Here is a 55,383-nt window from a genome sequence, read left to right as displayed (position 1 = left end):
CCCGGCAAGACAATCGAGACGATGCCCACCACAGGCCAGTACCTGTGACGGCTGGCCCCGCCGCCGGAACCGGCGCCCTGCCCGCCGGCGGCGTGATGCGGGTGATGGGATCAGAAACCGAATACGGGATCCACGCCCCGTCCGCGCCGGGCGCGAACGCCACCATGATGTCCGCCCGGGTGATCCAGGCATACGCCCAGGTCACCCGCCAGCGGGCCGCCGGCGGAGCGGAAACCCGCTGGGACTACACCGACGAGGAGCCGCTGCACGACGCCCGCGGCTGGACGGTGGAGCGGGCCGCGGCGGACCCTGAGCAGCTGACCGACCGGCCGCCGGTGCTGGACGCCGAGTCGGTGGCGCTGGCCTACGGCCGCGGCGAGCTGGAGCGCGACGGCGAGGACGAGTCCGGCTCGCTGCTGATGAACATGGTCCTGGGCAACGGGGCCCGGCTTTACGTCGACCATGCCCACCCGGAGTATTCCAGCCCCGAGGTCACCAACCCGCACGACGCCGTCGTCTGGGACGCCGCCGGTGACCTGGTGGCCCTCGCCGCCGTGCGCCGGCTGGCGGCCGACCCGGAACTGCCGCCGATCAACCTCTACAAGAACAACACGGACAACAAGTCCGTCTCCTACGGTTCACACGAAAACTACCTGATGCCGCGCTCCGTGCCGTTCGGCGACATCGTCCGCGGGCTGACGCCGTTCTTCATCACCCGACAGGTCATGTGCGGTGCCGGCCGCGTGGGTCTCGGCCAGGACAGCTCCCGCGCCGGCTACCAGATCAGTCAGCGCGCCGACTTCTTCGAGACCGAGGTGGGGCTGGAAACCACCATCCGCCGGCCGATCATCAACACCCGCGACGAACCGCACGCCACGGCGGACAAGTACCGCCGGCTGCACGTCATCATCGGCGACGCCAACCTCAGCGAAGCCGCCAACTACCTCAAGTTCGGCACCACCGCGGCGGTCCTCAGCCTGATCGAAGCGGGCCTGGCCCCCCGGATCGAGGTCCACGACCCGGTGGCGGCGCTGCAGTCCGTCAGCCACGACACGGCCCTGACCGCCACGCTTCGGCTCAAGGACGGCCGCCGCGTCACCGCCCTGGACATCCAGTGGACGTACCACGAGGCCGCGTCCAAGCTCGCCCAGGAGACCGGGGTGGGCGACGCCGACGACGGCGACGGGCACACCCGCGCGCTGCTGGACCGGTGGGCGGCGACGCTGACCGCGCTCGACGGCGACCGGGCGGCGGCCGCGTCCTCCGTGGAATGGCTGGCCAAGCTGTCCCTGTTGGAGGGCTACCGGCAGCGGGACGGGCTGGACTGGTCCGATGCCCGGCTGGGCCTGGTGGACCTGCAGTGGGCGGACATCCGCCCCGAGAAGGGCCTCTACCACCGGCTCCTCGCCCGCGGCCGGATGCAACGGGTTGCCACGGAGGCGGAGATCCAGCGCGCCGTCGGCGAGCCGCCGCCGGACACCCGGGCCTTTTTCCGAGGCCGCTGCGTCAGCCGTTTCGGGCACGACCTGGTCGGTGCCAGCTGGGATTCGGTGATCTTCGACCTCCCCGGCCGGGGCAAGCTGCAGCGCGTCCCCACCCGCGAACCGCTGCGCGGAACCGAGGCCCTGACCGGCGCTTTGTTCGACCGGCACCAGGACGCCGGGGCGTTCCTGGCCGAGCTGCTGGGCCAGGCGCCGGCCTCCTGACGCCAAAGCCCCCGCAGGGTCCGGCAGCGTGGCAATATGGCTTACAGGAAGTCCCGCGCCGAGCGGGACGGACAGCGAAGGAGAAGATCATGGCAGGCCAGGAGCAGATGCAGCCGCAGTCCCGCGACACCGAGGTCGAGGAGGACGTCGCCCCGCCGCCCGCCGCGCCCGAGGCCCAGGCATCTGAGGCGACCCAGGGCGTGGATGACCTGCTAGACGAAATCGACGGCGTCCTGGAATCCAATGCCGAGGAGTTCGTCCGCGCATTCGTGCAAAAGGGCGGCCAGTAGCCAGCCCCGGGCCGCGGACGGGCCGCGGCAGCCATTGATTCACTACGTGGAGGGAGTGCACCAATGCTGGACAATTCAGCCGACCAGGTGATGGCGGGGGCGTCGTCCTCATTCGCCGAGCACCTGCAACGCTCGCGGCCCGAACTGCTGCCCTACAACGCACTCTCTGCGGGGTCCGGCGCCCCGGCGGGACTGACCGCCGGCCACCTTCCCGGCAACGGCTCGGCCCTGGCCGGCGTGCCACACGCCACCACGATCGTCGCCCTGACCTACGCCGGGGGAGTCCTGATGGCGGGGGACCGGCGCGCAACGATGGGCAACATGATCGCCAGCCGGCACATCGAAAAGGTTTTCCCGGCCGACCACTACTCGGTGCTGGGCATCGCCGGGACCGCCGGCATCGCCATCGACATCACCCGTCTCTTCCAGGTCGAGCTCGAACACTACGAGAAGATCGAGGGCACGCAGCTGAGCCTGGACGGCAAGGCCAACCGCCTCGGCGCCATGGTCCGCGGCAACCTCCCGATGGCCATGCAGGGCCTGGCCGTGGTCCCGCTGTTCGCCGGCTTCGACCGCACGGCGGGCATCGGCCGGCTGTTCTCCTACGACGTGACCGGCGGCCGCTACGAGGAGCAGGAGCACCACGCTGTCGGCTCCGGCTCCGTCTTCGCCCGCGGCGCGCTGAAGAAACTGTGGCGGCCGGGGCTCAGCGGCGCCGATGCCGTCCAGGTGGCCGTCGAGGCCCTCTACGACGCCGCCGACGACGACTCCGCCACCGGCGGGCCCGACCCCGTACGGCAGCTTTGGCCCGTGGTCTACACCGTCGACCGGGCCGGCGCGGTCCGGGTCCCCGAAGCGCAGCTGGCCGCCGTGGCCGGCGGCATCATCGACGCCCGCACGGCCGCACAGAGGGAGGCCTGAGATGACCCAGCAGTTCTACGTCTCCCCGGAACAACTCATGAAGGACCGGGCCGACTTCGCCCGGAAGGGTATTTCCCGGGGCCGGTCCGTGGTGGTGGTCAGCTGCCGGGACGGCATCGCCCTGGTGGCGGAGAACCCCTCCCCGTCGCTGCACAAGATCGGCGAGATCTACGACAAGATCGCCTTCGCCGCGGTCGGCAAGTACAACGAGTTCGAGAGCCTCCGGCAGGCGGGGGTGCGCTACGCCGACGTCCGCGGCTACTCCTACGACCGTGAGGACGTCACCGCGCGCGGCCTGGCCAGTGTCTACGCCCAGAGCCTGGGGGCCGTGTTCACCGCGGAGCAGAAGCCTTTCGAGGTGGAGCTGGCCGTCGCCGAGGTGGGACCCGCCCCGGAGGCGGACCACCTCTACAGGCTTACCTTCGACGGTTCGATCGCCGACGAACAGGGATTCATCGTGATGGGCGGACAGGCCGACAAGGTTTCCGAGGCCGTGGCCGACGGCTGGCGCGGGGACCTCGACTTCGGCGGGGCCATCCGGCTCGCGCTGGCCGGCCTCGTGGCGGACCGGGACGCGGCTGCCCTGCCGGTCTCCGCCGTCGAGGTGGCCGTCCTGGACCGCGGCTCGGAAACCGCGCGCGGCACCCGGCGGGCCTTCCGCCGGCTCGACGACGCCGAACTTGCCGCGCTGCTGGCGGAGGGAAACTGACATGGACAAGAGAATTTTCGGCATCGAAACCGAATTCGGGATCTCCTATTCGAGCCCGGAGTCCCGGCCGCTCGCCCCGGAGGAAGTGGCCCGCTACCTGTTCCGCAAGGTGGTCAGCTGGGGACGCTCCTCCAATGTGTTCCTCACCAACGGCTCACGGCTATACCTGGACGTTGGATCCCACCCGGAGTACGCCACCGCCGAATGCGATGACCTGGTGCAGCTGATCGCCCACGACCGCGCCGGCGAGCTGATCCTGGATGACCTCGTGGCCGAGGCGCAGGAGCGCCTCGCCGCCGAGGGTTTCAACGGCACCGTCTACCTGTTCAAGAACAACACCGACTCGGCCGGAAACTCCTACGGCAGCCACGAAAATTACCTCATCCCGCGCCGCGGCGAGTTCTCCCGGCTGGCCGAGATCCTGATCCCGTTCCTGGTCACCCGCCAGCTGATTGCGGGCGCCGGCAAGATCCTGAAGACCCCGCACGGCGCCACCTACGCGTTCTCCCAGCGCGCGGACCACATCTGGGAGGGCGTCTCTTCGGCCACCACCAGGTCCCGGCCGATCATCAACACCCGGGATGAGCCGCACGCCGACGCCGAGTTCTACCGGCGGCTGCACGTGATCGTGGGCGACTCGAACATGTCCGAGACCACCACGCTCCTCAAGGTCGGCACGGTGGACCTGATCCTGCGGATGATCGAGGCCGGGGTAATCATGCGCGACATGCGGATGGAGAACCCGATCCGGAGCATCCGCGAGATCTCCCATGACCTGACCGGCCGGGCCCTGGTCCGCCTGGCCAACGGCCGGCAGCTCACCGCCCTGGAGATCCAGCGCGAATACCTGAACAAGGTCACCGAGTTCGTGGCGGACAAGGGCGCGCACAACGCCCACGTCCCGCTGATCCTGGACCTCTGGGAGCGGACGCTGGACGCGATCGAGAGCGGGGACACCAGCGCCATCGACACAGAGGTGGACTGGGCCATCAAGAAGAAGCTGATGGACAGCTACCGGACCCGGCACGGCCTGGAACTGGATGCCCCCAGGATCGCGCAGCTGGACCTGACCTACCATGACATTTCCTGCAGCCGCGGGCTGTTCTACCTGCTCCAGTCGCGCGGCGCGGCCCGGCGACTGGTGGACGACACCGCGGTCAAGGACGCCGTCGACGCCCCGCCGCAGACCACCCGCGCGAAGCTCCGCGGCGACTTCGTCCGCCGGGCCCAGGAACTGGGCCGGGACTACACGGTCGACTGGGTCCACCTCAAGCTCAACGACCGCGCCCACCAGACCATCCTCTGCAAGGATCCGTTCCGCAGCGTGGACGACCGGGTGGATGCCCTGCTGGACTCTATGGGCTGATACCCAGCTTTCCGCGTTACTCTGGAGAAGGTGCCGTTTCCCGGCAACCGCCTGCCTTGCCGCCGGCATGAGCCCGGCATGGCGTCCATCCTGCCCCGACGAAAGTTCTTACGTGCGCCGACTATTAGCAATTCTTCTTCCCGGACTGCTGCTGCTCACCGCCTGCGGTGGCGGCGACAAGGCGGCCCCGGAGCCCACCAGCCAGTCCGCCGGCGAGACCGCGAAGCTGGACTCGCTGAAACTGACCGACAACGGCGACAAGAAGGCCCCCGGCGTCGACTTCGCCAAGCCGCTGGAGGTCAAGGAATTCACCGCCAAAGTAATCACAGAGGGCTCAGGCGAAAAACTCAGCGCAAACCAGATTGCGACGGTATCTGTAGCCGGATTCAATGCCACGGACGGAAAAGCACTTGGCGACAATTTCGGTAAGGACCCGGAACAGCTGGAGCTGAGCGACGCTCTCAAATCGGGTAACCCTGTCATGTACGGCGTCTTCGTTGGCGCAAAGGTCGGTTCCCAGATTGCTTTGGTCGCCCCTGGACAGCCGGCTACGGAAGGTACAGCAGCGCAGCCTGCGCAGTTGTACATAGCCAGGATCATGGGTGTGAAGGAAGCACCGAAGCCGCTGAGCCAAGACGAAACGGAACAGCTCGATAAGGCCGGAAAGCTGCCAAAGATCACTTTCGATGACAAGGGCATCCCCTCCGCAAGCATTCCTAAAACGGACGCGCCGTCCGGGCTTTCCGTGAAAGTTCTTTCCGAAGGCTCAGGCGAGAAGGTGGCAGCTACTGACACCATTGAGGCCAACTACACTGGCTGGCGTTGGGAAGATGGCAAAGAGTTTGAGTCGACCTTCGGAAAAAATCAGCCAGCGACCTTCCCGCTCACCGGGGTTATCAAAGGTTGGACGATGGGACTGACGGATCAAAAAGTCGGCTCCAAGGTCCTCCTTACAATTCCTAGCGATCTCGCATACGGCGCTGACGCGGCAGCACAAGGGAAGCCAGCCGGTCCTCTCGTCTTCGTAGTCGAAATCAAGTCCAAGAAGTAATCCCCGCAAAACGAACCTCGCTGAAGAACCGCACCACACCCAAGCACCCCCGAAGGAGCACACATGTCATTTGGACAGCGCAACCTCGACCGCCAGAAGCCCGAGATCGACTTCCCGGAAGGCGATGTCCCCACCGAGCTGGTCATCAAGGACCTGATCGAGGGCGACGGCGCCGAGGCCAAGGCCGGCGACACCGTGTCCACCCACTACGTGGGCGTGGCCTGGTCCACCGGTGAAGAATTCGACGCCTCCTGGGGCCGCGGCGCACCGCTGGACTTCCGGGTCGGCGTCGGCCAGGTCATCCAGGGCTGGGACCAGGGCCTCCTGGGCATGAAGGTCGGCGGCCGCCGCCGGCTCGAGATCCCCTCCGAACTGGCCTACGGCTCCCGTGGCGCCGGCGGAGCGATCGGCCCCAACGAGGCCCTGATCTTCGTGGTCGACCTCGTGGCCGTCCGCTAAGGGCGTACCACCCCCGCCGGGCCCCTAAGCCCGGCACCTTCCGCGGCGGCGCGGCACCCAGGAGGAAACGACTTCCCCGGGTGCCGCGCTTCCGCCGTTTAACGCCGCGGAACTTTAGTAGCCTTGCGGGGTGTCCGCCTCACGTACCGAACGTCTCCTGAACCTGCTGATCGCGCTGCTGAACACCACCTACGGCCTGCGCCGCGGAGAGCTGCGCCGCAAGGTCTACCACGACACCACCAGCTCCGAGGCCGCCTTCGGGCGGATGTTCGAACGGGACAAGGACGAACTCCGCCGCTTCGGCTTCGAGGTGGAGACCGTCATGGACAAGGGCTGGGGCTCTGACGACCCGGCCACCACCCGCTACCGGATCGGCAAGGAATCCAACCGGCTGCCGGACGTGAGCCTCACCCCGGAGGAATCCACGGTCCTCATGCTGGCGGCCCAGCTGTGGGAGCAGGCAGCGCTGGGCTCCGCCGCCCGCAACGCCGTCCGCAAGCTCCAGGCCGCCGGCGGCCTGGCCGACGCCGAGCTCCCCGCCGGCGTCCAGCCCCGGATCCGCCCCGCCGGGCAGGGCTTCGAGGACCTGGTCACCGCCGTCCACGCCCAGCACCCGGTGGCGTTCGCCTACCGCGCGGGCAGCACCGGCCGCGAGGAACAGCGCACCGTGGAACCCTGGGGCCTTGGCAGCCGCTTCGGCCAGTGGTACCTGATCGGCTACGACCGTGGCCGCAAGGACAAGCGGTTCTTCCGGCTCTCCCGATTTACCTCCGCCGTCACGGTCCTGGAACAGGAAACCTTCACCCCGCCGCCGGCGTTCAACGTCCGCGACCAGCTCGCGGCCCTGCCCGAGCTGCCCGTCCGGCACGCCGCCGTCGACGTCGCCGCGGGCGCCCTGCCGGGGCTGCGGCGGCACGCAGCGGACCCAGACACAGTGGACGCTACTGGGGGAGCGGACGACGGCGGCGCTGGCCCCCGCGGGGGCTACGACCGGCTGCTGTTGCCGTACCGGGACGAGGAGACGTTGGCCGCCGAACTCGCCGCGTACGGGGCGAAGGCCGTCGTCGCCGGCCCGGCCCAGCTGCGGGACGCGGTGCTGCGCCGGCTGGATGCCGCGGCGCAGTTCGCGGCCGCTCCGGCGCCCGCCGTCGACTTCGCCCCCGCCGGACCCCAGGCAGTGAAGCGCACCCGGAAACGCACCTCCGAGGATCAGCTCAAGCGCATGCTCCAGCTGATCCCGTTCCTGGTGCACAACCAGGGACTGCACATCAGCGAGGTGGCCGACCGCTTCGGTGTCACCCGGAAGGTGCTCGAGGAGGACCTCCAAATCCTGATCTGCTCCGGCCTCCCGGAGGGTTACCCAGACGACCTGCTGGACATCCGCTGGGATGACGACCACGTCTTCATCATCCAGGACCTGGACCTCACCCGGCCCGTCCGCTTCACCGTCGATGAGGCCTGCGCGCTGCTCACCGGCATGGAGGCGCTCAACGGCCTGCCCGGCATCGCGGAGGGCGGAGCCCTGGAGTCCGTGACCCTCAAGCTGATGTCCGCCGCCGGCGAGGAGGGCCTCAAGGCCGCCGCCCTCTCCGGTCCCGAGGTCACCCCGCAGGACTCGGCGGCGCTGGAGACCGCACGGGAGGCCATCCGCTCCGGCTCCCAGCTGCACCTGCAGTACCTCGCCCCGCAACGCGACGCCGTCTCCGAACGCGACATCGACCCGCTGCGCCTCTACTCCCTGGACAGCACCTGGTACCTCGAGGCGTACTGCCACTCGGCAGAGGCGGTCCGGAACTTCCGCCTCGACCGGATCCAGGACCTTCGCCCCAACGGCAGGCCGGTGAGCGCCGCCGGAGCGCCCGCCGACGGTTTCCCGGTAAAGCTCTTCACCCCGAACGACGACGACGCCGTTGTGGTCCTCGAATTGACCCCGCGCGGCGCTGGCCTGGCGGACGAGTACTACGCCGAACGCACCGCCCCGCTGCCCGGGGGCAACCTCCTGGCCGAGGTGCGCTTCGGCAGCACCGACTGGGTGCCGATGCTGATGGCCCGCCACGGCGGCGACGCCCGCGTGGTGGCCCCCGCGGGGCTCGCCGCCGACGTCGCCCGCTGGCTGGATGCTGCGCTGGAATCGTACGGCGCGGCCGGAAACCCGCCGGCGCCGGCGCACCAGCGGCGGCAGCGCGGCTAGACTGAACAGCATGCCTTGGTGGTCCTGGATCCTGCTCTGGACGGCGCTGATTGCGTTGTCGCTGCTCTTCATCGGCGTGCTCGGCGTGCGGTTGTTCCGGCAGTTCATGGCCACCCTCAAGGATCTCGGTGAGGCGGGGGACCGGCTCGCGGCCTTCGGGGCGGCGCCGTCCACTCCCGGTTCAGCCGTTGTTCATGTGGACGGCCTAGGCTCGGACGGCGGCGCGGCAGAAGGCGGCACCCCGGGTCCTATGACGGCTCCGGGCGCGGCGGTTTTTGCCGCTCCCGCGCTGATGCGTCAGAATTACCATGCATCCAAAGCGGCACGGCAGGAAGCCCGGCGCATTCGCCGGATCCGGCGAAAAACGGAACGTGGCCAGCCGCAGGCACTGCGGGACCTCGATATCCGTTAGTCATTAGGATGTACCTAAACGAAAGGACCACCCAGCATGAGGCTTGAAGGCTGGCATCTCATCATCATCATCGTCCTGGCACTGGTGCTGTTCGCAGCGCCGAAGCTGCCGGGGATGGCCCGCAGCCTGGGTCAGTCGATGCGGATTTTCAAGTCCGAGGTCCGCGAAATGAAAAAGGACGGCAAGCCCGAGGCCGAGGTTGACCCGGACGCCGTCGAGGGCCGCGTGGTCAACCACCCCCGGACCGCAGGCCCCGAAGGCCACCCCGGCGGCGGAACCGACGTTCCCCCGTCCACGCGCGCCTAGAACCACATGGCAGTGACCATGAACCGACGGTCGAACCCCGAGGGCCGGATGGCCCTGATCGATCACTTCAAAGAGCTGCGCAACCGGCTCTTTAAGTCGGCGATCGCCGTTGTGCTGGGCACGGTCGTCGGCTTCCTGGTTTACCAGCCCATCCTCGCGGCCCTGATCAAACCGATCCGGGACCTCAACGAGCACGAGGGCCGGCAGGCGTCGCTGAACTTCGACGGCGTCGCCAGCTCCTTCGACCTGATGATCCAGGTCTCCGTGTTCCTCGGCCTGCTGGTGGCCAGCCCGGTCTGGATCTACCAGCTCTGGGCCTTCATCGTGCCCGGGCTGCACAAGAAGGAACGCCGCCTGGCGCTCTCCTTCGTGGCCGCGGCCGTCCCGCTCTTCGTCGGCGGCGTGCTGCTGGCCTGGCTGGTGCTGCCGAACGCGGTCCGGGTTCTCACCGAGTTCACCCCCTCCGGCGGCTCCAACTTCATCAGCGCCCAGGTCTACCTGTCCTTCGTGCTGCGTCTGCTGCTCGCCTTCGGCATCGCGTTCCTGCTGCCGGTGGTGCTGTTTGGACTCAACCTGGCCGGACTGGTCAAGGGCCGCCAGCTGCTCAAGAGCTGGCGGATCACGGTCTTCCTGGTCTGCCTGTTCGCGGCGATGGCCGCCCCCGGCGCGGACGCGACCAGCATGTTCTACCTGGCCGTGCCCATGCTGGTGCTGTTCTTCACCGCGATCGGGTTGTGCCTGCTCAACGACCGGCGCCGCGAGAAGAAGGCGGCGAAGATCGACGCCGAGACCGAGGCCACGGCAGACCGCGCCACCCCCAGCTCCGAACTGGAGAATCTCTAGGCCGGAGCGCATTAGGCTGGAAGCATGTCGTTGAACCCTGAGCCCGAGTCGCCCTCCGAGCGCTACCGGGCCAGCGTCGAACGGGCCGCCGAGGCCAGGACCTACCTGGGTGGTTTCACCCGTTCGCTCGCCTTTGACCTTGACCCGTTCCAGCGCGAGGCCTGCCTGTCCCTGCAGGCCGGCCGCGGAGTGTTGGTGGCTGCGCCCACCGGCGCCGGGAAGACCATCGTCGGCGAATTCGCCATCTACCTGGCCCTGCAGCGCGGCCTGAAGGCGTTCTACACCACGCCCATCAAGGCCCTCAGCAACCAAAAATACACCGAGCTGGCCGGCAAGTACGGCGCCCAGAATGTGGGCCTGCTGACCGGTGACACCAGCATCAACGGCGAGGCCCCCGTAGTGGTGATGACCACCGAGGTGCTGCGCAACATGCTCTACGCCGGCTCCGAGACCCTGGACGACCTGGGCTTCGTGGTGATGGACGAGGTGCACTACCTCGCCGACCGGTTCCGCGGCGCGGTCTGGGAGGAGGTCATCATCCACCTCCCCAGCGAGGTCCAGGTGGCCTCGCTCAGCGCCACCGTCTCCAACGCCGAGGAATTCGGCGCCTGGCTGGACACCGTCCGCGGCCAGACCGACGTCATCGTCTCCGAACACCGGCCCGTCCCGCTCTGGCAGCACGTCATGGTGGGCCGGAAGATCGTGGACCTCTTCGCCGGGGACACCACCTTCGACGAGGTCGCCGCCGCCGGACCGTCTGATGCGGACGACGTCGCCGCGGGCGACGGGGTCACCGTTGCCGGCACCCTCGAGGGTGGCACGACCGACGACGGCGGCAGCCGCCCCGCGGCGCCCGCCAAGCGCCGGGCCATCACCGAAAAGGCCGGCTTCGAGGTCAACCCGGAACTGCTCTCGATGGCCAAGGCCGAGAGCCAGATGAACTTCCGCGGACGGTTCGGCCACGGCGGCCGCAGCCAGCGCCGGCACCGGAACCAGCGGGATGAGGCGCCCCAGTCCGCGCAGCGCAGCCCGGTCCGGAAGGCCAGCCGCCCGCAGGTAATCGCAAGCCTGGACCGGATGGACCTGCTCCCGGCCATCACCTTCATCTTTTCCCGGGCCGGCTGCGACGCCGCGGTGGCTCAGTGCGTCTCCGCCGGGCTCTGGCTCACCACGGAGAAGGAACAGGCCGTCATCGCCAGCCGCGTGGACGAGGCCGCCCAGGACATCCCCTCCGACGACCTGGACGTCCTGGGCTTCTGGAGCTGGCGGGACGGGCTGCTCCGCGGCTTGGCCGCCCACCACGCCGGCATGCTGCCCACCTTCAAGGAGGTAGTGGAGAAGCTCTTCGTCGACGGTCTGGTCAAGGCCGTGTTCGCCACCGAGACCCTGGCCCTGGGCGTGAACATGCCCGCCCGCTGCGTCGTGCTGGAGAAGCTCGACAAGTTCAACGGCGAGGCGCACGTGAACATCACGGCGGGGGAGTACACCCAGCTCACCGGCCGTGCCGGACGCCGCGGCATCGACGTCGAGGGCCACGCGGTCGTGCTCTGGCAGCCGGGCACCGACCCCGCCGCCGTCGCCGGCCTCGCCTCCCGCCGCACCTACCCGCTCAACTCCAGCTTCCGGCCCACCTACAACATGTCGATCAACCTCGTGGCCCAGTTCGGCAGGGCCCGGGCACGCGAGATCCTCGAATCCTCGTTCGCGCAGTTCCAGGCCGACCGGTCCGTGGTGGGCCTGGCCAAGCAGGTCCGCAGCCGGGAGGAGTCGCTGGCCGGCTTCCACAAGGCCATGACGTGCCACCTGGGCGACTTCACGGAATACACCCGGATCCGCCGGGCCCTCTCCGAGGCGGAAAAGTCGGCGTCGCAGAACTCCTCGCGGGCCCGCAAGTCGGTCACCGAGGACTCCCTGAGCCGGCTGCTGCCCGGCGACGTCGTCGACGTGCCCTCCGGCCGCACGCCCGGTCTCGCCGTCGTCCTCAGCTCCGACCACCAGTCGCGCGAACCGCGGCCGGCCATCATGACCATGGAGCACCAGCTGCGCCGGATCGGCCTGCACGATCTCGAGGGCCCCATCAGCCCCCTGACCCGGGTGCGGATCCCGAAGTCGTTCAACGCCAAGGTGCCCAAGTCCCGCCGGGACCTGGCCTCCTCCGTGCACAACGCGCTGCGGGAAAACAGGCCGCCGGCGCCGCCGAACCGCAACGAGGACTTCGGCCGCGCCGCCGCGGCGCCCAACCTGGAGCGGAAGATCACCGAGCTGCGGCGGGAACTGCGTGCCCACCCCTGCCACGGCTGCAGCGAACGCGAGGACCACGCCCGCTGGTCCGAGCGCTGGTGGAAGCTCCGGCAGGAGACCGACGGCCTGGTCCGCCAGATCCAGGGCCGGACCAACACCATAGCCAAGACCTTCGACCGGGTCTGCGGCGTCCTCTCCGCCTACGGCTACCTGGAAACAGGGGAGTCCGGAACGGTCTCGATCAGCCCTGACGGGCAGCGGCTGCGCCGGATCTACGGCGAGAAGGACCTGCTGATTTCCCAGTCGCTGCGCCTCGGAGCGTTCAGTGACCTGGATGCCGCCGAGATCGCGGCCCTCGCCAGCGTGCTGGTTTACCAGGCGAAACGCGAGGAGCGGGGCCTGCGGCCCAAGATGCCGAGCGTTTCCCTGGAGTCCGCGGTCGACATTGTGGTCCGGGAATGGTCCGCGCTGGAGGACGTCGAGGAGGCGAACAAGCTGCCCCTGACCGGGGAACCGGAGCTGGGGCTGGTCTGGCCGGTCTTCAAGTGGGCCAAGGGCCGGCACCTTCAGGAGGTGCTCAGCGGCACCGACCTGGCCGCCGGCGACTTCGTCCGCTGGGTCAAGCAGATCATCGACATGCTGGACCAGCTGGCCAAGATCCCCGGGCTGGAGCCCCGGGTCTCGCGGCTCTGCTCCGACGCGATCAGCCTGATTAAGCGCGGCGTCGTCGCTTACTCGGCCGTCGCCTGACCCCGGCCAGCTCCCTGGCCCTCACCAGATTCACGGCGGTTTCGGCCGCCCACCGCAGTCACGCCGCCGGAGTGCCCGGCGGCCCGCAGTAAGGAGTTCGTTGTCCATGACCGCTTCACCCTCCGAGTCCCGGCCCGCCACCACCGAGCGTAAGGTCACGCTGTACCGCAACGGCTCGGTCTACACCGCGGCCGATCCCTTCGCGACGGCGATGCTGGTGGACGGGGACACGGTGGCGTGGGTGGGGTCCGAGCAGGCCGCCACCTCCATCGCGGACGACTCGATGACCATCGTCGACCTGCAGGGCGCGCTGCTGGCCCCGGGCTTCGTCGATTCCCACGTGCACCTGACCGAGACCGGCATCGCGCTCGAATCCTTGCAGCTGGGCCAGGTGCGCTCCGGCGCCGAGCTGCTCGATGCGGTCGCCCGCCACGCTGCCGCGGCATCCGGCAGCAGCACGGGAGCCGGGACCGACGGCGGGACGATCCTGGGCCACGGCTGGGACGAGTCCCTGTGGTCCGATCCGACCCTGCCCGGCCGGGAGGAGCTCGAGCGCGCCGCCGGCGGCCGCCCGGTCTACCTGTCCCGGGTTGATGTCCACTCCGCGCTGGTGTCCGCGTCCCTGGCCACCGCCGCCGGGCTGTCCGGACTCGACGGCTTCGGCGCCGACGGCCAGGTCAAGCGGGCCGCGCACACGGCCGCCCGCCGCGCCGCCCGGGATCTCCCGGCCGCCGCGCTGCGCGGCTACCAGCAGGCGGCGCTGGCCCGGGCAGCCGCCAACGGTTATGTGGCGCTGGCCGAGATGGGCGCCCCGCATATCGGCGGCGTCGAGGACCTGCGGATCGCCGCAGGCTGGAACGACGCCGGCCGTCCCGGCCCCGCCATGCCCGAGGTGCTGCCGTATTGGGGCCAGCTGGCAGGCTCGGAGGCCGAGGCCAGGTCCATCCTGGCGGACCTGGGCGTCTCCGTCCTCGGCCTGGCCGGTGACCTCAACATGGACGGCTCGATCGGCTCCCGGACGGCAGCCCTGCGCGAGGACTACGCGGACGCACCGGGGGAGCGGGGCACGCGGTATCTCTCGGTCGAGGAGGCCGCCGCCCACATCGCTGCGTGCTCGCTGCTGGGCCTGCAGGCCGGCTTCCACGTGATCGGCGACGCGGGCCTGGACGCCGCCCTTGAGGCGCTGGACCAGGCGGCGTCCGAGGTGGGCGAGCAGCGCGTGCGCGCCGCCGGCCATCGCCTGGAACACGTCGAATTGGCCGACGCCGCCGCGATCGGCCGCCTGGCCAAGTACTCGGTGACGGTCAGCGCCCAGCCGGTCTTCGACGCCCTGTGGGGCGGCCCGGACAGCCTCTACGCGCGGCGCCTCGGCGGCCGGCAGCTGGGCATGAACCCCTTCGGGTCCTTCTACTCCGCCGGCGTGCCGGTGTGTTTCGGCAGCGACAGCCCCGTCACCCCGCTGAGCCCCTGGTCCAGCGTCCGGGCCTGCCTGGAACACCACGACGAGGGCGAACGCATCTCCGCGCGGGCAGCGTTCCTGGGACACACCCGCGCCGGCTGGCGCGCGGCCCGCTACCGGAACCCGATGGCGGGCCAGCTGGTCCCCGGCGCCCCGGCCAGCTTCGCGGTCTGGGAGGTCGAGGAACTCATGGTTCAGGTGGCCGACGGCCGGGTGCAGTCCTGGAGCACCGATCCGCGCGCCCGCACTCCGCTGCTCCCGGCGCTGGACACCGGCAGCGACCCGGTCTGCCTGCAGACCGTCCGCGACGGCGTCGAACTCTACGCGAGCGGTTCGCTGGGCCGCTGACCCGCCGCCGGCGCGGCCCGAACGGCCCGCCGGCGCCCGGACTCCCTGTCTATAATGGGAAGCTGTGCCCGTCGTCGGCTCCCGCCGACCATTCCGGCCTGCCGACCGCTCCCTCCAAGGAAAGGCCCCGCTGTGCGTGTCCTCACGATCATCCCGACTTACAACGAGCTGGAATCGTTGCCCAAGACCCTTGGACGCCTGCGCACCGCCGTGCCCGCCTCCGATGTGCTGGTGGTCGATGACAACAGCCCCGACGGCACCGGCGCGCTGGCCGACCGGATGGCGGCTGAGGACAGCCAGGTCCACGTGCTGCACCGGGCGGGCAAGGCCGGCCTGGGTGCCGCCTACATCGCGGGCTTCAAGTGGGGCCTCGACGCCGGCTACGACATCCTCGTGGAGATGGACGCCGACGGTTCGCACAAGCCCGAGCAGCTCCCGCAGCTGATCGAGGCCGTGGAGCAGGGCGCCGACCTGGCGATGGGTTCCCGCTGGGTTCCCGGCGGCAGCGTGGTCAACTGGCCGCTGTACCGCCAGGCGATTTCCCGCGTCGGCAGCACCTACGCCCGAATCATGCTCGGCGTCAACATCAAGGACGTCACCGGCGGCTTCCGCGCGTTCCGCCGCAGCACCCTGGAGAAGCTGAACCTGGATTCGGTCGATTCGGTGGGCTACGGCTTCCAGGTGGACCTGGCCTGGCGCGTCGCCCGGTTGGGCCTGACCATCGTCGAACGCCCCATCACCTTCGTCGAGCGTGAGCTGGGCGCCTCCAAGATGAGCGGCAACATCGTGGTGGAAGCCATGATCAACGTCACCAAGTGGGGCCTGACCGCCCGCTGGAACACCCTGAGCCACAAGCTCGGCCGCAAGTAGCCAGGGGCCGACCGGCACAACGGCGCAGGCAAAGCAGCCAAAGAAAAAGCCGGGCCGGAACCCCTGAGGGGTTCCGGCCCGGCTTTCTTTGTCTCATGACCTAGGCGGAGCGGCGTTCCCCGCGGCGTTCGCGCAGGATGGTGAGCCGGTCCTCGAGGATCTGCTCCAGCTCCGGCAGGGAGCGGCGTTCCAGCAGCATGTCCCAGTGCGTGCGGACAGCCTTTTCGTTGCCGTTGACCGGACGCTCGCCGTCAACCAGGAGCGCTTCCTTACCGGTCTTGGAAACCCACACAGGGGGAATCTCGGCCTCGGAGGAGAAGGTGACGAATACCTGCTCGCCGTCCGCGCAACGGTATTCGACCCGCTGGCGCGGAGCGGGCTCGACGCCGGATTCGGTCTCCATGCTCTGTGCGCCCAGGCGCATACCCCGCAGGCTGCGATCGCTCATTTTTTCTCCCTCATGATCGGTTCGCAGGGCCGGAACCCTGCGCTAGTCCGTGGACTGAACCCGCCGGACTACTGTGTGCATTGCGTTCTCCGGTGAACCCGTTGCAGGCGGCGCGGCCGGTCGGAGGACCTGCCGTTGTGCCGCGGTGTTCTGCCACCGGATATAACGCTCAGCGAAGCCTATTTGTTCCAGCAGGGTGAACCGGCCGGACAAATACTCCACTATACTCGGCCGGGGCCCGTCCGGCAAAGGGGGCGCGGTAAAGGCAAAGCGGCAAAGAGAACGCCGGGCCGCTGCCGGCCCGGCGCTCCCAAGATTTCGCAGGGAGTGCGGTCAGTGCTCCGCGGCGCCCGCTGCAGTGCCCGTCGACGACGTAGCTGCCGGGACTGCCGGCGTCGTCGGTGCCCCACCCGCAGCCGGCGCACCGGCCGGAGGTTCGGGGGAGAGGCCGCCCAGGGCGCCGCCGATGCCCTTGAGGGCCTCGCCCACCTCGCTGGGGATGATCCAGAGCTTGTTCGAGCTGCCCTCGGCCAGCTTGGGCAGCGTCTGCAGGTACTGGTAGGCCAGCAGCTTCTGGTCCGGGTTGCCCTGGTGGATCGCCTCAAAGACCTTCTGGATGGCCTGGGCCTCGCCGTCGGCCCGCAGGATCGCCGCCTGGGCGTCGCCCTCGGCCTTGAGGATGGAGGACTGCCGCTGGCCCTCGGCGGTGAGGATCGCGGATTGCTTCGTGCCCTCGGCGGTCAGGATCGCGGCGCGGCGGTCACGCTCGGCGCGCATCTGCTTCTCCATCGAGTCCTGGATGGAGTGGGGCGGATCGATGGCCTTGAGCTCCACCCGGGACACCCGGATTCCCCACCGGCCGGTGGCCTCGTCCAGCACGCCGCGGAGCTGGCCGTTGATCTGGTCGCGGGAGGTCAGTGCCTCCTCCAGGTTCAGGCCACCCACCACGTTGCGCAGCGTGGTGGTGGTGAGCTGTTCCACGGCCTGGATGTAGTTGGCAATCTCGTAGGTGGCGGCGCGGGCGTCGGTGACCTGGAAGTAGACCACGGTGTCGATGGAGACCACCAGGTTGTCCTCGGTAATCACCGGCTGCGGCGGGAAGGAGACCACCTGTTCGCGTAGGTCCAGCAGCGGCAGGAGCCGGTCAACGAAGGGGATCAGGATGGTCAGCCCGGGGTTCAGCGTCCGCTGGTACTTACCGAGCCGTTCCACCACGCCGGCCCGGGCCTGCGGGATGATCCGCACCGACCTGACCAACACGATTATCACGAACGCCACGAGTACCAGCAGTACTACTGCGACTGCGATATCCATACATCACCTTTTCCCCAAATATGTGGTTTTGCTGTGCGGCGGGTCCGCCGCGGGATCTCACGTTGTGTGCTTGCGGGCCTAGGCGCCGGAGTCGGGGGCGCCCGGGTCCAGTGTCCGGTCCAGGACTTCAGCGCCTCCACGCGGGACGACGACGGCGGTGGCGCCGTCGATGGCGCTGACGGTGGCGGTCTGGCCCGGTTCGAGGACGCCGGAGTCCAGCCGGGCGGTCCAGACGTCGCCGCCGATCTTGACCAGGCCGCCGGCTGAGCTGACCTGCTCCAGGACGACGGCCGGCTCGCCGATCAGGCGTTCGATGTTGCTGCGCTGGTCCGCGGGACTGCTGCGCAGGTGCTTCAGGGCGATGGGGCGGACAAAGCCGACCATCAGGAGGGACACGACGCTGAAGATGACGATCTGCAGCCAGAGGTCCGCTCCGCCGAGGGAGGCCGCCAGGCCCGCGAGTGCGCCGCCGCCGAGCATGATGAAGAACAGGTCGAGCGTCAGCATTTCCACCACGGCGAACACCAGGAACACCGTGAGCCACAGCGCCCACCAGTTGTCGGCCAGCCATTCAAACATCGTTTCCCCCTGGATGTTTTCTTGGTACGGTGCCGCAGACGCGGCCCCGTAAAGTCTTTCCATCCTAGGCGGGATGCGGTGCCAGGTGGGGTTCCGGTCCGGCAGTAGCCGGGAACGTAGTGAAGTCGTTACCCGCCGGCGGGGCGCGGTTCTGGCCGCCGCTCTCTCTACAGCGGCGTGAAGACGCTGATCCGGAACCGGGCCGTCACCGCGGTGCGGGAGGCCAGGCGGGCCCGGGTCTCCTCGAGGGATGCCCGGTCCAGGTGATGCCCGGCGGGGCCCATCAGGGCGAGCTTCACGACGTCGTCGGGCGTGAGGTCCAGGGCGATGTCCACCTCGCGTCCGGGCAACGCCGTGAAATGCCCGGCCAGACCCGCCGCCAGCCGTTCCTCCTTGGCCGGTTCGATGCCCAGCATGCCCGTGGTGCCTGCGACCTCCGTTAGGTGTCCTGGGCGCGGGGTCACCACGATCAGCCTCCCGCCGGGGCGCAGGACGCGGGCGAATTCGGCGGCGTTGCGCGGCGCGAAGACCACCATGACCACGTCGACGGCGGCATCCCGGACGGGCAGCGGCTGCCAGATATCGGCGACGAGGTTCGCCGCGCCAGGATTCAGCCGGGCCGCGCGGCGCAGGGCGAACTTCGAGATATCCAGCCCGACGGCGGCGGCGGGAACCCGGTCCAGGACGGCGCGGAGGTAGTGACCGGTGCCGGTGCCGGCGTCCAGGATGGCCGGTCCGGCTTCCGAGGCGTCTTCAGCGGTGCTGGCTTCCCCCGCCGCCCCGCCTCCGGCGCCCGTCAGCGCCGCCGCGGCGAACTCCGCGAGGGCGTCGGCCAGCGGCCGGTAGTGGCCGGCGGACAGGAAGTCGTGCCGGGCCGCCACCATGTCAGCCGAGTCCGATTCGAACACGGTGCCCTTGCCGGTCAGGAGGTTGATGTAGCCCTGTTTGGCGGCGTCGAATGAATGCCCGGCGTCGCAGACCAGGCCGCCGCCGTCGGCCGCCCCGGGAAGGAAGCCTCCCCGGCACAGCGGGCAGGCGAGGAGGGCACGGGAGGCGGAAAGCATAGTCTCCATCGTAGGGCCGGCCGCCTCCGGCCCGAGGAGCCCGCGGACCTCCCGGAGAACTCCCTCGCCTCCCGCCGCAGCTGGGCGATGCCGCCGCAACGCCGGACTGTGAGGTATTTCACCTGCCGCCGGGACGGGGCTAGGCTCGCACTCGTGAAACCCCAACATGTGACCCTGCTCAAGTCTGTCTCCGCGCCCGCCGTCCACCCCGACGGAACCCACGCCGTCGTGTCCGTGGTGCGCCCCGATTTCGACGCCGATTCCTACGTGGGCCAGCTGTGGTCCGTCTCCGCGGACGCGGACCGGGCACCGCGCCGGCTGACCCGCGGCTTCCGCGACACCGCGCCCGCCATCTCCCCGGACGGGCAGGTCCTGGCCTTCATCCGCGCCGCGGCGGGCGGGAAGCCGCAACTGCACATCGTGGAGGCCGGCGGCGGCGAACCCGTTGCCGTCACCGACGCGCCGCTCGGAGTGGGCGCCTTCGCCTGGTCCCCGGATTCCCGCAGCATCGTTTTCGCCGCCCGCACCCCGGAGGACGGCCGCTACGGCACGGTTGACGGCGTCTCCGCAGGCGGCGAGGACGCCCGCCTGATCACCGACTACCAGTACCGGATGAACGGCGTGGGCTACACGGCCGACAAGCCCCAGCAGCTCTTCCTGCTGGATGTCCCGGCGCTCACCGACGAACCCTGGGTGGCACCGGCCGGCCGGGCCCTCAAGGACGCCGGCAAGCACGCGTCCAAGGACGCCGAGGACACGAAGCCGTCAGGCAAACTGCCGGAAGCGCACCAGCTGACCCACGCGGCAACCGACCACGACGGCGCAGTCTTCAGCGCCGACGGCAGCCACGTCTACTTCACCGCCGCCCTGCACGAGGGACACGATCGGGACCTGGTCACCGGCATCTACCGTGTCCCGGTCGGCGCCGCTGCTAACGCCGACGAGGCCCCCGCCCCGGAAGAGGTCCGGCCCGCTGCGGCCGGCACTGGCACCCTGTCCATCGGTGCCGTCCGGGAGAGCCGCGACGGCCGCCACCTTTACTTCCTGGCCCAGGACCTCGGTCCGGAGGGACTGGACTTCGTGGCCCGCAACACCGCCCTCTACGTGATGCCCCCGGCAGGCGGGGACGCGGTCCGGCTCAGCGACCCGGAAACCCAGGACATCGCGGGCCCGCTGGAACCGGCCGGGACGGACAGCGTGCTGGTGATGAACAATGCGCGCGGTGCCGTTGAGCTGCTCCGCTTTGGCCCCGACGGCAGCAGCACCGCTCTGACCGCCGGGCCGCGCGTGGTCACCGGCGCCGCGGAAGCAGCCGGAACCGTCTGGATCAGTTTCACCGACGCCGGGACCTGCGGTGACGTCGCCGTGCTCGGCGAGGGCGAGGCCCGGACGCTCACCGACTTCTCGGCTCCGCTGCGGGAGGAGGCCGGCGTGCTGGTGCCGCAGGAGCTCACCTTTGCCTCACCGGACGGCTACCCGGTGCACGGCTGGCTGGTCATGCCCGAGGGCAGCGGCCCGCACCCGGTGCTGCTGAACATCCACGGCGGCCCCTTCGCGCAGTTCACCGGGGCGCTCTTCGACGAGGCGCAGGTCTACGCCGGTGCCGGGTACGCGGTGCTGATGTGCAACCCGCGCGGCTCTGCCGGCTACGGCCAGGAGCACGGGCGCAGCATCAAGGAGCGGATGGGCACTGTGGACATGCAGGACGTCCTGGCCTTCCTGGACGGTGCGTTGGAGAAGTTCGCGGAGCTCGACGGCGGCGCGCTGGGCATCATGGGTGGCTCCTACGGCGGCTACCTGACGGCCTGGACCATCAGCCACGACCACCGCTTCAAGGGCGCAATCGTCGAACGCGGCTTCCTGGACCCGGTCAGCTTCACCGGCTCGGCCGACATCGGCTGGTTCTTCGGCGGCGAGTACACCGGCCGCTCGGCGGAGCAGATGGAAGCCCAGAGCCCTATGGCCCGGATCGGCGAGGTGCGCACTCCCACCCTGGTGATCCACAGCGAGGAGGACCTGCGCTGCCCGGTGGAACAGGGCCAGCGCTACTTCACGGCGCTGAAGCAGCAGGGCGTGGAGACGGCCTTCCTGGTCTTCCCGGGCGAGAACCACGAGCTGTCCCGCTCGGGCACGCCGCACCACCGCCGGCAGCGGTTCGAGCAGATCCTGCAGTGGTGGGGCCGGTATCTGCCGACGGCCACTAACGCAGTGTCCTAAGCCCCGGGCCCTAGGCCCGCGAGTCACCCAAGGCCCGGCAGGAATCCCAGTTCCTGCCGGGCCTTTGTGATGTCCGGCTGGGCCCAGCGGGCGGCGTATTCGGTGTTGGTGGTCAGGGACCGCAGTTCTGCCTTGTCCAGGTACAGCACGCCGTTGACGTGGTCCGTCTCGTGCTGGACGATCCGGGCCTGCCAGCCGGTGAACTCCCGCGTTGTCACCTCGCCGTCCGGGCGGGTAAAGGTCAGGCGCACCGATTCGGGGCGCAGTACGGCGGCCTGCAGTCCGTTGACGGACAGGCACCCCTCGTAGAAAGCCTTTCGCTCTGTGCCGAGGGGTTCGTAGCTGGGGTTGAGCATGGCGAAGAACTCCAGCGGTTGCCGACCCCGGACGGCAGCGACCTCCGGGTCGACGTCGAACGTGTCCTCCAGCACGGCCAGCCGCAGCGGGATGCCCAGCTGCGGGGCGGCCAAACCCACCCCCGGCGCCTTGTGCATTGCCCGGCGCATCATGTCAATCAGGGCGGACAGGGTGGGGGCGTCCAGCTGCCCGGTAAACGGGGCCGCGCTCTGCCGGAGCACCGGGTGGCCGGCCTGCACGATCGGCGGCAGCACCCCGGCCTCAAGGATCCGGTGGACGGTTTCCCGGATCTTGTCGTCGAGGGAATGAGTGCCCGCGGAATCGGTGTCCGCGCTGGTGGGATCGGTGTCTGGGCTGAGGTCGCTGGCGTCTGCTGGCATGGCACCAGACTACTGGCGACCGCACGCGGCGGTGACGAAATCGTAGATCCTGCCGCGCAGCGCCGGCCCGGCGTCGATCTTGAGTGTGCCTGCCCGGCCTGCCACGGTGACGTGCAGCGGTATCAGCGTGCCCACCTTGTCCTCGGCCACGGCGTGCGGGTCGCACCGCGCCGGCCGCAGGCCCAACGGGACCACGCGTTCGGGCTGGTCGGCGGTGATCTCCAGCGCGTGCGGCCACGGCGCCGCGGCGTCTTCGGCCAGCAGCGTGGTGCCGCCGACGCCATCGATGGTGAGCGCTTGCTTCGACGTCGAATCTCCAGCGTGTCGCGGGGTGATGACGAGGTCGACGACGGCGGCGCGGCCGTCCGCGGTGGGCCGCAGATCCGGGGCGAACCGGAAACCCACGATGGCATTCGCCGCCTGCGCCACGCACTGTTCGTCGTGGTTCCGGGTCAGCACCCCGAAAGGGTCGGTGACGGGAACAGTGACCTGGCTGACCGCCCCTGTGGCGTCGCGGAGCCGCAGGGTTGCCCCGCCGGCCGCCGCTTCGCCGCCGGATGTCGGCCCCGCGGAGTTGGTGCCGACAGCGCCGGACGCTTCGCCGGCCGCCGGGCACGCTGCGGCTGGAAGCGGGGCCGGGAGGCTCTTGGCCTGGCCCGGCGGCAGCTCGGTCCCGCCGCCCGGGGCCGCCCAGCCGATGGCGCCGGCGAACAGGCCGGTGGTCACGTCGGCCGCCTCGACGGTGAGGACGGCGGAGGTGGTGTTGGTCAGCTGGATCTCCACGATCTGCTTGCTGTAGTTGTCCCGGAACTGGTTCATCGCCACGGTCACGGGTGCAGCGGACGGGTTGCCGGTCGGGGCAGACGCGGTGGCGGGGACGGAGGACCCGGGCGTTGGTGCGGCCGGCGGCGATGTCCCCGTGGCGGCGGGGCCGGCGGGGACGGTGCAGGCCACGGCCAGCAACACGGACACCAGCAGCGGCACGATCGTCAGCGCGGCGCGGGCCCGACGTGGCGGGATCTGCGCCGTCCGCCTTTCCGGCGGTGGCCTGCGGCGGGTCGGAGGGCTGCCCATGCGGCCAGTGTAGGCGCGGGTGCCGCACCAGGGCAGGCGCCGGCACCTCCAGTTGCCTGCACGGGGAGGTGCGAGGTCCGGATCGGTTAGTCTCAAGGCATGACTGACGCAGCGCCCCTGGACCGTGTGCTGGGCCTGCTCCGTGCCATCGAGTCCGGTGCCGGGTCCGCCGCATTGGAGCCATTTCTCGCCGAGGACTATGTCCTGACGGAAGCGCCCCACCTGTTGGACCCCGCCGGGAGCACCCGGACCCGGGAGCAGGTGCTCGCCGCCGCGGAACGCAGCGGAGAGGTCGTGACCGGGCAGCACTTCGACGTCCGCCGGACCACCTGCCAGGAGAACCGCGTGGTGGTGGAGGCGGAATGGTCGGCCGTCCTGCAGCTGGACCTGCCACTGTGGGACAGGGGTGAGACCATCCGCGCCCGGACCGCCTCGGTCTTCGAACTCCGCGACGGCCTGATCATCAGCCAGCACAGCTACGACTGCTACTACACCCCCGAGTAGGCGCCGCCCGCACGTCAGCGCCCAGTGAAGAGGCTCAGTGCATGGTGAAGCGGCGGGCCGTCCACCGGTTCAGCGCCGAAATTGACGCAGCCGCCGCGATTGCCCCGTTCCGGGCCGCGAGGACACCCGCCGGCAACGGCCGTCCCAACGCCATATTGATCTCGGATTGCCGCACGGCCCGGGCCGCGGCCCTGAGCCTGCGGTGCTCGAACGCCCGCACCCCGGGCACCGTGGACAGGTCAGTGGACCGCCCGGTGGCCAGTAACGAGGGGATGAGGCCGGCCAACTCGACGGCGTCCAGCCAGCCGAGGTTCATTCCCTGGCCGCCGATCGGGCTGATCTCGTGGGCGGCGTCCCCGATAAGGACGCAGCGCCCCGCGGCCATTCGCCGGACCAGCCGCGAGCGCACGCCGAAGGTGCTCAGCATGGTGTTGCTGCCGGCGTCGATACTGACGCCGGTGCGCCGTCGTATCTCCCCGGCCAGCCCGTGAGCCCCGTCGCCCGCGGGCGTGCCGCCGTTGAGGCGCACTACCCAGCGCCGCTGCGGGCCCGGCAACGGGAAGGACTCCACGATCCCTCCGGCGGCGAGGAAGAGTGCCGCGTCCGGGCCGAGGTGGGTGCCGTCGTCGAAGTCGCCCATCAGGTACCGGTCCGGGTAGTCCCGGCCGTGTGTCCCGAGGCCCGCGGCGGAGCGCACCGTGGAACGGACGCCGTCGGCGCCGATCACCAACGACGCCTCCAGGTAGTCCACGAGCCCGGCGCTGTCGGTGCGCACCCGCACCGGGCCGCCCTCCCGACCCCTACCCGCAAGCCCCGTCACCCGTACCCCGCAGCGGACCGCCCCGGGGTCCAAGCCGCGCAGCCTGGCCGCCAGGACCTCTTCCGTGGTGTTTTGCGGTAGGGACAACACGAACGGGTAGGGCCCGGGCACTGCATTGAAACTCATCTCCGCCAGGGTGCGGCCCGCGTTGACCGCCACGCCGCGCCGGATCGGGACGCCCCGGCGGATCAGCTCCTGGTCCACGCCGGCGCGGGACAGTGCGTTCAGGGCCGGCGGGTGGATGCCGATGGCGCGGGAGTGCCCGCCGGTCCCGGCGGTCCGGCGTTCCAGGACGGTGACGGATATCCCGCGCTGCAGAAGCAGCGTGGCCAGGAACAGGCCGACGGGCCCGCAGCCGACAATAGCGACGTCGCTCACGGGCGACGGCCCGGCGTCGCGGAATCGTCGGACGCGCCCTGACGGTCACCGGTGCCGGGAGGGACCTCACTGGCGGGGCGCTCCAGCAGCAGGAGGTTGCGGAACGGGAAGCCGGGCCGCACCGTCCAGCCCGGGGGAGCGGCGGCGCGCAGTTCGGCGGGCGTGTAGCTGCGGCGGATGGACGTCAGCCCGTCGGCCCGGATGAAGGATCCCCGGAATGGCAGGGCGGCGCCGGAGAACAGCCCGTAGGCCAGTGCGCTGCGCCGCAGGTCGTTGTGCAGGACCAGCCGGCCGGCCAGCGCCGCCGACTCGGCCAGGAACCCGGGCAGATGGTCGTCCGGGAGGTGGTGAAGGAGGTGGTTGGAGACCACGACGTCGAACCGCTCCCCGGCGGCCAGGAGCCCGGTGGTGTCCTGCCTCCGGAAGCTGACTCCTGGAGCCTTCCCCGCGGCAGCCCGGGCCTCGGCGAAGGCGGCGGCCCGCGGGTCCGGGTCCACGGCCGTGACCCGCAGCGGAAGCCGGTCTCGGGCGGCCCAGCGGGCCAGCCGGACGGCGACGTCTCCGCCGCCACAGCCGACGTCCAGCAGGGACACCGGGGCCCCTGCCGCCAGCAGCGGCCTGAGGTGCTGCCGGTAGATCCCCCGCCAGCCCGAGACGGCGCGGTTTACCAGGTCAAACTGCGCGTAGGTGCGCTCCAGCCTGTCGGGGTCGCAGTCATCCCGGTCCATTTCCTCGACGGCATCGGCCGCCCGGTCTCTGAGCAGCACGGAAGCTCTCAGGCCAGGGCGGAGGCTGGGACTGCGGCGGCGGCCGGCTCCGATCCGCGTGGCGAATCCTCCCTTGCCCCGATGACCTTGGTGAACAGCGCGGTCTCTACGGTCAGTCCGGGGCCGAACGCCATGGAGCAGATCTGCTCGCCGCGCCCGTCGCCGTCGTCCGCTCCCGGATCGACGGGGAGGTCCAGGATGTGCCTGAGGACGAAGAGCACCGTGGCGCTGCTCATGTTCCCGTAGTTGCGCAGCGTTTCCCGGGCCGGCCGCAGCTGCTCCTCGCTGAGGCCCAGCCGGGTTTCGACCTTGTCCAGGATGCTGCGGCCGCCCGGGTGGATGGCCCAGTGCCGGATGTCACCGTACGTGGCCCCGGCCAGGGAGGGGTCGCGGGCCAGGAGGGGTTCCAGGGCGCCGACGATGTGTTCGTCGATGATGTGCGGGACGTAGGTGCCCAGCACCATCTCGAAGCCGGCGTCGCCGATGTTCCAGGCCATGGCTTCTTCGCCCACGGGGGTGAGCACGGTTTCGAAGTGGTCCAGGGTCATCAGTGCCGGCGCGTCCGGGACGTCCCGGGCCGTAATGACGGCGGCGGCCGCCCCGTCGGCGAAGAGGGCAGAGCCCATGATGGTGTCCGGGTCGTTCGAGGTGCGCACGTGCAGCGAACAAAGCTCGGCGCAGACCACCATCACCACGGCGTCCGGGTCCGCCTCGCAGAAGGACGCGGCGGCCCGGAGCGCCGGGAACGCGGCGTAACACCCCATGAACCCGAGGTGGTACCGCCGGACGGAGGGGTTGAGGCCCAGGCCACGGACGATCTTGTAGTCGGGTCCGGGGTTGAAGAATCCGGTGCAGGAGACGGTGACCAAGTGGGTGATGTCCTCCCGGGCGATGCCGGGGCAGGCGTCGACGGCCTTCTCCGCGGCCTCGATGAAGAGTTTGCTGGCCTCGACGGCGAAGATGTCGTTACGGGCCTTGGTGCCCGGGCTCAGCAGCAGCCCGGTCGCGGCGTCGAAGAACTGCGGGTCTGGGGCTGCGCTGCGCGTGGTCAGTTCGTCGACGGCGGTGTAGCGCGTGTCGATCGCGGCGCCGTCGAAGCACGTGGCCACCAGGCGGGAGCCGAGCCTGCTGAGGCCCGGCTGGGCGGCGAAAACGTCGCGGGCTTCAGACTGGATCAGGACAGTGGGCGGGACAGCAGTTTCCAGGGACCTCAGGTAGACCGTCATGGTTCATTCTGTGGGAGCCCGGCGGATTAGACAATGGCGTCCGGGTCGCGGCCGGCGCCCGTCGTCGTCGTTCCCGCCCGCTAACGCCACCGACTGTTCTAAGCTGGCCCTGCACGCCCAATGGAAGGAGACGCGGCAGCATGACACCAGCAGGGGAGCCGGCCCTGGCGGCGGTCCACGTCGCGGACACCCATGACCTGATCCGGGTGCAGGGAGCACGGGAGAACAACCTCAAGGACGTCAGCGTTGAGATCCCCAAGCGCCGCCTGACCGCGTTCACTGGCGTCTCCGGCTCCGGCAAGAGCTCGCTGGTGTTCGCCACCATCGCGGCCGAGTCCCAGCGGATGATCAACGAGACCTACAGCGCCTTCGTGCAGGGGTTCATGCCCACCCTGGCGCGCCCCGACGTCGACCTCCTCGAGGGGCTGACGACGGCGATCATCGTGGACCAGGAGCGGATGGGCGCCAACCCCCGGTCCACGGTGGGCACCGCCACGGACGCGAACGCGATGCTCCGGATCCTCTTCAGCCGGATCGGCACCCCTCACGTCGGGCCGCCCACGGCATTCTCCTTCAACGTCCCCACCCGCAAGGCCAGCGGTGTCATGAGCACCGAGAAGTCCGGCCGGGTGGAGAAGAATGTGGTGCAGAACGTCGTCTACCTGGGCGGCATGTGCCCTCGGTGCGAGGGCATGGGGTCCGTGTCCGACATCGACCTGACCGCCCTGTATGACGAGACCAAGTCGCTGGCCGGCGGGGCGCTGACCATTCCCGGCTACAGCATGGACGGCTGGTACGGCCGGATCTTCAGCGGCTCCGGGTTCTTCGACATGGACAAGCCGATCAACAAGTTCACCAAGAAGCAGCTGGATGACCTGCTGTACCGCGAACCGACCAAGATCAAGGTCGAGGGTATCAACCTCACCTACGAGGGCCTGATCCCCAGGATGCAGAAGTCCATGCTGTCCAAGGATCCGGAGGCGATGCAGCCGCACATCCGCGCCTTCGTGGAGCGGGCGGTCACATTCCAGTCCTGCCCGGAGTGCGACGGGACCCGGCTCAGCAAGGAGGCCCGGTCCGCGCGGATCAACGGCAAGAACATCGCCGAACTCTGCGCCATGCAGATCACCGACCTGGCCGGCTGGATCCGGGAGCTCCGGGAACCGTCCGTGGCGCCGCTGCTGGGCGGCCTGCAGCACCTGCTGGATTCCTTCGCTGAGATCGGCCTGGGGTACTTGTCCCTGGACCGGCCGGCCGGGACGCTGTCCGGGGGAGAGGCGCAGCGGACCAAGATGATCCGCCACCTGGGATCCTCGCTGACGGACATCACCTACGTCTTCGATGAGCCCTCGATCGGCCTGCACCCGCACGACATCGAACGAATGAACGGGCTCCTGCTGCAGCTGCGGGACAAGGGCAACACGGTGCTGGTGGTAGAGCACAAACCCGAGACCATCGGCATCGCGGACCACGTCATCGACCTGGGGCCCGGCGCCGGAGCGGGCGGCGGTGAGGTGGTCTACCAGGGCACCGTGGCGGGGCTGCGGGGGAGCGGCACCGTTACCGGCCGGCACCTGGATGACCGGGCCGCGGTCAAGGACCCGGTGCGGACACCGGTGGGGGTATTGGAGGTCCGCGGCGCGTCCACGCACAACCTCAAGGACGTCGACGTCGACCTGCCGTTGGGCGTTCTGTGCGTGTTGACCGGTGTCGCCGGCTCCGGGAAGAGTTCGCTGGTTAACGGATCGGTGGCCGGGCGCGACGGCGTGGTGGTGATCGACCAGGCCGCCATCAAGGGTTCGCGGCGCAGCAACCCGGCGACCTACAGCGGGCTGCTGGAGCCCATCCGGAAGGCGTTCGCCAAGGCCAACGGCGTCAAGCCGGCGCTTTTCAGCTCCAATTCGGAGGGCGCCTGCCCGGCCTGCAACGGCGCGGGCGTGATCTACACGGACCTGGGTGTCATGGCCACGGTGGAATCGACGTGCGAGGAGTGCGACGGCAAACGCTTCCAGGCCTCCGTCCTGGAGTACACGCTGGGCGGCCGGAATATCGCCGAGGTGCTGGCGATGTCCGTGGCCGAGGCGAAGGACTTTTTCGGCGGGGGAGAGGCAGCCACCCCGGCCGCCCATAAGGTCCTGGACCGGCTCGCCGACGTGGGATTGGGTTACCTGAGCCTGGGCCAGCCGCTGACGACCCTGTCCGGCGGCGAGCGTCAGCGGCTCAAACTGGCGGCCCAAATGGCCGAAAAGGGCGACATTTACATCCTCGACGAGCCGACCACCGGACTGCACCTGGCCGACGTCGCGAACCTTCTGGCGCTGCTGGACCGGCTGGTGGACTCGGGCAAGTCGGTGATCGTCATCGAGCACCATCAGGCGGTCATGGCGCACGCGGACTGGATCGTCGACCTGGGTCCGGGTGCCGGGCACGACGGCGGCAGAATCGTTTTCGAGGGCACACCGGCTGAGCTGGTAGCCGCACGGTCCACGCTGACGGGCCAACATCTGGCCACCTATGTGGGCCACTAGACCGCTGACAACTAAACCCTTGAAAGTTCAACCGTAGGAAAGGAATTGGTGTCCATGACCCGCCAGAGTGTTCTCGCATCGACGGCACCGAAGCTCATTGGACCGTATTCACAGGCCGCCACGGCACCCGGACTGGGTGTGCTGTTCCTGTCCGGTCAGACGCCCATCGATGCGTCCACCGGCGAACTGGTGGACGGCGACGCTGAAGCACAGACCCGGCGGGTTTTTCACAATCTGGAGCAGGTTCTGACCGAAGTCGGCCTGGGCTGGGACGACGTCGTCAAGGTCAACGTGTACCTGACGTCGATGGCTGACTTTGCGGCGATGAACTCGGTGTACCGTGACATCTTCAATGAGCCGTTCCCGGCGCGCACCACGGTGGCTGTCGCTGAACTTCCGCTCAACGCGCGCGTGGAAATCGAACTGACAGCGGCACTGCGCTAAGCCCCTCCCGGGTTCCTGGCCGTAACGCCGATAATCAACATTATGTAAAGTAAAGCTGAATTACCCCTCTCCGCCCACGCGCCTTCCCGGGCTCCGCGTACCGCGTCGTCGCCGTTTCTCCCCGCACGTGGACCACACTGGATGCCGGGAAGACATCATCGACCAGGGGGAAATCGTGGCAGCAGCAGGAACCGATCAAAATAGCGCAGATGCCTGGTCCGGCGTCGGGCCTTCGTACGCGCAGAGTTTCGCCCACCTGTGCGCGGGCACCATCGCGCCGCTGCTTGAGGCAACAGCCGGGATCATTGGCCCGTTGTCCGGTCGCAGGCTGGCCGACGTCGGGTGCGGAAATGGGAACCTCGCCGCCGTGGCGATCGAACTGGGCGCCGACGTCACCGGCGTAGACCCGGATGCCGGGATGCTCTCCATGGCCCGCGCCGCGGCACCTCAGGCCGACCTGCTTCCGGGCGGTCTGCCTGACCTGCCACTCCCCTCGTCCGAGTTCGACGCCGTCCTCGCCAATTTCGTCGTCAACCATGTCGGGGATCCCCGCGCCGCCGTCGCCGAACTCATCCGGATATGCCGCCCGCAGGGCGCGGTCGGCGTCACCATCTGGCCGTCCGAGCTTTCGGCCATCAACACCCTGTGGGCGGACGTGGTGAATGCCAGCGGGGTAACGGCAGCCGGCCAGGAGAGACTTCCGGTGGACAAGGATTTTGATCGGACCGAGCCGGGCCTGCGGGAGCTGCTCCAACGCGCGGGCCTGGAAACCGTGCAGACGAGAACCCTCTCCTGGGACTTCATGATCGATGCCGAAGACCTGTGGGCCGGTCCGGTCGGTGGCGTCGGGGGAATCGGCAAGATCGTTCGGAGCCAGGCCCCGTCCCTTCAGGCCGCCATGCACCTGGAGTACCTGAGGCTGGTCTCCCGCATCACCACGAACGGAAAAGTCGTGCTGCCGGCGGTTGCGCTGCTCGGCGTGGGACAGGTTCCTCACAAGAAAGAGCTGCTAGTTGATGATCTCGCCGTGGCCGTCGGATAACAGGACCGAAAGCCGTTCGCGCCACATCTGCAGCTGCTCGGGCGTAAGCCGGGTCCACTCAAAGATCTCCCCGGTGATCAGCAGCGGCTCAGCGCTCCGATACGACCGGGTGGGGTTGCCCGGAAACTTCTTGTCCGTCACGTTCGGGTCGTCCTCAAACGCCCCGATGGGTTCGACGACGTAAACACGGGGGCGCAACGCGCCGTCGGACAACTCTGCAGCGATTTCCGCCGCCAACCCGGCGCCATCGACAAGGGCCGTGAAGTAGATGTGGTTCATCACGACCTCGGGACGGTAATTCGACTGTCGGCCCGCAGTCAGCCGGTCCCCCACCCGCAGGTCCGCGACCGTGCCGTGGAAGAAGGGACCATTCTCACTGGATGCTCCGGACACCTGCACTCCTCACCTGTCTGCGCCGACGTCGACGCCGCTCCCCTACATTTGCCCGCATTCCTATCATCCCCCGGCGAGGCACCATCCGCGGAGGGAGCCGACACCGCCGTTGACGTCGAGGGGGCGTCCCCGATCGCCAACCCGGGCGATGGCAGACTGGCGCAATGAACACCCGCGGCGACGTGCCACCCTGGCCAGCGACCCACCCGGAACAGGGCCCCATCCGTCTGCGCAGGTTCACGGATGCGGACGCGGCCATGGCCATGGCCCTATCGCGGGATCCGTACGTCCGGACGGTGGGAAGCCTCCCCGCGAACGCCACCCTGGAGGAGGCTCTTGCGTGGATCGCGCGGCAGCGGCAGCGTTTCACCAATGGCTCGGGGTTCTCCTTTTCGATCGCCGAGCTGACGAGTGACCGGGCCGTGGGGAACATCGGGCTCTGGACCAGGGATCTGGGCCAAGGACGCGCGCAAGCAGGCTACGCGGTCGTCCCCAGCGCCAGGGGCGCCGGGATCGCGGCGGCAGCCCTCGGAGCCCTCACCGCTTTCGCCTGGTCCATCGAACAGCTGCACCGGTCGAGCTGTTTATCGAGCCTTGGAATGTGGGGTCCATGCGAACCGCAGAACGATGCGGCTACCGCCGCGAGGGACTACTCCGCAGTCACCAGGAAATTGCCGGGAAACGGTGTGACATGGTCCTTTACGCCGCGACCCGCGACGACATCGTCCGGCCGCCGACAGACCGAGGAGGTGCAACGAATGCCCAACAGATTGTCCGGTGACGGGATCCTGGTTCGAGTGGGCGGCCGCACGCGGTCCGAGATCAAACGCATGCTGACCGGCGCCGGGGTCCTGCTGAACGCTCACGCAGAAACCCTCCTGGCCCATCCCGCATTCGACGCTCCGGAGGCCCGGATTCTCCGCATCGTGGAATGCACCGTCGCCGATCTTGGCTTCGAGCTGGGCGCCACCCACGCGCAGGTATTCGCGGCTTTGAGCGAACGCGGCCTCGAGGCCTGCCCCGCGGTAACCGGACCCTTTCTCCGGTTAGCGACGACGGATCAGGCGAACGCGCCGGATTCGGTCCTCTCAGCCGGCCACGCGCCCAGCGGCGCCATCCATGTGGTCTCCGAGCCGCTGCTCGACGACGTTGCCTATCCCAAGGGCTTCTATCTCCGGGTCGTGGACGGGCGGGCGTGGCTCAGGGGTTACCGCTGCGATGACACCTATAGGTGGCCTCCCGAACAGCGGCTCGCCGTCGTCCTGCCGGGAGCTGACGCGGTCCGGTGAGCGACTATGACACCAGGCTGGTTGGCCTCTACGACCTGGACAACCCGGACGGACCGGATCACGACTTCTACCGGTCCCTCGCCGACGAGCATGGGGCGCGGTCTGTCCTCGACGTGGGATGCGGGACCGGCCTTCTGACGACGACTTTCGCTCGAGCGGGCCGGCACGTCGTAGGACTGGACCCGTCGGAGACGATGCTGGATTTCGCCCGGCGCCGGCCCGGAGGCCAACGAATCGAATGGATCCACGGTGATACCAGAGCCCTTCCTCCGGGACAGTTCGATCTGGCGGTGCTGACAGGCAACGTATCACAGCACATCCTCGACCCGGAGTGGCAACGCACCCTACGGGACCTTCATCGGCAACTGGGGGAAGGCGGAGTTCTGGCCTTCGACAGCAGAAACCCACAGGCCCGAGCGTGGGAGACCTGGGCATCCCAGGAGCCTTTGTCCCGCAACACGCCGCTCGGGCCGCTCGTCGAATGGGCGGAAGTGTCCGTGCCTAAGGAAGGGGTCGTCACGGCCACCTTCCACAACTTATTCCCGAGCACCGGCGATAGCGTAGTGGAGACAGTGCGCTTCGCGTTCCGGGACCATGACACGCTCGGGCGGCAGCTGGCCACCGCGGGCCTCGAGGTGGATGCGGTCTACGGCGATTGGGCCCGCGCTCCCTTCACCACCGACGCACCCTTCATGGTGTTCATCGCGCGCGCCCGCTGAGTCTCACCATGCCGTCAAGCAGGTGCCTCTGTCAGAGGTGTTCCTTGAAACGCTCCCACGCGGACTGCCGGGTAATGCCGAGGGCCGCACCTATCGCGGCCCAGGAGATTTTCCGCTCCCGGGCAACGCCGACCCAGGTGCGGAGCTGATCTTCGACGCTGAGAACCACCCGGGAGACCTCCGGTAAGTGCGACAGAACCTCCTCGTCCGACATGTGGTCCCAGGCGGGTCCGAAGGCACCGGGGCCTACTCCCCCGCCGGCATTCTGCAGAATGTCCGCCGCCGTAGCGACACAGGTTTCGCAAATGGCTACACCCGGCCCGGCAACGAGGCGCCGGCCCCCTGGTGTGGTCCCGCAGAAAGCACAAAATTCCGGGTGCGACTTAACCGGCATAAATCCTCCCAAAGAGTGGCGAGCCGACCTTCAATGTCAGGCTTAGCCTGACTAAAGTCAGGTATGCCCTTACACATCTCTCAGCGTACTAGGCGTACGGGATACTTTCGGCGGATCTTCGTCGCGAGCATCGGCGATGGGATTGGCGACGACGTCCTGCGCTCGATGTTGCCGCTCATCGCCGTAGCAGCCACCGGCGCCAGCGCTTTCCAGACAAGTGTCGTGAACGCCCTGGGTACGGCCGCTTTCCTGCTGTTGGGTGTGCCGGCCGGTGTCCTCGTCGACAGGTGGCCCAGAAAATCGGTCCTGGTGCTTTCCAATATTGTCCGGGCTTGCGCCGCCTTGTCCGTGCCGATCGCATGTTTCCTCGGCGGGCTGACCCTATGGCACCTACTCCTGGTCGCCGCCGTCGTCAGCGTCTCCGATGTCTTCTTCACAACGGCGCAGTCCGCAGCGATCCCCCTGTTACTCAAGGGAGATGAGTTGAGCCGCGGCTACGCAAAGATTCAGTCGATGCAGAGCGGCATCGCCATCGCCACGCCGGGGGTCGTCGGGCTCGTAGCCAGGGCAGTGGCAGCACCTGCCGTACTGGTAGTCGCTGCCACGGCCTACCTCGCATCGGCGTTCGTGACCAGCCGTCTTCCCCTGGCCGTGTCTTCGCACCCGGCAAGGCCCGGAAAGTTTTGGGTCGAGGCCCGTGCCGGCCTCGGCTTCACGTGGTGCCACCCTCTTATCCGCCCCCTGATGATCTCCGTCGCTTTGGTCAATGCCGCGGGAATGGCCGGCGCCGCGGCCAAAGTCGTCTATGCATTGGAGGTCCTGGACATCCCCATCGATCAGCTCGTCGGTATCGGCAGCGTCTCGGCCCTGGGAGGTTTGGCCGCCTCGCTGTCGGCCACGCGTATCACCGGTGCGCTGGGCATCGGTAAAACGAAAATCACGGCGAGCCTGGCCAGCGCTTGTTTTGTCCTTCTCCTGCCGGTTGCACCACTGCTGGGTCTCTCGCCGGTCGTCTGGGTGGGCATCTCGGGATTGGGTTGGTCTTACTTTGTCGTGGTGTCGGGCCTGGCGGGGGCCGGCATCATTCCGCGGCTCGCTTCACACCGCCTCATGGGCAGGGTCATGGCGACGTACCGGCTGGTCACGTTGGGCGTCATGCCCGTAGCCGGCCTTGCGGGAGGCGCCCTTGCCACGTACCTGGGGGTTACAGCGGCTCTCTGGGTTTGGGCCTTGTTGGCCGTCGCGGCCGCGTTCCCAATCGTCTTGTCCCCTCTTCGGTCTTGGATGGACTTCCCTGTGGAACTGGACGTCCACACGCGGGAGGGGGAAGTCCGCTCGTCCGCGCCGGCGCAATAGGCGACTTCCGCGCCCGGCGACAGAGGGTCACGGCCGCCTGCTACTGGTGATATTCGACGTCGGCGAAGGCTTTCACTTCGTCGCGGAGTTGCTCCGCAAGGTCGTACTTCCAGGCCAGCTCTTTGGCTTGCGAGCTCCAACCGTTCTCGTACAGGTTTTCGGCATCCCAGGCGTCGTACCAGGCACGAAGTCTGGCGGTCAGTTCCTTTGAAAGCCCATAGTCGGAGGGAACCATGGTGTATTTGCTGGGATGCCCGGGTCGGTCGTTTTCCCAGAGCGGCCACCGGTGCCCGTAGTCGGGAAATAGGCGGATGATGCGACGGTCGGGCGACGCGGGCATGGCCACATCGTAGCCTCCGGTTGTTCCTGTGTTGACGAGTGGAGTCCTCGTTAGGCCCTAACGCGGACTCCTCACCTGACGCCGGCGCGCTCGAGTCGGTGGCGTGACTGTTCGCTCAGTGCCCGGACTGCGGTTGGCGGTGATTCGAATAAGCTTTCGCCCCTGGCGTTATGGAGTGCCGGCCAAAGGCTAGCGGCCCAGGCAACTTCACGTTCCTCGATGCTGAACTCGATACCCCTTGCATGTTCATAGGCTTCGATGAACTGTTGAGAGGCTTCCACAGAAGCGAGCGTCGGGGTGGCCGTGCTCCCGAAAGCTCCCGAAGCTGCCCCGACAATGGCGGCGGCCGGGAGAGCAACGAGGCTGTCCCAATCGTGGACTGCCCACGGGCGGTCGGCTTTCCATCGAAGATTCTGGCTTTCCCAGTCTCCATGCCCAATCACGACTGGCAGCGGGGCGATTGCCAATCGCTTGGCAACGGCGCGCGCCGTGAAGGTCACCTGCTCGGGTACTCGGCTCTGGTCCATGGAGTCCACCACTGGATTCCGCGGCCACAAGTCACCGGTCGGTGGATTCCAATGCATCCATGGTGGCGGCGGTGAAAGTCCTATGGAAGTCTCCCTCTCGAGAAGCATCATGAGGTCTGCCAGTAGCGCCGCGGAACGGCTTGCATAGGCCGCGTTCGGCTCGGCATTCATCTCGCCACCGGGTAGCCAGGTTTCGGCGGATACTACCAAGCCGGAATCGAGCACACCGAGGCCGCTGGCCGGGCGGGGACAAGGAAACCCTGAGGCTGCTACGGCAGACTGCAATTGCTGGCACCGACGAATTCTGCCAGCGGCTCCCGGGCGGACTTTCAACGCCAGAGGTCCCGAACTCTCAGAGTCGAAGCGGAAAAGTTGCGACATCTGACCGCCTGCATCGGGGTGCAACGACGTAAGTGTGCCCGGGCCCAGCGCCCGAAAGCACCAAGCCTCAACCTGAACGCGAACTGGCAGGGAAACCATCAGCCGAGCCTACTCGATTGATATTTGCTAAGCCCGAAAATTGCTACCTACGAAACGACTCATCCACCATCGATGACGCCGACGACGGCAACGCGTTGCTACGAGATTTTGGGACGGACGGATTTCAGGAAATCGGATACAGCATGAAAACGTCGCGCTTGCGCTGCACTCCCCACAGACTCACAGTCCCGTCAGCTCTCTTGACCGCTAGAGACCGCCTGACCTTCAGGATGTCCACATCTCTCGGATAGTCCTCTTGAGTGTGAAGGGCGAATTCCTCGGCGACCCGCCGGTTGATGAGAAGTGTCAGCTCTCGGTCGAGCCGCCCTGAATAAATGGACGTGGCCGCAAACAGTAGAAATGAGATCATCGCAAATATCAGCCACGGAAAGTCCGGGACCCCTTGTGCCCCGAACAGGTCAATGCCCCAGAGGATCCAAAAGATCAGGAAAAATACGGTAGCCATAGTGGAGGCCGCCCGGGCCTTCCTTGCCTCGGGAAAGGCAACCGTGAAAGAAGACCTTTCATCATCCATGCAGCACCCCCATCCCGACCAAACGATGGCGTGAAATTGTCGTCGACCAGACCGAATACAAACAGTTTGCCACCCGGTCATGTGGGCGGATTAGCCTCTACCGAAGGCCGGACGCGCCGGGCGGCAGAAGTCGACCGGTGCAGATCAGCTGTCGTCCGCATGATGGGCTGAGCCGCGGTGCAAGAAAAGATCCACAGCGGCTTCAGTGAGCCCTTGAACCACGGCCGCAATAACTTCCAGGATGACCGACATGCGGTAACTGTAAGACTTTTTGTTCGGCGTCTCGACAAATCGCCACCTGCTGAGGATTCTCTGCCGGTGTTCGGCCTAAGACCCTGATCTCCGAAGCGGTTTCTCAGAGGGCAGTAAAACGGCGATGCCCGACCGCCTGAAGCCATAGGATGTCCTGAATGTCAGGCAGCAACGGGGAGCTGACGGGAAACTAAGGCGGGAAGGTGACAGACGATGTTCTCGCTCGGGATTGAACTAGGGCCCGAACTGATGGCCCGCCAAGCCGCGTGGTTCGCTCCTACGCATCAGCCTTTCCTCATTCCCAGAGAAGGCTCGAGTCGCATCGGTATCGAACCCCCACGAGGAGAACTCGACGCTGAACTGCGGGATACCTTCGAGATTTACAACGTCCCGGATTACCTGGTCTGCGTTCTGGTGAGCGAAGAAGAGTTCAATGATCTCGGACGAATGGCGCGGGCAGTTCTCCTGCACAACCAGATCACGTTCGCGAGGCAAGTTATCCCCTCCGTCCGAAGCGCCCCTGCTGAAGTTCGCGCCCAGGCAGCTGCCCAGGCTGACGGACATCGCTTCGTGTGGTGGCCCTCGCTGCTGGAAGGACATGAGATACCGGTCCTCGATGAATATCTTCGCCACGGTCGCAGACCTAGCAGGCATCTGGAGGTTCCCGAACATATCTGGGAGAACTCTCGTGCGGCTCTTCCCGGGGCTAGGGCACTCGCGGGCACCTTTCCCCATGCCAGCGGCCCTAACTGTTTTGGGACCGTCATGGCGGCAGCGGGCCGGTCCGACGCCGCCGGGAGGTGGATGCTGCGGGAGCCCTTCGAGGAGTGGCTGTCTTCGACCGCCGCCCCGGGTGGCTCCGACGACGACGCCGGAACGGTGCTCGTCTGGCGCTCGCCGGACGGATTGGTGCAGCACGCTGCTGTGACGATCGGGGGCGGATACGTTCTTCACAAACCATCACAGGGCTGGATGAGCCCCAGGAAGATTCTCACCGCCAAGGAGGCAATTGCCAGTGCCCGTCAGCGTGGCCGCCGGCTCACCCGCTACAAGCTCCGCACCGTTTAGCCGCGCCGTTCGATCACCCGAAGCCAAGGCCAACCTGGGCCTGTTCACCCTGTGGTCCTCGAGCGAAGAGGCTTGGCCAGTTGCCGAATTCGATGCTAAGAGTCAGTCCCACTTCCCGCCACCAAGTGCCCTGCGGGCGATCTCCTTCTCAACGAGTGCGGACTCAGCAAGACCCACAAGGCCAACTATTGCCCACAGATACATTTGCCAAGCCCCTCCCCACAGCAGTGAAAGCGCCAACCAGGAGACTCCTAAGACATGGGTGCTGATTTTCATCGAGCGAAGAGTTTCGGTGGACCGCTTAGGGAAGCGCGATGCTCTGCGCAGGTGACTCCAAATTCTTCGCACCCTCGCTCCTCGTTCCGGCGGTGAGATGCCTTCATCGTAGTGACACCCATCGGGTGAGGCGACGGGCATGCCTTCCCGGCCACAACACGAGCGAGGATGAATAGCGGATGGGGTTCTCCCCCGGTTCCCCGCCCGGCACCAGGCCGCCCGCCATTCGCGCGGCCTCGTTATGGACAAGATGCTAAGTAGGCGTAATACTAGACAAACTAGTAAAGACGTTTGAGAGTCTGGAGTGACCGTGACGGCTACCATCTCTGCCGGGCCTGGGGCGCCCGAGGTCGATGTTCGCAATGCTGACCTTATCCGCCTCATCGCCGGGGTGGCTGCCGCCGACAAGCCGTCGTTGGAGGGCTTTTACGCCCTTACCTCGGCCCGATGCTATGGCCTCATCCGGCAGATCGTCCCGGAGGCACGCGCCGCGCAGGCAGTCCTGGAGGCCGTCTACGCCTCCGTCTGGAATCGGGCACGAACGTACCGGCCAAGCGACGGGGCCCCGCTCGCCTGGGCCCTTTCCCTCGCCTACGGGCACGCGATGCAGGCGCGCACGGGTCGCGGCATCAACGCGGCCTGCGCCTGACCCCGGCCCCGGCCCCGGCAACGATCCATGAATCTCTTCTCCCGGCATCCCCGTCCCGTTCCCCCGGCCCCCGGGCAGGAATCCGTCTGGGACTATCCCCGGCCCCCTCGCGTCGAACACCGCAGCGAACGCGTGGTGGTGCGCTTCGGGGGGCAGGTCATCGCCGACACCACCGATTCGGTCCGCGTCCTGGAAACCAGCCATCCCCCGGTCTACTACCTGCCTATCGAGGCCTTCCCGGCCGGGGCGCTGCGGCCGGCGGAGGGCTCCAGCTTCTGCGAATTCAAGGGCGAGGCCCGGTACTTCGACGTCGTCTCCGGGTCAGCGACGGCACATCGGGCCGGCTGGACGTACCCGGAGCCGGCTAAGGGCTTCGAATCCCTGCGTGGCCGGGTGGCGCTCTATCCCGGCCTGATGGACGCCTGCGAGATCGACGGCGAACGGGTCACCCCGCAGGAGGGCGGCTTCTACGGCGGCTGGATCACCGCCAACATCGTGGGCCCGTTCAAGGGCGCACCCGGCACCGGCGGCTGGTAACCGGGCGCGGTCGAATGTACCAACGCCGTAAACATCCGGCGTCCCCCGGAAACCTTCATTTCACACGGACAAATGTCCGACGCAACTGAAATGGGGACGAAGATGTTGAATCACCGAAAAGGGCTGCTGCCCGTTGTCATGGCCGCCGGTCTGGGCCTTGGGTTCGCGCTCACAGCGTGCGGACCCTACCCGGGTAACGCCGGCATGAGCTCCGCCGGGTCTCCGGTGGTGCGGGACACCGCCGAGTTGACGTCGACGTCGTCCGTTAAAGCAACGACCAAGGCCTCCGTCCCTCCGCACACTGCGAAGGGCCGCGACGCCGGCGACACGAAGGTCTACACCTTTACGGACGGCGGAATGAGCTTCGCCTACCCTGCCGACTGGACCGTGCAAACCTCGACGCCCCCAGCAGGGCTGCCCGGCGTGGAGGCCCTGGTCACGGACCAGAACGGCAAGGAACGGGTCCTACTGGCCCGGGGTGTTACGGCCGGTTGCGCCGGCGGCCCCGTCTCCCGCACGGTCTTGGACCGCGCCGCCGCTCCCGGCATTCCCACAGCCGACGGCGGACAGGCAGCGTTCGGCTTTGTCAGCGAAGTCTCCCCCGGCGGCGAGACCTACTCCATGGGCCTCACGGATCCCCGCTCCCTGCAGGAGGGCGACGGCGTCTCCTCCTGGTGCGGTCTGGTAGGTTCCGGCGGGGACGGGCTTTTTACGCGGGTGATTTTCGCCGACCCGGCGTTTCCCAGCCAAGGGGCTGCCAAGGCGTGGATGAAGACTCAAGACTATGACCGCCTCAAGGACTTGCTTGTCAGCGTCACCGTCCGGTGAGCCCGGGGTGTGGGGTGCCTGCGGAGGGGCATCCCACGCCCGCGCCCGGACGCGTCAGTGCAGAGGCGGAATGGCTCCGTAGGACTTCGGCAGGGCATAGGGGTTGACCGGCCGATCCTCGTCGAGCGATGTCGGCTCCTTCGTCGCGTAGGTGCGCGCCGTACGCAGGTTGCGGGAACGACGTCGAAGTCCCACCACGAGGAGCCCCAGCCCCGCGAGCAGGAACGCGATACCGGCGGCGAGGGCCACCCCCGGCGCACCCCGGCCCGAGAGCGCGTCGAACAGGGGCAGTGGCATCACGATGAGCGCCGCCGCCAGAAGGGCCACTCCGGACCCGATGAACAACGTTCCTTTTGATCCCACAATCTCCCCCCTAGAGGTCCACGGACGGACCCTACTGACAGTCAACCCGATCAGGCGCGTCGGGGGAAGCTCCCGCAGGCAACCATCTTCGCCATTTCGCCTGAAGCGTCCAGCCCATGGAGGATAGGGAGCTATGAGTACCGATGAGGACCTGCCACACGCCGAGTTCGCCTTCCCCGGAACCTTGAGGGACGCACTCGTGGGTGCCATTCTGGATGGCCGAAAGACGTCGACGACGTCGCTCGCCGTGGAGTACGCGCTCGCCGACGAGCCATTACCGATGGTCGGGGCGCGGCAGCAGGTCCTGGATTCGGCAGGCCGTGCCGTTGCGGTCATCGAGACCACGGGTGTGCGCCGGGTGCCGCTGGCCGAGGTGGACCTGGACCACGCCCGGGACGAGGGCGAAGGCTACGAAACAGTGGCCGAGTGGCGCGCCGGACATGAGAACTTCTGGCACAGCGACCAGATGCGGGAGGCACTCGACGAGGCCCGCTTCACGGTCCGCGACGACACCCTGCTGGTCCTCGAACGGTTCCGCCTGGTTCGTCGACTGTAGGCCGGAAGCGGGCTAGGCTCGGCCCCATGACCGACGCCGAAACTGACGCCCCGCGGCTGCTGGGGACCCTGCACACCGCAGGCACGTCGGGGTTCGTCCGCCTCGAGGAATACCTGGACGCGCCCGTCGGTACCGTATGGAGGGCGCTGACCGGGCTAAGCGAGCTGGGCGCCTGGCTCGGCGAGCTGGCAGGGATGTCGGGAGAGCAGCTTGCGGCAGCCCCCACCGTGGGGAGCGAGTACCGGGCGCGCTACTTTGCGAGCGGCTGGGAGGGTACCTGCCGCATCGAGGCGTGCGAAAAGGGCAGGGCCATCCGGATCGCCACCTCGTCCGGGGATGAACCCGAGGGGCTGATGAAGATCACGCTGGCACCTCACGGCACCGGGACCCTGCTGGTGTTCGAGGACCATGGCCTGCCACTGACGAACCTGGCCGCCTACGCCGCCGGGGACCAGATCCACGTCGAGGACCTGCGGTCCCACCTCGCGGGCAAGGGACGCTGCGACGCCCGGCTGCTCTGGCAGCAACTGCACCCGCTCTATCTCCAGCAGCCCACGCACTGACCAGCGCAGGCATCAACGCCCGGCATGGACCCGCCCCGGCGGAGTCCGGAGCGATCCCCAACCGAACTGTGACATGATTCCGTCGACATCCCGCCGTCGCGGTTCAAGCTTTCGTCAGCATGCTTACTATACTGAGGGCTAACACTTCCGTAGAGAAACGAGCATCGCATGACTTCGGCATCCGCCACGCGTTCCCTCCCCTATCCCCTGGGCGTCACGCTGCGTGAAGACGGCGCCAACGTGGCGATCTACTCGCAGACTGCCGACGCCGTCGACTTCTGCGTCTTCGACGGAGACGGCAACGAGACCCGGACCGCGCTCGCCGAACGCACCGGCCACGTCTTCCACGCCGTGGTCCCCGGCGTCGAGGTGGGCACCCGCTACGGGATCCGCGTCGACGGGGCCTGGAACCCGGACGCCGGCCTGCGGCACAACGTGAACAAGCTGCTGCTGGACCCGCACGCCACCGCCGTCGAGGGCGGCTACGACTGGGGCCAGGCCGTCTTCTCGCACGACCTGAACGATCCGACCGTCTTCGACGAGTCCGATTCCGCCGATTCGACGCCCCGCTGCGTCGTGACCGACCCGTCCTTCGACTGGGACGCGGGCTCCCCCGACATCGCGCCCCGCACTCCCCTCGCCGAGACTGTGGTCTACGAGGTCCATGTCAAGGGCTTCACCCAGCAGCACCCGGACGTCCCCGAGGACATCCGCGGCACCTACGCCGGCCTGGCGCACCCGGCGGCGATCAAGCACCTGACGGACCTGGGCGTGACCGCCGTCGAACTGCTCCCCGTCAACCAGTTCGTCCAAGACAGCCACCTCGAGGAGAAGGGCCTCCGGAACTACTGGGGCTACAACAGCATCGGCTTCTTCGCCCCGCACGGCGACTACAGCTCCGCGGGCGACGGCGGCGGCCAGGTCGCCGAGTTCAAGGCCATGGTCAAGGCGCTTCACGCGGCCGGCCTCGAGGTCATCCTCGACGTCGTCTACAACCACACGGCCGAGGGCAACCACATGGGCCCCACCCTGTCCTTCAAGGGCATCGACAACGCGGCCTACTACCGCCTCGTCGAGGGCGAGGAGTCGGCTTACTTCGACACCACCGGCACGGGCAACAGCCTCAACGTCGGCCACCCCGCCGCCCTGGGCCTGATCATGGACTCGCTCCGCTACTGGGTAACGGAGATGCACGTCGACGGCTTCCGCTTCGACCTGGCCACCACGCTGACCCGCCAGGACGGCAGCGCCGAACTACACAGCGCCTTCCTCACCCTGATCGAGCAGGATCCGGTCCTCGCTCCGGTGAAGATGATCGCCGAGCCGTGGGACACCGCCGGCTACCAGGTGGGCGGCTTCCCGGCCGACTGGTCCGAATGGAACGGCAAATACCGCGACGACGCCCGTGACTTCTGGCACGGCGGCGAGAACATCCTGGGCGACTTCGCCCAGCGCTTCCTCGGCAGCCCGGACGTCTACGAGGGCAGCCGCCGCGCCCCGCTCTCCAGCGTCAACTTCATCACCGCGCACGACGGGTTCACCCTGGCCGACCTGACCGCCTACGACGAGAAGCACAACGAGGCCAACGGCGAGGACAACAACGACGGCGAGAGCGACAACCGCTCGGCCAACCACGGCGTGGAGGGACAGACCGACGATCCGGCGGTCAACGAGCTTCGGGACCGCCAGCGCCGTAACTTCCTCTCCACCCTGCTGCTCTCCGCCGGCGTCCCGATGATCCTCGGCGGCGACGAAATGGGGCGCAGCCAGGGCGGCAACAACAACGCCTACTGCCAGGATGACGAGATTTCCTGGTTCGACTGGAACAAGGTGGACGGCGACCTGCTGGAGTTCACCACCCAGCTGATCACGCTGCGGCGTGAGAACCCGGCGCTGCGCCCCACCTGGTACCGCCACGCTCCCGAGGCCGGCAGCGCGGACACCGTCCGGGTGCTGCGGGCCGACGCCGAGGGCTTCGGCGACGAGAACTGGACCGAGGACCACCGCGCCATCGCCTTCGTGCTCGAGCACGAGAGCGCCGACGCGTTCGCGGTGCTCTTCAATGCGGCCGAAAACGGGGTGGAGTTCACCATCCCGTCGGCACCCGGTCAGGAATGGGAGCTGGCGCTCTCCACCGACCCGGAGCAGCAGGTTCAGGCCCCGGTCGAGACCCTGATCGTGCGTGACCGCTCGGTCACGGTTCTTCGTTCGCGGGCCTGATCACACCCTGAAGTGACTGTGGGGCGGGACCATTCGGTCCCGCCCCACAGTCATGCCCAGGCCGCTGTGGCCTGCGTCCTGGCTCTTAGCGGAGATCGGTCCGGCCCGTGCCCTGATCGTCGAGACACGGCGAACGCTTACCGGCGGGCGCCCCGGTGGAGCGCAGGCAGGTGCACTGCGGCCCCTTGGTCCCCGGCAGCGACGTCCAGACGAACCGCTTCATCTTGTTGTAGAGCCCGAAGTCGAGTACCGCCCCGTCCAGCCTGGGAGCAAGGTCCGCGCTGACGCTTAGCTCCACGGCGTCCTCCCCCGCCTGTTCCAGCTGGCACCGCAGCGGTTTCCGCGGCAGGGTCCTGGAAAAATAGAGGCCCTGCTTCCGGCATCCGCCGTCGGCCAGGTAGCAGTGCAGGGTGCCACCGAACACGCCGATCATCTCCAGCGCGGCGTCTGTGACGAAAAAGCGTCCATGGCCGGGGATGGCCGCCCCGGTTCTCGCGGGGCTCCCCTCCTCCGGATGCACTGATACCCGGCCGGTCCGTTGCCTAGCCGGCAACGACGACGACCGTTCCGACGTTGCGGACTCCGCCCCGCACCGCCTGCTCAATGGACCGGGTGGCTTCCGACAGCTCGGCCATGGTCCAGTGGGCGTGCGCCGGGGTGGTGACCTCGACGTGGAGCCGGTGCCCGGACCAGCGGAGCCGGACGGTGGATCCGGGTGCCACGGGTTCGATGGCCGCCTCGGTCCGGTCCACCAGGGCGGGGTCGACGCCGTCGAGCAGGCGCCGACCGATATCCCGCACCGTTCCCCAGAGCAGCACAAAGATGGTGATCGAGATCAGGATGCCGATCAGCGGGTCCGCCAGCGGGAAGCCGAGCCAGACGCCGATGACGCCTGCCACCACGGCCAGGGAGGTGAACCCGTCGGTGCGGGCATGCACGCCGTCCGCCACGAGGGCCGCGGAGCCGATTTCCTTGCCGACCCGGATGCGATAGACGGCTACGATCTCGTTGCCGGCGAAGCCGATGAGACCGGCCGCCAGCACCCAGCCGAGGTTGGTGAGGGGCTCGGGCTGGAAGATGCGGATGACCGATTCGACGGCGGCGACGACGGCGGACAGCGCCACCATGGCAACGATGAACAGGCCGGCGAGGTCCTCGGCCCGGCCGTAGCCGAAGTTGTAGGTCCTGGTGGCGGCGCGGCGGCTGAGGATGAAGGCGATCCAGAGCGGCACCGCAGTCAGGGCGTCCGAAAAGTTGTGGATGGTGTCTGCCAGAAGCGCCACCGAGCCGCTGAAGAGGAAGACCACCAGCTGCAGGAGCGACGTAACGGCCAGGACCACCAGCGAAATCTTCAGCGCCCGGATGCCCTTGGCCGAGGATTCCATGGCCTCATCGACGGAGTCCGCGGCGTCGTGGCTGTGCGGGACGAACAATCCGTGCAGGAACCCACGAAGTCCACCCGGGTGTTCGTGGCCATGGTCGTGCGAGTGGTCGTGCGAGTGGTCGTGCCCGTGCCCGTGGTCGTGCGAGTGGTCGTGGTCGTGACTGTGCGCATGGTCGTGATCGTGGTCGTTCGCGTCGTCGTGGTCGTGCTGGTGGGCGGCGGCCTGCGGCACGCTGCCGTCGGTGATGTCTTTCATGCCGTTCCGCTCTCTTGGTCTGCGTGGTGGTGCCGGGGGGTGCCGCCCAAGGTGTGTTCGGCTTGGTAGATCGCATCCGCCACGAGCTGGCGGGCGTGTTCGTTCTCGAGCCGGTAGTACACCCGCGTGCCCTCGTGCCGGGTGGAGACGATCCGCGCCATGCGGAGTTTGGCGAGATGCTGGGAGACCGCGGACTGGGGCTTCCCCACGGTCTCGGCCAGCTCGTTGACGGACAGCTCGCCCTCGCGCAACGCCAGGATGATCCGGACCCGGGTGGCGTCCGCCAACATCGCGAAGACCTCGACGGCCAACTCGACGTACTCGCCGTCGACGTCCAGGCCGCACGGCTTATCTGCATTCATGCGAATATTATGACACAGAGGTATTGGCGGAATTTTGGCCCGCTCCGGTGACTTGCCCATAAGTGACAGCACTCAACGCAGTCCCGCACTGCACAGACCCGGGAGGCACCATGCCACTGATCAACATCGACGTCGTCGAAGGACGCACCGAGGACCAGCTGCAGGCGTTGCTGGACACGGTTCACGAGTCCATGGTGGACGCCTTCGAGGTGCCGCCCACCGACCGATACCAGATCCTGACCCAGCACAAGCCGCACGAGATGGTCGCCCTGGACACCGGGCTGGGGATGACCCGCAGCAACGACCTCGTCGTCCTGCGCTTCACCAGCCGGCGCCGGGCGGAAGACGCGAAGCAGAAGCTCTACCGGCTCCTGGCCACGGGACTCGAGGCGAAGTGCGGCATCAGCCCCCAGGACCTGATCGTCACCATCACCGAGAACGACGCCGCCGACTGGTCCTTCGGCAACGGCACCGCCCAGTTCCTCACCGGGGAGCTTTAGGCTTCCTCCCCCGTACTGTCCCCGGCAAAGTCCACCGCGGCGGCGTCCTGCACCGCCGCGGTGCGGCCCGGGGCGGTGTGGAACTGCCAGTAGAGATTGGTGTGCGCAATGACCAGGTCCGGGCTGGGGGCACCCCACTCGGACTGGTCCTCGGTGGTGTGCGCGTCACCCACCAGCGTCACGTCGTAGCCGCGGACGAACGCGCCGTGGATGGTGGACCGGATGCATTCGTCCGTCTGGGCGCCCGACACCACCAGCCTGCCGATCCCGGCCGACGCGAGGACCTCCTCCAGGTCGGTGTCCTCGAACGAGTCGGCGTACTTCTTGTGGACCACCGGCTCGGAGTCGTGCGGGGAGAGCTCGGGCACGATTCCCCACTCTTCGCTGCCGCGTGCCAGGTGCTCGGAAGAGTGCTGCACCCAGACCACCGGAACCCCCGCCTCGCGGGCCCTCTCGACCAGCCCACCGATGTTCCGGACCACCCGGTCCCGCTCGTAGGCTCCCTCGACGACGCCATTCTGGACGTCGATCACGTCCAGGCCCGTTGTCGGCCGATCGGCGAGTGTTGTCATTGCGCACCCCTTCGTGCTGTTTCTGCCGGTGTAATGAGTCGCGCCCATGCTAGCCGCGCGGGGCGACGAAATCCACGGTCCGGGGAACCGGCCGGGGATCGGTCGAGCTTCCGGGCACAGGAATCCGGTCCTGCCGATCCCGGTTAAACTTGGGGCATGCCCCTTAGCGCCCCAGCACCGCACCAGAACCAGCCCCTAGACGGGCGCCGCCCCGCGCCGCGCACCGCGATCCTGGCGGCTGCCGCGGACGCGCTCCTGATCTTGCTCTTCGCCGCCATCGGGCGCGACGCCCACCAGCGCGGCGAAATCGTCACCGGCGTGCTGGCCACCGCGTGGCCGTTCCTGGCCGGAGCCGCGGCTGGCTGGCTGGTCTTCCGTCTCTGGCGCCGTCCGCTGGCGGTGTGGCCGACCGGCGTCGTCATCTGGCTCGCCACGGTGGCGGTGGGCATGCTGCTTCGGGCCCTCACCGGCCAGGTAGTGGTACTTCCGTTCGTGATTGTCGCCCTGATTGCCGTCGCCGTTTTCCTGCTCGGCTGGCGCCTCCTGGCCGCGGGCGTGAGGCGGCTGCGCTCCCGCCGCAGCGGGAGCTGATGGACTAGGCTTGCAACCATCCGGGCCTGCCCGCACCGGCGGCTTCGGCCCTGCTGCGGCACCCCGGCAATGATGCACCCGCTCCGAAAGGTCCCCACGTGATCACCGCTTTCGTCCTGATCAAGACTGACGCTTCCGCCATCCCGGAGACGGCCGAGAAAATTTCGTCGATCCCGGGCATCAGCGAGGTCTACTCCGTCACCGGCGAGTGGGATCTGATCGCCATCGCCCGGGTGGCCAAGCACGAGGACCTGGCGGATGTCATCGCGGACAAGCTCTCCAAAGTTCCAGCTGTGGTGCACACCACCACGCACATCGCCTTCCGCGCCTACTCCCAGCACGACCTCGACGCGGCCTTCGCCCTCGGCTTCGAGCAGTAAGCGCCTCGCGCAACAAAGGCTCAGGCAGTAGACACCCGAGCGCTCACAGCCACGCGCGGCCGGCGACTGTTTAGTCGCGGGACAGCGCCACCCAGCGGTCCAGGACGGCGGCGGCGGCACCCGAGTGCACAGCTTCCTCGGCCCGCTTCATCGCCGCGGCCATCCGCTCGGTCAGCGGCCCGGCGGCATCCAGGTCGAAGGCCACCAGGCCCGCCGCGGCATTAAGCAGGGCCGCGTCCAGCGCCGGCCCGGGATCTCCGGCCAGCACGGACCGAACGACGGCGGCGTTCGCCGCGGCGTCGCCTCCGCGCAGTTCCGCCACCGTCGCCTGACGGATGCCCAGCTCGCGCGGGTCGAAGGTCTGCTCGGCGACGTCGCCGTTCCGGATCTCCCAGATGCGGGAGGGGCCGGTGGTGGTCAGTTCATCGAGGCCGTCGTCGCCGCGGAACACCAGGCCGCGGCTGCCGCGCCGGGCCAGCACCCCGGCCACCAGCGGCGCCATCCGCTCGTTGGCCACACCCACCGCGGATGCCTGGACGTGCGCCGGGTTGGTCATTGGCCCCAGGAAGTTGAAGGCCGTCGGAACACCAAGGTCGCGCCGGGCGACGGCGGCATGCCGCATGGAGGGGTGGAAGACCTGGGCGAAGCAGAAGGTGATGCCCGCTTCTTCGGCGTTGCGGGCCACCCGCGGGATCGGCAGGTCCAACCGGACGCCGAGCGCCTCGAGAACGTCGGCGGAGCCGGACGCCGACGACGCCGCCCGACCGCCGTGCTTGACCACTTTGGCGCCGGCGCCGGCGGAGATGAGCGCGGCCATGGTGGAGATGTTCACGGTGTTCAGCTGGTCCCCGCCGGTGCCGACGATGTCCAGCTTCTCCCCGGCGATCTCCAGCGGGTTGGCGGAGTTGATCATCGACTCGACCAGGCCTGTGAGTTCGGCCACCGTCTCGCCCTTGGCGCGCAGCGATACAAGGAACCCGGCCACCTGTGCCGGCGAGGCCTCACCGGACATGATCGAGGCCATGGCCCAGGCGGTGTCGCCGGCGGTGAGGTCCTCACCCTTGATCAGGGCGCCGATAAGGCGCGGCCAGGTCCTGCTTGCAGCCGGTGTAGATGCCTGGGAAGTCACGGTCCGATGCTATCGAGCCGGGAGCCGCAATGCCCAATGCGAAGGCCCGCGGAACTTTTCCCCGCGATTTCGCGTCTTTGTAGAAAAAGTGCCCTCAAAAGGCGGTTCGCGTTGGGCACACAGGACTTTTACAGACATAATGTCTATGTGACATCTGCGACCCATGCCCCCAGTACCCCGGCGCACCCCACGCTGAACCGCCCGAACATGGTTTCCGTTGGAACCGTTGTCTGGCTCTCCAGTGAGTTGATGTTCTTCGCCGGTCTCTTTGCCATGTACTTCACACTCCGTTCGACGTCCGGACAGATGTGGGCTGAAGAGACGGCCAAGCTCAACTTCCCCTTTGCGCTCGTTAACACGATCGTCCTCGTGGCCAGTTCCTTCACTTGCCAGATGGGCGTCTTCGCCGCGGAACGGCTTCAGCCGCGCCGCCTTGGCGGTCCGCTGAGCTTCTCCCGCTGGGGAATGAATGAGTGGTTCACGCTCACATTCATCATGGGTGCGTTCTTCGTGGCCGGCCAGTCGACCGAGTACGCCATGCTCGTCTCCGAGCACGTCTCGCTCTCCTCCAACGCTTACGGCTCGGCGTTCTACATGACCACCGGCTTCCACGGCCTCCACGTCATCGGCGGCCTCATCGCGTTCCTGCTCATCATGGGACGCTCCTTCGCGGCCAAGAAGTTCGGACACTTCGAGGCAACGTCCGCGATCGTCACCTCGTACTACTGGCACTTCGTCGACGTCGTGTGGATCGGCCTCTTCCTGGTCATCTACGTCCTCAAGTAGCCACCCCTTGTCTCTCTTTCTACAAGAGATAGAATTTCAAGAAGCGGCTCCCGGAGCCAACGCAGCATCGAAAAAAGGAACCACCACGTGAAGGCACTCTCGCAGAAGCGACGTCACCCACTGGCAGCAGTTGCACTGTTGCTGATGGGCCTCCTCATCACTGGTGGGCTGTACGCCGTCGCCACCACCGTCAACCAGGCCAAGGCCGACACCACGAGCTTCAGCGCAAGCGACGCGGAGGAAGGCGGCAAGCTGTTCGCCGCCAACTGCGCCACCTGCCATGGCATGGGTGCCAGCGGATCGCAGGCGGGCCCGTCGCTCGTCGGCGTCGGCGCCGCCGCGGTTGACTTCCAGGTGGGAACCGGCCGTATGCCCATGCAGATGAACGGTCCGCAGGCCTACAAGAAGCCCGCCCAGTTCAACGAGGAGCAGACCCACCAGCTGGCTGCCTATGTAGCCTCCCTGGGCCCCGGCCCCTCCATCCCGGAAGCCGGAGTCCTCGACGAGAAGGGCGACGCCGCCAAGGGTGGCGAGCTGTTCCGCACCAACTGCGCCATGTGCCACAACGCCGCCGCTGCCGGTGGCGCGCTGACCAAGGGCAAGTTCGCCCCGGCCCTGGCCGACGTGTCCGGCAAGCACATCTACGAGGCCATGGTCACCGGCCCGCAGAACATGCCGGTCTTCTCCGACGCCAACGTCTCCCCCGAGGGCAAGCGCGACATCATCACCTTCCTCAAGCAGATTGAATCCAACGGCTCCCCGGGCGGCAACGACCTCGGCGCCCTCGGCCCGGTCTCCGAAGGCCTGTTTGTCTGGATCGCCGGCCTGGGCGTCATCATCGCCTTCACCATCTGGCTGACCTCGCGGACCTCCTAGGCTCCGCACCCCGTAAGAATTTCTGCCGGCCCGCCGGCAGGTTGAATTGAAAACTAACCCGGCGAGAGCCGGGACGAGAGAAGGATGAGGCGAATTATGGGCAACCATAGTGACGGCAGTCCGAACCACTCGGGCACCGTAGCTACGGCTGGTCAGAGCGAGGTGGAGAAGTTCCAGGATCCTGGAATTCCCCCGCACCGTTTGCGCCTGGCTGACACGGACCCGAAGGCCGCAAAGCGAGCGGAACGGCAGGTGGCCCTCCTGTTCGGCGTATCCGTCGTTGGTACCCTGATATTCCTGGTGGCGTACTTCGCCATCGATCTTGGAAACGACTCCTCGATCGCCACCATCCGGCTGCAGAACACCCTGCTGGGCATCGGCACCGCGTTCGCGATGCTGGGCATCGGCACGGGCATCGTGCACTGGGCGAAGGCCCTCATGCCGGACCACGAAGTGTCGGAAGAGCGTCACGCCATCCGCACCGAAGAGGACCGCCAGGCCGCCGTCCGGATCGTCGACGACATCGTCGAGGAAACCGGCATCAAGCGCCGCCCGCTGATCCGCAACACCCTGCTCGGTGCCGTCGCCCTCGCCCCGCTGCCGGCCCTGGCCGTCTTCGGCGACCTCGGTCCCCGTCCGGACGACAAGCTGGCCCACACCATGTGGGCACCGGTCAACGGCAAGACCAAGCGCCTCACCCGCGACCCTGATGGCACCCCCATCAAGGCCTCGGACGTCACCATCGGCTCCGCCTTCCACGTCATCCCGGAAGGCCTGAACGAGCTGGAGTCGGGCAAGCTGAACGAGAAGGCCAAGTCGGTCGTCCTGCTCATGCGCCTGAACCCGGAATCGCTCAACCCCTCCCCGGGGCGCGAGGACTGGGGCTACAACGGCATCGTTGCCTACTCCAAGATCTGCACCCACGTCGGTTGCCCTGTCGCTCTCTACGAGCAGCAGACGCACCACCTGCTGTGCCCGTGCCACCAGTCGACCTTCGACCTGACCCAGGAATGCAAGGTCATCTTCGGCCCCGCCAGCCGGCCGCTCCCGCAGCTGCCCATCGCCGTTGACGATGAGGGTTACCTCTACGCGACGAGCGACTTCAAAGAACCTGTTGGACCTAGCTACTGGGAGCGTGATGAGCATGAGCGCAACATCAACAGCTGACACCCCCACCTTCGTCGCCAAGACCAAGGGCGGCCGCATCACCGACTTCGTCGACCAGCGTGTCGGCGGATCGGGCATCCTCCGCGAATTCGGCCGGAAGGTCTTCCCCGACCACTGGTCCTTCATGTTCGGCGAGGTGGCGCTGTACTCCTTCGTCATCCTGCTGCTCTCCGGCACCTTCCTGACCTTCTTCTTCGATCCGTCCATGGCTGAGACCCACTACCAGGGTTCCTACATGCCGCTGAAGAACGTCGAGATGTCCGTGGCATACAACTCCTCGCTGAACATCTCCTTCGATGTCCGCGGCGGCCTGTTCATGCGCCAGGTGCACCACTGGTCGGCACTGCTGTTCGTGGCCTCCGTGGCCGTGCACATGCTCCGCGTGTTCTTCACCGGCGCGTTCCGCAAGCCCCGCGAGATGAACTGGGTCATCGGCTCCGTCCTGCTGATCCTGGCCATGGCCGCCGGCTTCACCGGTTACTCCCTCCCCGATGACCTGCTCTCCGGTAACGGCCTGCGCATCATCGACGGCGTGATCAAATCCATCCCCGTGATCGGCACCTACATCTCGTTCTTCCTCTTCGGCGGCGAGTTCCCGGGCACGGCCATCATCGGCCGCCTGTATGTGCTGCACATCCTGCTGGTTCCGGCCCTGATCCTCCTGATGATCGCCGCGCACCTGTTCATGGTCGTCGTGCACAAGCACACCCAGTACCCCGGCCCGGGACGCAACGACGGCAACGTCGTCGGCTACCCCCTCGGCCCGGTCTACGCGGCCAAGGCCGGCGGCTTCTTCTTCATCGTGTTCGGTGTCATCGCCCTCATGGCCGGTTTCTTCACCATCAACCCGATCTGGAACTACGGTCCCTACGACCCCTCCCCCGTCTCCGCAGGCACCCAGCCTGACTGGTACATCGGATTCGTCGACGGCGCCCTCCGCCTGATGCCCGGCACGTTCGGCAACTGGCACGTGGAGCAGATCTTCTTCGGCCACGTCTTCACCTTCAACGTCCTGCTGCCGGCCCTGGTCCCGGCGGGCATCCTCTTCACCGTGATGTTCACTTACCCGTGGATCGAACGCTGGATCACCAAGGATGACCGCGAGCACCACGTCCTGGACCGTCCGCGCAACGCCCCGACCCGTACCGCCATCGGCATGGCCGGCTTCGTGTGGTACTGCGTGATGTGGGCGGCGGCTGGTTCCGACCTCATCGCCACGCACTTCCACGTGGCCCTGAACGACGTGACCTACTGGCTGCGGGCGCTGTTCTTCATCGGCCCGGTCATCGCGTTCATCGTGACCAAGCGCGTCGCCCTGGCGCTGCAGCGCAAGGACCGCGAGATCGCCCTGCATGGCCGCGAAACCGGCCGCATCGTGCGCCTGCCGCACGGTGAGTTCATCGAGGTCCACGCCCCGCTGGACGAGTACAAGCGCTACAAGCTGGTCGGCTTCGAGTCCCCGAAGCCGCTCCCGGCCCAGCCGAACGAGAAGGGTGTGGTGGACCGCAAGGAAAACCGCCGCGCCAAGCTCTCCCGCTGGTTCTTCGAGGACCGGGTTGCACCGGTCACGCCCACGGAGCTGGCGGCGGCCCACAGCCACCACGGCGCCCACGAGGCGGTCGAGGCAAACGCCGAGCAGAAGACGCTCAGCCACTAGTCTCCCCTTGTAAGACACAGAAGAGGCCCGGTCCATCAGGATCGGGCCTCTTCTGTGTCTGCCGGGGCGTCCGAAGCACTCGGCTGGTACTTGCGGCGCCTAGGGCCGGTAGCCGCTGGCGTAGTTCCTGGTTGGACGGACGCCGGGCCGCTGCAACGGGACCCAGAGCTTGTACCGGTCGGCCCGGTAATAGGAGACCGAGTAGTCCACCATGGCGCGGGCCACGAAGGCGTGCCGCTGGATCTTCAGCAGCGGCGAACCTACCTCGACATTGAGCAGCCTGGCGGTCGACGGCGAGGCGGCGGTCGCCTCGATCATGTCCTCGCCCCACTCCATCAGCAGGCCGTAGCGTTCGCTGAGGACGTTGTAGAGCGACGTCGGCGGCTCACCGTCGAGCAGGCCCGGCACCCGGTGTGCGGGAATGAAGTTCTCGTCCACGCTCATGGGTTCGTTGTCGGCCAGCAGGAGCCGCCGGAAGCGGACCACGGGCGTTCCCTCCTCCAGTTGGAGTTCGCGGGCCAGGAACGCGCTGGCGCCAATCTGTTCGAAGCTGAGGACCTTGGCCGCAGGGACCATGCCGCGGCGCTGCATTTCCTCGCTGTAGGAGGTCAGCTTCACCTGGAGGTCCAGCTTTGGTTTCCTGACGAACGTCCCTAGCCCCACGACCCGTTCGATGACCTCCTCACCGACGAGGGCGTCGATGGCCTGGCGGACGGTCATGCGGGCCAGCCCGAACCGCTCTGAGAGCTCCCGCTCCGACGGCAGGGCCGAGCCCGGCGGGCAGGAGGTGGCGATGTGGGTGCGCAGGATCTCGCGCAGCTGGACGTAGATGGGAACCCCGCTGGAACGGTCGATCTCGCCGGCCATCCGGGCGGCGTTACTTCCCACGGCCGGGCCTCGTGCAAGCTGTCATGAATTAAGCGTAGGGCACCCGCGCCACAGGTCTAGACCAATCCGGGCTCGCGGTTTCCCGGCTCTCCGCTCCCCCGGCTACGCTGGAGGCTGCATCTTTCGCTTGACCCCATCAGGAGCCTCCCTTGCCCGTACACAAGGCCGTCATCCACGCCGAAATCGGATTGCACGCCCGGCCGGCGGCAGAGTTTGTCCGCGCCGTCACCGCCACCGGCCTGCCCGTCACAATCGCCCGGCCCGGCCAGCGCGGCGTGGACGCCCGGTCCCTGCTCGAAGTCATGACGGAGGACTTCGAACGCGGCTGCGAGGTGGAGCTGGCCATCGACGCCGCCAGGATTCCGGAAGGCCGCAGCGCCGAGGACGCGGAGGCCGCCCTCAGCGACCTTGGCACCCTGCTGGCGG

Annotated in this window: 59 protein-coding genes and 1 pseudogene (1 of these 60 only partly in view); 38 read left to right on the top strand and 22 right to left on the bottom strand. The window is 67.9% G+C overall.

Features of this window, described 5'->3' with window-relative positions; genetic code table 11:
• The 15 genes from arc to AB0305_RS09125 all read left to right on the top strand — a co-directional run.
• Positions 1–48 carry the 3' end of a proteasome ATPase gene (gene arc, locus AB0305_RS09195; protein WP_364135750.1) on the top strand. The gene continues 1,746 nt to the left of window position 1, outside the view, so only the last 48 of its 1,794 coding nucleotides appear in the window; its start codon lies off the left edge, out of view; its stop codon occupies positions 46–48.
• Between the two features lie 47 nt (positions 49–95).
• Positions 96–1,706 (top strand): depupylase/deamidase Dop, encoded by a 1,611-nt coding sequence (gene dop, locus AB0305_RS09190; RefSeq protein WP_364135831.1) that lies wholly within the window; start codon positions 96–98, stop codon positions 1,704–1,706.
• An 89-nt stretch (positions 1,707–1,795) separates the two neighbouring features.
• The gene (locus tag AB0305_RS09185; protein ID WP_290257843.1) at positions 1,796–1,996 is read left to right on the top strand and encodes a ubiquitin-like protein Pup; all 201 of its coding nucleotides are present in this window, start codon (positions 1,796–1,798) and stop codon (positions 1,994–1,996) included.
• Positions 1,997–2,059: 63 nt separating this feature from the next.
• A complete protein-coding gene (gene prcB, locus AB0305_RS09180) occupies positions 2,060–2,917 on the top strand; it encodes a proteasome subunit beta (RefSeq protein WP_290257842.1) in 858 nt (285 codons plus the stop codon).
• Between the two features lies 1 nt (position 2,918).
• Positions 2,919–3,626 (top strand): proteasome subunit alpha, encoded by a 708-nt coding sequence (gene prcA / locus AB0305_RS09175; protein WP_364135746.1) that lies wholly within the window; start codon positions 2,919–2,921, stop codon positions 3,624–3,626.
• A gap of 1 nt (position 3,627) precedes the next feature.
• On the top strand, positions 3,628–4,992 hold the full coding sequence (pafA, locus tag AB0305_RS09170; RefSeq protein ID WP_364135743.1) for a Pup--protein ligase: 1,365 nt from the start codon (positions 3,628–3,630) through the stop codon (positions 4,990–4,992).
• Positions 4,993–5,059: 67 nt separating this feature from the next.
• Positions 5,060–6,043 carry an FKBP-type peptidyl-prolyl cis-trans isomerase gene (locus AB0305_RS09165; RefSeq protein ID WP_366172446.1) on the top strand — a complete coding sequence of 328 codons (984 nt, stop codon included), beginning with the start codon at positions 5,060–5,062 and terminating at the stop codon, positions 6,041–6,043.
• 63 nt (positions 6,044–6,106) lie between these two features.
• Complete coding sequence (locus tag AB0305_RS09160; protein WP_290257838.1) at positions 6,107–6,502, top strand: FKBP-type peptidyl-prolyl cis-trans isomerase; 396 nt, start codon at positions 6,107–6,109, stop codon at positions 6,500–6,502.
• A 130-nt stretch (positions 6,503–6,632) separates the two neighbouring features.
• Entirely contained in the window at positions 6,633–8,693 is a 2,061-nt protein-coding gene (locus AB0305_RS09155) for a WYL domain-containing protein (RefSeq protein ID WP_364135737.1), read from the top strand.
• Positions 8,694–8,703: 10 nt separating this feature from the next.
• Complete coding sequence (locus AB0305_RS09150; protein WP_364135734.1) at positions 8,704–9,105, top strand: hypothetical protein; 402 nt, start codon at positions 8,704–8,706, stop codon at positions 9,103–9,105.
• Between the two features lie 36 nt (positions 9,106–9,141).
• Complete coding sequence (gene tatA, locus AB0305_RS09145; RefSeq protein WP_290257835.1) at positions 9,142–9,411, top strand: Sec-independent protein translocase subunit TatA; 270 nt, start codon at positions 9,142–9,144, stop codon at positions 9,409–9,411.
• A gap of 48 nt (positions 9,412–9,459) precedes the next feature.
• Complete coding sequence (gene tatC, locus AB0305_RS09140; protein WP_364135829.1) at positions 9,460–10,254, top strand: twin-arginine translocase subunit TatC; 795 nt, start codon at positions 9,460–9,462, stop codon at positions 10,252–10,254.
• Between the two features lie 24 nt (positions 10,255–10,278).
• The gene (locus tag AB0305_RS09135) at positions 10,279–13,245 is read left to right on the top strand and encodes a DEAD/DEAH box helicase (RefSeq protein WP_364135731.1); all 2,967 of its coding nucleotides are present in this window, start codon (positions 10,279–10,281) and stop codon (positions 13,243–13,245) included.
• A gap of 106 nt (positions 13,246–13,351) precedes the next feature.
• Positions 13,352–15,052 (top strand): amidohydrolase family protein, encoded by a 1,701-nt coding sequence (locus AB0305_RS09130; protein WP_364135728.1) that lies wholly within the window; start codon positions 13,352–13,354, stop codon positions 15,050–15,052.
• A gap of 132 nt (positions 15,053–15,184) precedes the next feature.
• Positions 15,185–15,922 (top strand): polyprenol monophosphomannose synthase, encoded by a 738-nt coding sequence (locus AB0305_RS09125; protein ID WP_290257832.1) that lies wholly within the window; start codon positions 15,185–15,187, stop codon positions 15,920–15,922.
• Between the two features lie 100 nt (positions 15,923–16,022).
• On the opposite strand, the gene AB0305_RS09120 is transcribed toward AB0305_RS09125, so the two are convergent.
• The 4 genes from AB0305_RS09120 to AB0305_RS09105 all read right to left on the bottom strand — a co-directional run bounded on the left by AB0305_RS09120 (position 16,023) and on the right by AB0305_RS09105 (position 19,327).
• On the bottom strand, positions 16,023–16,370 hold the full coding sequence (locus AB0305_RS09120; RefSeq protein WP_290257831.1) for an RNA polymerase-binding protein RbpA: 348 nt from the start codon (positions 16,368–16,370) through the stop codon (positions 16,023–16,025).
• Between the two features lie 333 nt (positions 16,371–16,703).
• Positions 16,704–17,684 (bottom strand): SPFH domain-containing protein, encoded by a 981-nt coding sequence (locus AB0305_RS09115; protein WP_290257830.1) that lies wholly within the window; start codon positions 17,682–17,684, stop codon positions 16,704–16,706.
• Between the two features lie 78 nt (positions 17,685–17,762).
• Positions 17,763–18,263 carry an NfeD family protein gene (locus AB0305_RS09110; protein ID WP_364135724.1) on the bottom strand — a complete coding sequence of 167 codons (501 nt, stop codon included), beginning with the start codon at positions 18,261–18,263 and terminating at the stop codon, positions 17,763–17,765.
• Between the two features lie 167 nt (positions 18,264–18,430).
• A complete protein-coding gene (locus AB0305_RS09105; RefSeq protein ID WP_364135722.1) occupies positions 18,431–19,327 on the bottom strand; it encodes a methyltransferase domain-containing protein in 897 nt (298 codons plus the stop codon).
• Positions 19,328–19,480: 153 nt separating this feature from the next.
• Here AB0305_RS09105 and AB0305_RS09100 point away from each other — a divergent pair, with 153 nt between their 5' ends.
• On the top strand, positions 19,481–21,544 hold the full coding sequence (locus AB0305_RS09100) for a S9 family peptidase (protein ID WP_364135719.1): 2,064 nt from the start codon (positions 19,481–19,483) through the stop codon (positions 21,542–21,544).
• Positions 21,545–21,567: 23 nt separating this feature from the next.
• On the opposite strand, the gene AB0305_RS09095 is transcribed toward AB0305_RS09100, so the two are convergent.
• A complete protein-coding gene (locus AB0305_RS09095; protein WP_364135716.1) occupies positions 21,568–22,281 on the bottom strand; it encodes a peptide deformylase in 714 nt (237 codons plus the stop codon).
• A 9-nt stretch (positions 22,282–22,290) separates the two neighbouring features.
• On the bottom strand, positions 22,291–23,355 hold the full coding sequence (locus AB0305_RS09090; RefSeq protein ID WP_364135714.1) for a hypothetical protein: 1,065 nt from the start codon (positions 23,353–23,355) through the stop codon (positions 22,291–22,293).
• Between the two features lie 99 nt (positions 23,356–23,454).
• On the opposite strand from AB0305_RS09090, the gene AB0305_RS09085 reads away from it, so the two are divergent.
• Positions 23,455–23,859 (top strand): nuclear transport factor 2 family protein, encoded by a 405-nt coding sequence (locus AB0305_RS09085; RefSeq protein WP_364135711.1) that lies wholly within the window; start codon positions 23,455–23,457, stop codon positions 23,857–23,859.
• A gap of 34 nt (positions 23,860–23,893) precedes the next feature.
• Here the strand turns inward: AB0305_RS09085 and AB0305_RS09080 are convergent, their stop codons facing one another.
• Genes AB0305_RS09080 through AB0305_RS09070 form a run of 3 tightly spaced genes read right to left on the bottom strand, consistent with a single transcriptional unit; the run spans position 23,894 to position 27,050 of the window.
• Positions 23,894–25,057 (bottom strand): NAD(P)/FAD-dependent oxidoreductase, encoded by a 1,164-nt coding sequence (locus AB0305_RS09080; RefSeq protein ID WP_364135708.1) that lies wholly within the window; start codon positions 25,055–25,057, stop codon positions 23,894–23,896.
• The gene (locus AB0305_RS09075; RefSeq protein ID WP_364135705.1) at positions 25,054–25,824 is read right to left on the bottom strand and encodes a class I SAM-dependent methyltransferase; all 771 of its coding nucleotides are present in this window, start codon (positions 25,822–25,824) and stop codon (positions 25,054–25,056) included. Before AB0305_RS09075 ends, AB0305_RS09080 begins: the two co-directional genes overlap by 4 nt.
• 8 nt (positions 25,825–25,832) lie before the next feature.
• Entirely contained in the window at positions 25,833–27,050 is a 1,218-nt protein-coding gene (locus AB0305_RS09070; protein ID WP_364135702.1) for a type III polyketide synthase, read from the bottom strand.
• A 140-nt stretch (positions 27,051–27,190) separates the two neighbouring features.
• On the opposite strand from AB0305_RS09070, the gene AB0305_RS09065 reads away from it, so the two are divergent.
• The 3 genes from AB0305_RS09065 (at position 27,191) to AB0305_RS09055 (ending at position 31,064) form a co-directional block, all read left to right on the top strand.
• Positions 27,191–29,578, top strand: coding sequence for an excinuclease ABC subunit UvrA (locus tag AB0305_RS09065; protein WP_364135699.1), 2,388 nt, complete (start codon positions 27,191–27,193; stop codon positions 29,576–29,578).
• Between the two features lie 54 nt (positions 29,579–29,632).
• Positions 29,633–30,022 carry a Rid family detoxifying hydrolase gene (locus AB0305_RS09060; protein ID WP_364135696.1) on the top strand — a complete coding sequence of 130 codons (390 nt, stop codon included), beginning with the start codon at positions 29,633–29,635 and terminating at the stop codon, positions 30,020–30,022.
• 175 nt (positions 30,023–30,197) lie between these two features.
• Positions 30,198–31,064 (top strand): methyltransferase domain-containing protein, encoded by an 867-nt coding sequence (locus tag AB0305_RS09055; protein WP_364135693.1) that lies wholly within the window; start codon positions 30,198–30,200, stop codon positions 31,062–31,064.
• Here AB0305_RS09055 and arr read toward each other — a convergent pair.
• On the bottom strand, positions 31,032–31,457 hold the full coding sequence (gene arr / locus AB0305_RS09050) for an NAD(+)--rifampin ADP-ribosyltransferase (RefSeq protein ID WP_364135690.1): 426 nt from the start codon (positions 31,455–31,457) through the stop codon (positions 31,032–31,034). The genes AB0305_RS09055 and arr overlap by 33 nt on opposite strands.
• A 164-nt stretch (positions 31,458–31,621) precedes the next feature.
• Here arr and AB0305_RS09045 point away from each other — a divergent pair, with 164 nt between their 5' ends.
• Entirely contained in the window at positions 31,622–32,746 is a 1,125-nt protein-coding gene (locus tag AB0305_RS09045) for a GNAT family N-acetyltransferase (protein ID WP_364135687.1), read from the top strand.
• Positions 32,743–33,465, top strand: a complete 723-nt coding sequence (locus tag AB0305_RS09040; RefSeq protein WP_364135684.1) for a class I SAM-dependent methyltransferase — start codon at positions 32,743–32,745, stop codon at positions 33,463–33,465. Before AB0305_RS09045 ends, AB0305_RS09040 begins: the two co-directional genes overlap by 4 nt.
• A gap of 31 nt (positions 33,466–33,496) precedes the next feature.
• On the opposite strand, the gene AB0305_RS09035 is transcribed toward AB0305_RS09040, so the two are convergent.
• Positions 33,497–33,679, bottom strand: a complete 183-nt coding sequence (locus tag AB0305_RS09035; RefSeq protein ID WP_364135833.1) for a hypothetical protein — start codon at positions 33,677–33,679, stop codon at positions 33,497–33,499.
• A gap of 63 nt (positions 33,680–33,742) precedes the next feature.
• Positions 33,743–33,859, bottom strand: a pseudogene (locus AB0305_RS09030) (ClpX C4-type zinc finger protein); the annotation flags it as partial.
• Between the two features lie 63 nt (positions 33,860–33,922).
• Here AB0305_RS09030 and AB0305_RS09025 point away from each other — a divergent pair.
• Positions 33,923–35,215, top strand: a complete 1,293-nt coding sequence (locus tag AB0305_RS09025; protein ID WP_364135681.1) for an MFS transporter — start codon at positions 33,923–33,925, stop codon at positions 35,213–35,215.
• 40 nt (positions 35,216–35,255) lie between these two features.
• Here the strand turns inward: AB0305_RS09025 and AB0305_RS09020 are convergent, their stop codons facing one another.
• From AB0305_RS09020 to AB0305_RS09010, 3 genes are all read right to left on the bottom strand, one after another.
• Positions 35,256–35,555, bottom strand: a complete 300-nt coding sequence (locus AB0305_RS09020; RefSeq protein WP_364135678.1) for a hypothetical protein — start codon at positions 35,553–35,555, stop codon at positions 35,256–35,258.
• A gap of 71 nt (positions 35,556–35,626) precedes the next feature.
• The gene (locus AB0305_RS09015; protein ID WP_364135675.1) at positions 35,627–36,562 is read right to left on the bottom strand and encodes a phosphotransferase; all 936 of its coding nucleotides are present in this window, start codon (positions 36,560–36,562) and stop codon (positions 35,627–35,629) included.
• 124 nt (positions 36,563–36,686) lie between these two features.
• Positions 36,687–37,097 carry a hypothetical protein gene (locus tag AB0305_RS09010; RefSeq protein WP_364135672.1) on the bottom strand — a complete coding sequence of 137 codons (411 nt, stop codon included), beginning with the start codon at positions 37,095–37,097 and terminating at the stop codon, positions 36,687–36,689.
• A gap of 465 nt (positions 37,098–37,562) precedes the next feature.
• Between AB0305_RS09010 and AB0305_RS09005 the strand changes: the two genes are divergently transcribed.
• The 4 genes from AB0305_RS09005 to AB0305_RS08990 all read left to right on the top strand — a co-directional run bounded on the left by AB0305_RS09005 (position 37,563) and on the right by AB0305_RS08990 (position 40,707).
• On the top strand, positions 37,563–38,417 hold the full coding sequence (locus AB0305_RS09005) for a hypothetical protein (protein WP_364135669.1): 855 nt from the start codon (positions 37,563–37,565) through the stop codon (positions 38,415–38,417).
• A gap of 586 nt (positions 38,418–39,003) precedes the next feature.
• Positions 39,004–39,342 (top strand): hypothetical protein, encoded by a 339-nt coding sequence (locus AB0305_RS09000; RefSeq protein WP_364135666.1) that lies wholly within the window; start codon positions 39,004–39,006, stop codon positions 39,340–39,342.
• Between the two features lie 27 nt (positions 39,343–39,369).
• Positions 39,370–39,879 (top strand): DUF427 domain-containing protein, encoded by a 510-nt coding sequence (locus AB0305_RS08995; RefSeq protein WP_364135663.1) that lies wholly within the window; start codon positions 39,370–39,372, stop codon positions 39,877–39,879.
• A 102-nt stretch (positions 39,880–39,981) separates the two neighbouring features.
• The gene (locus AB0305_RS08990; protein WP_364135660.1) at positions 39,982–40,707 is read left to right on the top strand and encodes a hypothetical protein; all 726 of its coding nucleotides are present in this window, start codon (positions 39,982–39,984) and stop codon (positions 40,705–40,707) included.
• Positions 40,708–40,761: 54 nt separating this feature from the next.
• Here the strand turns inward: AB0305_RS08990 and AB0305_RS08985 are convergent, their stop codons facing one another.
• A complete protein-coding gene (locus tag AB0305_RS08985) occupies positions 40,762–41,052 on the bottom strand; it encodes a hypothetical protein (protein WP_364135657.1) in 291 nt (96 codons plus the stop codon).
• A gap of 151 nt (positions 41,053–41,203) precedes the next feature.
• Here AB0305_RS08985 and AB0305_RS08980 point away from each other — a divergent pair, with 151 nt between their 5' ends.
• The 3 genes from AB0305_RS08980 to glgX all read left to right on the top strand — a co-directional run bounded on the left by AB0305_RS08980 (position 41,204) and on the right by glgX (position 44,409).
• Positions 41,204–41,626 (top strand): ASCH domain-containing protein, encoded by a 423-nt coding sequence (locus AB0305_RS08980; protein WP_364135654.1) that lies wholly within the window; start codon positions 41,204–41,206, stop codon positions 41,624–41,626.
• Positions 41,627–41,652: 26 nt separating this feature from the next.
• Complete coding sequence (locus AB0305_RS08975; protein ID WP_364135651.1) at positions 41,653–42,189, top strand: SRPBCC domain-containing protein; 537 nt, start codon at positions 41,653–41,655, stop codon at positions 42,187–42,189.
• Between the two features lie 168 nt (positions 42,190–42,357).
• Positions 42,358–44,409, top strand: coding sequence for a glycogen debranching protein GlgX (gene glgX / locus AB0305_RS08970; RefSeq protein WP_364135648.1), 2,052 nt, complete (start codon positions 42,358–42,360; stop codon positions 44,407–44,409).
• Between the two features lie 85 nt (positions 44,410–44,494).
• Here glgX and AB0305_RS08965 read toward each other — a convergent pair whose 3' ends face one another.
• The 3 genes from AB0305_RS08965 to AB0305_RS08955 are packed head-to-tail and all read right to left on the bottom strand — an operon-like array spanning position 44,495 to position 46,411.
• Positions 44,495–44,929: a peptidase gene (locus AB0305_RS08965; protein ID WP_366172430.1), complete on the bottom strand. Its 435-nt coding sequence runs from the start codon at positions 44,927–44,929 to the stop codon at positions 44,495–44,497.
• A 22-nt stretch (positions 44,930–44,951) separates the two neighbouring features.
• Positions 44,952–46,049, bottom strand: coding sequence for a cation diffusion facilitator family transporter (locus tag AB0305_RS08960; RefSeq protein WP_364135645.1), 1,098 nt, complete (start codon positions 46,047–46,049; stop codon positions 44,952–44,954).
• Entirely contained in the window at positions 46,046–46,411 is a 366-nt protein-coding gene (locus AB0305_RS08955) for a metalloregulator ArsR/SmtB family transcription factor (protein ID WP_364135642.1), read from the bottom strand. The genes AB0305_RS08960 and AB0305_RS08955 overlap by 4 nt, the downstream gene beginning before the upstream one ends.
• 110 nt (positions 46,412–46,521) lie before the next feature.
• Here AB0305_RS08955 and AB0305_RS08950 point away from each other — a divergent pair, with 110 nt between their 5' ends.
• Positions 46,522–46,911: a tautomerase family protein gene (locus tag AB0305_RS08950; protein ID WP_364135639.1), complete on the top strand. Its 390-nt coding sequence runs from the start codon at positions 46,522–46,524 to the stop codon at positions 46,909–46,911.
• Here AB0305_RS08950 and AB0305_RS08945 read toward each other — a convergent pair.
• Positions 46,908–47,483 (bottom strand): cysteine hydrolase family protein, encoded by a 576-nt coding sequence (locus AB0305_RS08945; RefSeq protein ID WP_364135636.1) that lies wholly within the window; start codon positions 47,481–47,483, stop codon positions 46,908–46,910. The two genes, AB0305_RS08950 and AB0305_RS08945, sit on opposite strands and share 4 nt — an antisense overlap.
• A 156-nt stretch (positions 47,484–47,639) precedes the next feature.
• Here AB0305_RS08945 and AB0305_RS08940 point away from each other — a divergent pair, with 156 nt between their 5' ends.
• Positions 47,640–48,074 (top strand): DUF3054 domain-containing protein, encoded by a 435-nt coding sequence (locus AB0305_RS08940; protein ID WP_290257807.1) that lies wholly within the window; start codon positions 47,640–47,642, stop codon positions 48,072–48,074.
• Positions 48,075–48,172: 98 nt separating this feature from the next.
• The gene (locus AB0305_RS08935; protein ID WP_290257806.1) at positions 48,173–48,454 is read left to right on the top strand and encodes an Lrp/AsnC ligand binding domain-containing protein; all 282 of its coding nucleotides are present in this window, start codon (positions 48,173–48,175) and stop codon (positions 48,452–48,454) included.
• Between the two features lie 70 nt (positions 48,455–48,524).
• On the opposite strand, the gene trpD is transcribed toward AB0305_RS08935, so the two are convergent.
• Complete coding sequence (trpD, locus tag AB0305_RS08930) at positions 48,525–49,583, bottom strand: anthranilate phosphoribosyltransferase (RefSeq protein WP_364135632.1); 1,059 nt, start codon at positions 49,581–49,583, stop codon at positions 48,525–48,527.
• A 111-nt stretch (positions 49,584–49,694) separates the two neighbouring features.
• Between trpD and AB0305_RS08925 the strand changes: the two genes are divergently transcribed.
• From AB0305_RS08925 to AB0305_RS08910, 4 genes are all read left to right on the top strand, one after another.
• Positions 49,695–50,369, top strand: coding sequence for a heme-copper oxidase subunit III (locus tag AB0305_RS08925; RefSeq protein ID WP_290257804.1), 675 nt, complete (start codon positions 49,695–49,697; stop codon positions 50,367–50,369).
• A gap of 87 nt (positions 50,370–50,456) precedes the next feature.
• Positions 50,457–51,245 (top strand): cytochrome c, encoded by a 789-nt coding sequence (locus tag AB0305_RS08920; RefSeq protein WP_290257803.1) that lies wholly within the window; start codon positions 50,457–50,459, stop codon positions 51,243–51,245.
• A gap of 96 nt (positions 51,246–51,341) precedes the next feature.
• The gene (locus tag AB0305_RS08915) at positions 51,342–52,412 is read left to right on the top strand and encodes a Rieske 2Fe-2S domain-containing protein (RefSeq protein ID WP_290257802.1); all 1,071 of its coding nucleotides are present in this window, start codon (positions 51,342–51,344) and stop codon (positions 52,410–52,412) included.
• Positions 52,390–54,069 (top strand): ubiquinol-cytochrome c reductase cytochrome b subunit, encoded by a 1,680-nt coding sequence (locus tag AB0305_RS08910; protein WP_290257801.1) that lies wholly within the window; start codon positions 52,390–52,392, stop codon positions 54,067–54,069. The genes AB0305_RS08915 and AB0305_RS08910 overlap by 23 nt, the downstream gene beginning before the upstream one ends.
• A 99-nt stretch (positions 54,070–54,168) precedes the next feature.
• Here the strand turns inward: AB0305_RS08910 and AB0305_RS08905 are convergent, their stop codons facing one another.
• A complete protein-coding gene (locus AB0305_RS08905; protein WP_364135824.1) occupies positions 54,169–54,936 on the bottom strand; it encodes a GntR family transcriptional regulator in 768 nt (255 codons plus the stop codon).
• 170 nt (positions 54,937–55,106) lie between these two features.
• Here AB0305_RS08905 and AB0305_RS08900 point away from each other — a divergent pair.
• On the top strand, positions 55,107–55,383 hold a 277-nt coding region (locus AB0305_RS08900; protein ID WP_366172424.1), incomplete at its 3' end, for an HPr family phosphocarrier protein.

The organism is Arthrobacter sp. NPDC080086 (assembly GCF_040702285.1).
The sequence above is the reverse complement of the archived record's forward strand: the minus strand, read 5'-3'. Positions and strand labels throughout refer to the sequence as shown.

What these genes read in the sequence shown, in the direction of transcription:
- AB0305_RS09165 (WP_366172446.1), top strand. Translation starts at nt 5,060, where the DNA reads ATGAGCCCGGCATGGCGTCCATCCTGCCCCGACGAAAGTTCTTACGTG.
- prcA (WP_364135746.1), top strand. Translation starts at nt 2,919, where the DNA reads ATGACCCAGCAGTTCTACGTCTCCCCGGAACAACTCATGAAGGACCGG.
- AB0305_RS09160 (WP_290257838.1), top strand. Translation starts at nt 6,107, where the DNA reads ATGTCATTTGGACAGCGCAACCTCGACCGCCAGAAGCCCGAGATCGAC.
- AB0305_RS09110 (WP_364135724.1), bottom strand. Translation starts at nt 18,263, where the DNA reads ATGTTTGAATGGCTGGCCGACAACTGGTGGGCGCTGTGGCTCACGGTG.
- AB0305_RS08950 (WP_364135639.1), top strand. Translation starts at nt 46,522, where the DNA reads ATGCCACTGATCAACATCGACGTCGTCGAAGGACGCACCGAGGACCAG.
- AB0305_RS09020 (WP_364135678.1), bottom strand. Translation starts at nt 35,555, where the DNA reads ATGCCCGCGTCGCCCGACCGTCGCATCATCCGCCTATTTCCCGACTAC.
- prcB (WP_290257842.1), top strand. Translation starts at nt 2,060, where the DNA reads ATGCTGGACAATTCAGCCGACCAGGTGATGGCGGGGGCGTCGTCCTCA.
- AB0305_RS08975 (WP_364135651.1), top strand. Translation starts at nt 41,653, where the DNA reads ATGACCGACGCCGAAACTGACGCCCCGCGGCTGCTGGGGACCCTGCAC.
- tatC (WP_364135829.1), top strand. Translation starts at nt 9,460, where the DNA reads ATGGCCCTGATCGATCACTTCAAAGAGCTGCGCAACCGGCTCTTTAAG.
- AB0305_RS08960 (WP_364135645.1), bottom strand. Translation starts at nt 46,049, where the DNA reads ATGAAAGACATCACCGACGGCAGCGTGCCGCAGGCCGCCGCCCACCAG.
- AB0305_RS09090 (WP_364135714.1), bottom strand. Translation starts at nt 23,355, where the DNA reads ATGGGCAGCCCTCCGACCCGCCGCAGGCCACCGCCGGAAAGGCGGACG.
- AB0305_RS08990 (WP_364135660.1), top strand. Translation starts at nt 39,982, where the DNA reads ATGTTGAATCACCGAAAAGGGCTGCTGCCCGTTGTCATGGCCGCCGGT.
- AB0305_RS08910 (WP_290257801.1), top strand. Translation starts at nt 52,390, where the DNA reads ATGAGCGCAACATCAACAGCTGACACCCCCACCTTCGTCGCCAAGACC.
- tatA (WP_290257835.1), top strand. Translation starts at nt 9,142, where the DNA reads ATGAGGCTTGAAGGCTGGCATCTCATCATCATCATCGTCCTGGCACTG.
- AB0305_RS08955 (WP_364135642.1), bottom strand. Translation starts at nt 46,411, where the DNA reads ATGAATGCAGATAAGCCGTGCGGCCTGGACGTCGACGGCGAGTACGTC.
- AB0305_RS08905 (WP_364135824.1), bottom strand. Translation starts at nt 54,936, where the DNA reads ATGGCCGGCGAGATCGACCGTTCCAGCGGGGTTCCCATCTACGTCCAG.
- AB0305_RS09010 (WP_364135672.1), bottom strand. Translation starts at nt 37,097, where the DNA reads ATGGATGATGAAAGGTCTTCTTTCACGGTTGCCTTTCCCGAGGCAAGG.
- AB0305_RS08945 (WP_364135636.1), bottom strand. Translation starts at nt 47,483, where the DNA reads ATGACAACACTCGCCGATCGGCCGACAACGGGCCTGGACGTGATCGAC.
- AB0305_RS08995 (WP_364135663.1), top strand. Translation starts at nt 39,370, where the DNA reads ATGAATCTCTTCTCCCGGCATCCCCGTCCCGTTCCCCCGGCCCCCGGG.
- AB0305_RS09060 (WP_364135696.1), top strand. Translation starts at nt 29,633, where the DNA reads ATGACCCGCCAGAGTGTTCTCGCATCGACGGCACCGAAGCTCATTGGA.
- AB0305_RS08915 (WP_290257802.1), top strand. Translation starts at nt 51,342, where the DNA reads ATGGGCAACCATAGTGACGGCAGTCCGAACCACTCGGGCACCGTAGCT.
- AB0305_RS09105 (WP_364135722.1), bottom strand. Translation starts at nt 19,327, where the DNA reads ATGCTTTCCGCCTCCCGTGCCCTCCTCGCCTGCCCGCTGTGCCGGGGA.
- AB0305_RS09035 (WP_364135833.1), bottom strand. Translation starts at nt 33,679, where the DNA reads ATGTCGGACGAGGAGGTTCTGTCGCACTTACCGGAGGTCTCCCGGGTG.
- AB0305_RS09115 (WP_290257830.1), bottom strand. Translation starts at nt 17,684, where the DNA reads ATGGATATCGCAGTCGCAGTAGTACTGCTGGTACTCGTGGCGTTCGTG.
- dop (WP_364135831.1), top strand. Translation starts at nt 96, where the DNA reads ATGCGGGTGATGGGATCAGAAACCGAATACGGGATCCACGCCCCGTCC.
- glgX (WP_364135648.1), top strand. Translation starts at nt 42,358, where the DNA reads ATGACTTCGGCATCCGCCACGCGTTCCCTCCCCTATCCCCTGGGCGTC.
- AB0305_RS09130 (WP_364135728.1), top strand. Translation starts at nt 13,352, where the DNA reads ATGACCGCTTCACCCTCCGAGTCCCGGCCCGCCACCACCGAGCGTAAG.
- AB0305_RS08980 (WP_364135654.1), top strand. Translation starts at nt 41,204, where the DNA reads ATGAGTACCGATGAGGACCTGCCACACGCCGAGTTCGCCTTCCCCGGA.
- AB0305_RS09185 (WP_290257843.1), top strand. Translation starts at nt 1,796, where the DNA reads ATGGCAGGCCAGGAGCAGATGCAGCCGCAGTCCCGCGACACCGAGGTC.
- AB0305_RS09065 (WP_364135699.1), top strand. Translation starts at nt 27,191, where the DNA reads ATGACACCAGCAGGGGAGCCGGCCCTGGCGGCGGTCCACGTCGCGGAC.
- AB0305_RS09135 (WP_364135731.1), top strand. Translation starts at nt 10,279, where the DNA reads ATGTCGTTGAACCCTGAGCCCGAGTCGCCCTCCGAGCGCTACCGGGCC.
- AB0305_RS09045 (WP_364135687.1), top strand. Translation starts at nt 31,622, where the DNA reads ATGAACACCCGCGGCGACGTGCCACCCTGGCCAGCGACCCACCCGGAA.
- AB0305_RS09070 (WP_364135702.1), bottom strand. Translation starts at nt 27,050, where the DNA reads ATGACGGTCTACCTGAGGTCCCTGGAAACTGCTGTCCCGCCCACTGTC.
- AB0305_RS08940 (WP_290257807.1), top strand. Translation starts at nt 47,640, where the DNA reads ATGCCCCTTAGCGCCCCAGCACCGCACCAGAACCAGCCCCTAGACGGG.
- AB0305_RS09025 (WP_364135681.1), top strand. Translation starts at nt 33,923, where the DNA reads ATGCCCTTACACATCTCTCAGCGTACTAGGCGTACGGGATACTTTCGG.
- pafA (WP_364135743.1), top strand. Translation starts at nt 3,628, where the DNA reads ATGGACAAGAGAATTTTCGGCATCGAAACCGAATTCGGGATCTCCTAT.
- AB0305_RS09015 (WP_364135675.1), bottom strand. Translation starts at nt 36,562, where the DNA reads ATGGTTTCCCTGCCAGTTCGCGTTCAGGTTGAGGCTTGGTGCTTTCGG.
- AB0305_RS09005 (WP_364135669.1), top strand. Translation starts at nt 37,563, where the DNA reads ATGTTCTCGCTCGGGATTGAACTAGGGCCCGAACTGATGGCCCGCCAA.
- AB0305_RS09085 (WP_364135711.1), top strand. Translation starts at nt 23,455, where the DNA reads ATGACTGACGCAGCGCCCCTGGACCGTGTGCTGGGCCTGCTCCGTGCC.
- AB0305_RS09095 (WP_364135716.1), bottom strand. Translation starts at nt 22,281, where the DNA reads ATGCCAGCAGACGCCAGCGACCTCAGCCCAGACACCGATCCCACCAGC.
- AB0305_RS09150 (WP_364135734.1), top strand. Translation starts at nt 8,704, where the DNA reads ATGCCTTGGTGGTCCTGGATCCTGCTCTGGACGGCGCTGATTGCGTTG.
- AB0305_RS09120 (WP_290257831.1), bottom strand. Translation starts at nt 16,370, where the DNA reads ATGAGCGATCGCAGCCTGCGGGGTATGCGCCTGGGCGCACAGAGCATG.